This window comes from Epibacterium ulvae (assembly GCF_018678075.1).
GTDB classification, from domain to species: Bacteria; Pseudomonadota; Alphaproteobacteria; order Rhodobacterales; family Rhodobacteraceae; genus Epibacterium; species Epibacterium ulvae_A.
Window position 1 is genome coordinate 1 of record NZ_JAHHIR010000101.1, and the last position, 57122, is coordinate 57122.

A 57122-nucleotide genomic window follows, 5' to 3' on the forward strand; every position below is an offset into this window, starting at 1 on the left:
AAACACCCCGCCGAATGTCAGGGACACATCAGTCCGCAAAGCAGAATGGGACTTGGTTCGCGGACCCCATCAGGGCCAGCGGTCATGTGCATCGCGTCAACAGGCCGGACACAAGACTGCTTCTGACCAAAGAGCAAATCACATCAGAAATGTCTTGCTATGCAGGAGCCATCCACACAGGACAGTCGGGACGTGGATGTGTTGTTTTATGGCTGCGTGAACGATCGTCGTAGGTTGGCTTTGATAGATCTGGAAACACGCGGGCTGAAGGTCAAACCATTGATCAACGTATTCGGCGAAGCGCGCGACGCATGGGTGGCACGATCGAAGCTCGTTGTGAACATTCACCAATTTGACACCCAAATTTTCGAAGTCGTACGCGTGTTTTACCTGATGACCAATGGCATTCCGGTCGCCACCGAAGTAAATTCGACCACCAAGATCGATGATTTTTACCGCGAGGGTCTGTTTTATCGCCCTTACGAGGATTTGGCCGACGGCATCGTTGAACTTTTTGAAGACAAGACAAAACTTGCTGAACTTGGTCCCCTTGGACAAGAGAAGATCAAGCTTCGTCCGCAAACAGAGCTGCTTCAAAGCATTCTGTAACTTCTACGCGCCCATAGTGCTTCGCCCTTGACCTTCTTGCCGTGCGCCGTTCTGGTGCGCGCTGTCAAGAGCGGAGCACGTGTGGAAAATTCACTGGTAAAAACCATCGCCTGGATGACGGGCACCATCGTCTCTTTTTCCGTGATGGCGGTGGCCGGGCGTGAGATTAGCGGCGTGCATGACACGTTTGAGATCATGGCGTTTCGCAGCATTGTGGGCTTTGCCATTGTTGTTCTGGCACTGACGTCCACGCGGCAGTGGGGAACAGTGTCCCGCCAACACCTAAGCGCCCATGTTTGGCGCAATGTATTTCACTTCACCGGGCAGAACCTTTGGTTTCTTGCAATAGCTATGGCCCCATTGGCGCAGGTCTTTGCGCTTGAGTTCACCTCGCCCCTTTGGGCGATTTTTCTGGCGCCCCTCCTGTTGGGAGACCGGGCGCGCCGGGTTCAGCTGATCTCGGCCCTGATCGGGTTTGTCGGTGTTTTGATGGTCACACGCCCCGGCGTGGGGGAAATGTCACTGGGCGTGCCGGCTGCGGCGGCTTCGGCGATCTTCTTTGCACTGACAGGTTTGCTGACCAAACGGCTGACCAAAGTGGAAAGTGTCGCGTCGATCATGTTTTGGTTGACGTTCATGCAGCTGGTGCTGGGCGCGGTAGGAGCCGGATATGACGGTCAGGTCACGTGGCCGACCCTTCAAACTTGGCCCTGGCTGGTGCTCATTGGCATGGGCGGCGTCTGCGCCCATTTCTGCCTGTCGAGCGCCCTTGCCCTGTCGCCGATTGCCCTTGTGATGCCAATTGACTTTACCCGCCTGCCCGTCATCGCGATTGTCGGAGCCGTTCTTTATGACGAAGCGTTGGATGTTTGGATTATTTGTGGCGCAGCGGTCATTTTCATAGGAAATTACATGAACATTATGTCTGCCCGCCTTCAAAAGACGTAGCGAAACATTCATAGAGCCTGCATCTTAACCCTGGGTTAGCGTTGATTGCGCGCGTTTTCGCGAAATAGATTCGCTCTACGACGCCCCCAACACGGGGCGACGTCTAGGGAGGACCATTCATGAAAACGAGTACGCTCGGCGTGGTTGCGCCGGTCTTTTTACTACATCTGTCATCCGCAACATTGGCGGCGGGGTTGGACCGCACCAACCAGCCGATTGGCATCCTGTTTGAAAACGGCAACTATGTTGAGTTCTCCTTTGGTCGCACCGATCCCAGTGGTCACGGCGTGGATTCCGGGTTCGACACGGACACGGGCGATGTCCTGGGCGGATTTAACCTGCCCGGTGCTGGGATCAAGCTGCAGCTGACTGACAAGCTGTCGGCGGCGCTGATTTACGACAAACCCTGGGGGGCCAATACGGCCTTTCCTGGAGAGGTCGGAAACACGACATCGATGTTGGGCGGCACCCGTGCCTTTGCCGAATCCGACGCGCTGACCGGTGTTTTGCGGTATAAATTCAATGAGAGCTGGAGCGTCCACGGCGGCCTGCGCTATCAGGAAATCGCCGGGAACATCACTCTGAGCGGCCTCGCCTATGGGCCGGCAAATGGATACAACGTCGCGCTGGAACGTGACGGCGGCGTGGGTTGGCTGGTGGGCGGCGCCTATGAACGCCCCGATATCGCGATGCGGCTGGCGGTCACTTATAATTCTGAGGTCGACCACGACTTTCCCTCGCGCGAAAATATCGCCCCTGGTGTCACCAGCATAACCGAGGCTACGACGGCCCAATCCGTGAACATCGACTTCCAGACCGGGATCACGCCAAAAACCCTGTTGCTGGCCAATGTCCGCTGGGCGGATCATACGGTAACCGATCTGGTGCCGACTGCGTTGGGGAGTGACCTGATCAACCTCGACAATGCGGTGACCTATGCACTGGGAGTTGCGCATCGGTTCAATGAACGCTGGGTCGGGTCGGTATCCTTTGCCTATGATGATGTGGACGGCGACAATGTGGTCTCGCCGTTGTCTCCGATTCACGGGTATCGCGCGATCACCCTGGGCCTGCGCTATGAGAACGACAATATGCGGATTTCGGGTGGCCTTCGCTACACCGAGCTGGGCGATGCGCTGGCGGCACCTGGTGGCGGCACGGTGCGGGCCCGTTTTGATGACAGCGATGCCATAAGCCTTGGCATTAAGGTTGGCTTTTCGTTCTAAGGCTTGCAAAATCCGGCTGCGATTTTCCCACATGCGCGGCCGGGCAAGCATTGACCCGAACAGCGCCGCTGGATAGCTAGTTCTGAAGTCAACAGGAACCAGATGTCGATGCTTTACCTCACTGCACAGGCCTGGCGCGCAGCGCCCAACAAGCGGATTTTGTTTTTTGGCATGTCAGGTCTGGGAAAGACCTATGTCTCCAACATTCTGCGCGGTGCCGGTCGTTGGTTCCATTACTCCATCGATTACCGCATTGGCACCCGCTATATGGGTGAATTCATTGCCGACAACGCCAAAGCCGAAGCAATGAAAGTGCCGTTCCTGAGGGATCTTTTGCTGACCGATTCGATCTATATCGGCTCCAACATCAGTTTTGAAAATCTGACACCTGTTGCGGCCTATCTGGGCAAGCCCGGCAATCCTGATCTGGGTGGTCTGGGGATGGAAGAATACTGCAAACGCCAGGAGCAATTCCGCCAGGCTGAGATCCGCGCCTTGATGGATACGGAATATTTCATCAACCGCTCGCAGACGCTTTATGACTATCCGAATTTCATCTGCGACACCGGCGGATCGATCTGTGAATGGGTCGATGCCGAAGATCCCGATGACCCGATCCTGACGGAACTGTCGAAACAGGCGCTGATGATCTGGATCAAGGGCGACGACGACCACACCGAAGAGTTGGTGCGCCGTTTTGATCGTGCGCCCAAACCGATGTCGTATCAGCCCGAATTCCTGACCCGCAGCTGGGAGGCCTATTTGACGGAAACCGGGCTGGCCGCGGACGCTGTGGACCCCGACACATTTATCCGCTGGACCTATGCCCAGGCCCTGGCCCATCGCCAGCCACGCTACGCCGCGATGGCCAAGAACTGGGGCATCACGGTTACTGCGGATGAAATAAGTCAGGTAAAATCCGAAGCGGATTTCGAGAACTTGATCGCCAAAGCCCTTGAGGATCAAGGCTAAGCTGCCTATTTTCCGATCTCTGAACCTATTCAAAGGACCCTGACCCAATGCCCATCAAGATCCCATCTGATCTCCCTGCCTTCGACGTTCTGACGAACGAGGGCGTGATGGTCATGTCCTCGGATCAGGCCGCGCGTCAGGACATTCGCCCAATAAAGATCGCGCTTCTGAACTTGATGCCCAAGAAGATCCAGACGGAGAACCAGTTTGCTCGTCTGATCGGCGCAACCCCGTTGCAGATCGAGCTGACGCTGATCCGGATGAGCGAGCACCGCACCAAGACCACAGCCGCCGCCCATATGGCCGAATTCTACCGCCCCTTTCAGGAGGTAAAGGATGAGAAGTTCGACGGGCTGATCATAACTGGTGCCCCGATCGAGCATCTGCCGTTTGAAGATGTGACCTATTGGGACGAGCTGCGCGAAATCTTTGACTGGACGCAGACCAATGTTCATTCGACCTTTGGCGTATGCTGGGGTGGCATGGCGATGATCAATTATTTCCACGGTGTCGATAAACAGATGCTGGATGCCAAGTATTTTGGCTGCTACCGACATCAAAATATGGCGCCGGCCTCGCCCTATCTGCGCGGGTTTTCCGATGAATGCACCATTCCTGTCAGCCGTTGGACCGATGTCCACCAGGATGAGATTGATCAGAACCCCGATCTGCAGACCCTTTTGGCGAGCCCCGAAGTCGGCCCGTGTCTGGTGCAAGACCGCAAACATCGCGCGCTCTATATCTTCAACCATTTCGAATATGACAGCGACACGCTTAAACAGGAATATGACCGCGACGCGGCAGGTGGCACTCCGGTTGATGTGCCGGTGAACTATTTCCCGGACGATGATCCAACCCGCGCGCCGCTGAACCGGTGGCGCAGCCATGCGCATCTGCTCTACGGCAATTGGATCAGCGAGATTTATCAAACCACCACATTTGATTTGTCCAAGATCGGACAGGAAAGCACAGACCTGCGCGCCTGATCTGTTCGCCTGCACGCCGACGTGCTGTGCGGGCTTTCCCTTGGGCAACGCCATAGGCTAAGCTTGGGCCTTGAAAACAGGAGGTTTTACGATGTCCCGGCCGTTTGATGGTGCCATCAGTGAGTATTTCAAAGCCAAAGCCCCAAAAGAGGTGCACGCAGCGATCCAATCCTCTGAGAAGGGGCAGATTCTAAGCCCCTCCTACCCGTACCCTGAACGGATGCGCCGCAAGGACTATGAAAAAGCGATTGCGGCGTTGCAGGTGGAATTGGTGAAAATGCAGGCCTCGATCAAGACACACGGGCAGCGGGTTGCCATCGTGTTTGAAGGCCGTGACGCGGCCGGAAAAGGCGGCACAATCAAACGCTTCCGCGAGAACCTGAACCCACGTGGTGCCCGCGTTGTCGCCCTTTCAAAACCCTCCGAGGCCGAGCGCACCCAATGGTATTTCCAGCGCTATACCGCCCATCTGCCGGCGGCGGGTGAGATCACATTTTTCGACCGCAGCTGGTACAATCGTGGCGTGATCGAAAAGGTCTTTGGCTTTTGCAGCGATGACCAGCGGGAACGGTTTTTCCATCAGGTCGGCGGATTTGAGGAAGCGCTCGTCGATGATGGGATCAAACTGTTCAAATTTTGGCTGAATGTTGGCCGCGCCGAACAGCTGCGCCGGTTTATGGACCGCGAAGGGGATCCGTTGAAACAGTGGAAGCTGAGCCCGATTGACGTCAATGGCCTGGCGAAATGGGATGATTATTCCGCCGCGATCAAAGAAACGCTGACCCGCAGCCATTCCGATGTCGCGCCCTGGACCATTGTGCGCTCGGATGACAAGCGCCGTGCGCGTCTGGCCGCGATCTGCACCGTGTTGACGCAATTGGACTATGACAACAAAGATCCGGATGCGCTTGGCTATTGTGATGCGCAGATCTGCGGCGGGCCCGATCTCTGGGATGGCTAAACGCGGGTATCACCACGGCAACCTGCGCCAAGCTCTGGTTGAGGCCGCGTTGCAACTGATTGAATCAAAAGGACCAACTGGATTTACCCTGTCAGAGGCCGCCAAACTGGCCGGCGTGACCCCAGCCGCCGTTTACCGCCATTTTGAGGGGCGCGAAGACCTGATTGCCGAGGCCGCGCGTCAGGGGTTTGGCATGTTTGCGGATCTGATGCAGCACGCCTATGAGAAGTACCAACCCTCCGCCCTTGCCGCGTTTGAGGCCACGGGACGTGCCTATCTCGCCTTTGCGCGCAAGCACCCAGGCCATTACATCGCGATGTTTGAGAGCGGGATTTCGGTTAATCGCACGCCGGAACTGGCCGAAGCGGCAGCCCGCGCGCGTGGTATTCTGGAACAAGCCGCCAGCGATCTGAGCCAACATATCCCAGCCAACAAACGCCCGCCTGCGTCGATGTTTTCAGCCCATATCATGGCCATGAGCCACGGTGTGGTTGAACTGTTTGCCCGAAACGCGCCAGGCGCCACCGCGCCATTTGCGCCGGAAGATCTGTTGGAAAGTGGGATTGGGATTTACCTGCGTGGTCTTGGCCTTTTGGATTCGGACGACTAGCATCCGCACATGAGGTTTACTGCCGAAACCGCTGATGTGGTTGGTTTTTATCCAGCGGCTTGACGACTTGAACCAAATCCAGCTCTCCCAATCCCTTAAGAGTTTCGCGCCCCAGGGCGACGGTTTGGAAATCATCGGCCAGGGCTTCCTCCATCTCTTGCGTGGCGACAATTGTCATCGGATCGGCCTGAACCTGCAGCCGGGCCGCCAAATTCACTGCGGGGCCAAAAACGTCATAGACGTATTTCTGTACGCCCACGACTGAGCCCACCACAGGACCACCGCCCAGCCCAACCCGCGCCTGCCATTTGTGGGGATGGCTTTGGTTGCGCCGCTCCAGATAGCGCAGGAACCGGGTGGCACAATGGGCAACTGCGTTGGCGTGATCGGGGTTCGCCTCTGGCATGCCAGAGACCGCAAGATAGGCATCGCCGATCGTCTTGATCCGCTCACAGCCGTATTGTTCAACGATGCGATCAAAGGCCGTGAAAATATCGTTCAGCTCGCTCAAGGTCACGGTAGGGTCGGTGCGCGCGGCGAAATCGGTGAAGTTCACAAAGTCCAGCATCACCACCGAGACCTGTGGGTAGAGCTGCGGTGTTACCACGCCAAAGGTTTTAAATTCCTCATAGACGCTGCGCGGCATCACGTTCAACAACAGCCGCTCCACCCGCTCCTTTTCCCGCTCCAGCTCGCGCGTGTTGCGTTCCACCATGGTGGAATAGCTGTCGATCATGCTCTCCAGCTCGCGGATTCGGGTGATATTTTGACATTCCACCACCAACAATGGCTCGGACGCATCCTGTGTCAGCGAGATATTCACCGCAAACACCAAAGTGCGCCGCTTGCGTTTGATCTGCACCTCAGAGGAAAACCGCAAACCGTCGTCTTGTAGATTGCCGAGATCCGCCTCTTGCAGCGCTTCCACCACCTCGGGCAGCGTTGCATTTTCGCCAGGAGTGCCGAACCATTCGGCAAAGGGTTGGTTGAAAAACACAAAGGAAAGATCCCGAGCCCGAACCAGCGCCACTCCGACCCCAATGGCCCGCAGCAGCTGTTCGTTGATGGCTGAGATGCTCATGTAGGTCGGCGTGAAACGATGATGGACCGTTTCTTTTCAATCTCTTGCAAGGTGAATTGGACGTCTGCATCCCTCATACCGTGCTGCACCAACGCGTCACGCAAGATCTCAATAATAGCATCAAATTCCGGATCGGTGATATTAAGGCCGCGATGCAGTGTATGGAGCCGCTCGTCATTGAACGACACCGGCCCCCCGAGCAGCGCCGACATGAACTTGGTCTGATGGTCAATCAATCGGTTCATATCCACCCCATCAAAATGATGGCCGACATCATCGGAATCGAGCACGGTTTCATAGAACGTGATCACAATGCGGCTTATCGTTTTGAAACCACCGTATTCTTCATACAGGCTGTTGGGCATAAAACATCACCAGAACTTACAAGATCAATATCTCCCAATATAGCGGAGATTATGCACATTTGGAATTAACCCTATGATACAAGCCCAACCTTTGGCAAAAAGAGCCAATTCCAAACCCGTGCCGCAGAAGAGACTTACTCCGTAACCCCTTCTAATCATGCGAATTTATCAGCTGAATTATGAAACGATCTTATTCTGAAATTTTCTTGGCATGGACTTGAAAGTTCAACACTTGCACGAGTTGCACTTTGCGAAAGCAAGATATTGGTGAAGCTATCAATTGCAATCTTGGGGCAGCGCAGCGGGTCACGTCCATAGGGCAAATCCCCGGCCCAAGCGTAGTCGTCAAAAGCGATAACCCCGCCCACTTTGCAAAGCTTGAATGCCAACAACGTAGATGAAGTCAAAAGAACTCGCATGCCCTTCATTCAGCAATTTGGACAATGCCAGATCGGACGTGCCTTTTAACTTGGTCACCGAGGCGCCTTTTGCGGCTTGGGAACAGGCCAATGATACGAACCGCTCCTCAACAGAGCGCATGTTAACGCCGTTGCTCTGGTGCTCGGCTCCACCTTCCCAGGTATCAACACAGAACATTTCCAGCTCATCATGCCATTTGTTCGCATCAATCAGGTAACAGGCTGATGCGCCCTCATAGGATCCAATTTCGAGAGCTTTTGGGGCTTAAGTTGTGGGATTAGGTTATTCCAACTTTCAAGCGCCGTTATGTTGAACCATTTGTTGGTAAACTCAAAATCTGAAAAAGAACCATCCATAGATCACCCGCTTTCTGGGCTAAAATTCGACTGGGGCAGCAGCTGCCTTCTGGCTGTCGTAAGTATCGATTTAATGGAAAAGTCTTTCGGTTTTCTTGAATGCTTGACACAAAAAAAGAGGCGCTCGAAAGCGCCTCAATCTCTTGAATTCTGGTCCAGCGATTAACGCTTGGAGAACTGGAACGAACGACGCGCTTTGCGGCGACCGAACTTTTTACGTTCAACAACACGGCTGTCCCGTGTCAGGAAGCCTGCGGCTTTCAACGCGCCACGCAGGGAGGGTTCGTACAGCTGCAGAGCTTTGGAGATGCCGTGCTTAACCGCACCCGCTTGACCGGACAGGCCGCCGCCTTTGACGGTTGCGTAGACGTCGAATTCACCTTCAACACCTGCAACGCCAAATGGCTGGCGCACGATCAATTGCAGAACAGGACGGGCAAAATACTTGCTCATCTCTTTGCCGTTCACTTCGATCTTGCCGGAACCCGGTTTGATCCAAACACGGGCAACTGCGTCTTTACGCTTACCGGTGGCATAGGAGCGACCCAGCTCGTCACGAACCGGCTCACGGGGGGCCAGCTCTTCAACTGTGGTTTCAACGCCTGCAACAGCGCTCAGCTCTTCGAGAGTAGTGATCTGATCAGCCATTGTGATTAGCTCCGCGTGTTTTTCTTGTTCATGGACTTAACGTCCAGAACTTCGGGGCTCTGTGCTTCGTGACCGTGCTCGGTGCCGGCATAGATGCGCAGGTTGGTCATTTGCTTGCGGGACAGGCGGTTGCCTGGCAGCATGCGCTTAACCGCTTGGAACACAACGCGCTCCGGGTGATCACCTTCCAGGATTTCCTGTTTGGTGCGCGACTTGATGCCGCCCGGGTGGCCGGTGTGCCAGTAGAATTTTTCGTCGCGTTTCTTGCCGGTCATCTGGATCTTTTCAGCGTTGATCACGATGACGTTGTCGCCCATATCCATGTTCGGAGTGAAGGACGGCTTGTGCTTGCCACGCAGACGCATGGCGACAATCGATGCAAGACGGCCCAGCACCACGCCTTCGGCGTCGATGATGATCCACTTCTTCTCGATGTCTGCCGGTGTAGCAGAGAAGGTTTTCATATCAGGTCAATCCTGTTGTTCGTGAAGGCCAGACGACACAAACGCCGCGACCTGAATTCGATGGAGGGGGTTTAAGGGCATATCCAACGACGGTCAACACGCGAAAACATGTTTTTATCGTTTATTTTCATATAGTTAAAAAATAGGTATTAAAATACCCCACGTCACAAGCCTTCAAGTCACCCGATATCGCGGAATTGAGCCCCCCAAAGGTAAATCCCGCTTGCCCGGATAGATAGGCGAATGTATCAAACTCCCACTATTACGGAGTCCCCCAGTGTCCTATCCAACCTTTGCTGCGGTAATCGCCCTTTGCGTCCTGTCCGCCTGCAATTCGGTTGCACCTACAGATACTCCACCGGTTTCGCCGGCGATCAAAAACCCGGACATCAATAACAAACGCATCACCGGCTACCAAGAAATCACGATCCGCAGCTTTGTCCCGGGCGAAGGCGTTGAACAGTTTGACCGCGCGCTTGGCCCATCCCCCGACGAACGGGTCGAGATTGAGAATGCCAAATGCGTGATCGAAACGGCTGAATTCATCCTCACCTTTACCACGCCGCGCACCTTGGCCTTGCCCAAGTTCACATCCCGCCCAACGCGGGGCACGCTGAAGTGCGTGCGTGGTGACCTCCAAGGTGGCGTGTCTATTTCGCCCGTGCCCAATACGCCGGTTTTCGGCCTCGCGACCCCAACCGGGCTTTTGGTGGCCGCCCTGACCGCAAACATCGCGGCAAACCGCGACGTCTGGGTCTATTCGATCCCGCAGATCACGCTTTACCCGGCAGAGGCTGATGTGACGGGGCCATTTGAACCAGCCACCGACAGCTGACCGTGTATCACCCGCTGATCTGCTCCGGCGGATTGTCCAACAAGATGCACAGGCGGCGCATCGCGTCTTCAAACTTCCCGATCGAGACATGCGCATTGACGGCAATCCGCACCGCATGCGGCGCGCGCCCATCGCGCAGGGCAAATTCATCGGCGGACCGGATCTGGATCCCTTCGGATTCGGCGGCCCGCGTAAACGGCCCCGCACGCCACCCTACGGGCAGTTTCAACCAGATAAAGGGCACGTCCGGGCTCCAATTGATGTCAAATCCACCCAGAACATTAACCGCCACCCGCACATAGCGGCCCATTTCCTCACGCACGTCCTGCATCAAGCGCGGCATGCGTGGATCCCCAAGCAACAAGCGGGTCAGTTCTGCGGTGTGCTGTCCCAGGCCAAAAAAACTGTATTCGGCGGCGCGGCGCAGCTCATTCACGCCCCCTTGTGGTGCCACAACGAACCCCACGCGAATTGCGGGGGTCAGCAATTTTGACAAGGACGTCACATGCCAGGCCAATTCCGGCGCAAGTGATCGATAGCTGGGGGCCTGTGCCTCGCCCAGACGGTAACAATCATCTTCGATAATCTGCACATTGTGTCGCCTTGCCACCGCGACGATCTCTAGTCGACGCTCGGTTGGAGTGAACAATCCGGTGGGATTGTGCACTTCGGGGCTGGTACAAAGCACCGAAGCGCCGGTTTTGCGGATCATCAGCTCCAAAATATCCGGCCGGATGCCTTGTTCATCCATCGCAACGCCTACAACATTGGCACGCAACATATCCGCAGCCCGGCGAAACCCGGCATAAGCGAGCTCTTCCACCATGATGACGGGATTCGGTCCGCGCAGACAGGCCTGCATTGTGACCATCAACCCGTTCTGTCCACCATGTGTCAAAACAATGTCGCGCTCCCGCACGGGACCGATAGGGGCCTTTGCAATCCATTCCGCAACCGCCTCACGCACGGGTTTATAGGCGTCGCGGGTTGGGTAGTTCAACAGCATATGCGGGTCGCAATCCGCGATCTTGCGCAGGGCTTCGCGAATGGCCGCCACCTGCCCCATATCTGCAATACGGGGGCTAAACAGGCTCACATGTTTCGGGTCTTGCGATTCAAAATGATGCAGCTGGCGAGACCATACATCATCTTGAACTTTCGTCATTTTTTCCGCCACAAAGGTGCCACGTCCGACTTCTGCAACCAGGATGCCTTCGTCGGTCAGCACGCTATAGGCGCGCGCTACGGTGCCCGGTGTGATCGACAATTGATAGGCCAATTCGCGCACAGGCGGCAGCTTGGTGCCGACCTTAAGCGTGCCCGCGTCAATGGCTCCGCGAATGGTCTCGGCAACTCTCCGGTACTTGGGTCCGGATTTGGTTCCGAGATCGGCGCTCCACATTGTACCCATCACAATCCTTCCTTGGACTTTCAGTGTTTTTATATTGTACCTGAACACGTGTAACAACAGTGGAAAATTGTAACAGTACAATTGGAGTATCAGACCATGACTTATATCGCAAGACATCATCCGCAGATCGCCTACCTTCTGGAGCGTTCCGCGCTGCCAATGCCGGCTCAGATCGCGATTGCCTTTGCGGTCATGGTCACGAAATGGAGCATTCGCAGCCGCACGCGCCGACAGCTATCGCACCTGGATGCCCACATTTTAAAGGACATTGATGTGACTAAAGGCATGGCACGTCATGAAAGCACTCTTCCGTTCTGGCACCCCTGATCCCCAGGCGCCAGAGCCACCTACAGGCCGGAGTTTCTCCGGCCTCTTTTTCACTGCCTTCCGACGCCATGCGAACAATTCGATACAACCCATACGCCATAACGATACAAAGCATTTTTGCATCACGTCGCACGCCAAATGCTCCGTCACGCTCTTGCCTCTCGCCATCGAACCAATCGCGCACTAACCAGTGTGGCAAATGACAAAGACACCTCCCACTTCCCTCACGCCCGCATCCGAAGGGCTGCATCTGATCGTGGATGTTCGCAATGGACGCGGACTGAATGACCCGGTGCGACTGGAACAGGCATTTCACACGATTGTGGAGGTCTGCGGAGCAACTCTCCTGCATTGCCATATCCACCCTTTCACTCCAGAAGGTCTGTCGGGCGTCGCGCTTTTGGCCGAAAGCCACATTTCTGCCCACACTTGGCCAGACCAGGGCTATGGCGCATTTGACGTCTTTATGTGTGGCGCAGCGGACCCTTGGGCGGCAATCGACGTGCTGAAGTCTTCATTTGAGACCGAGGATGTCACGGCAAAGGCCATCCGCCGCTCGGCCGTAAGTGACTGAATTCACGATTGATTGCAGTGCTTTCCCTTGCGGAAAGATCTGTCGATGCGATTTTTCGGAAAATTTTAGTCTTTGTTTACCATTTGGAAGATATTGTTTCCGAGGCCACCCTTTCAATTGGGGCAGGAACATGGCAAAGATCGGGCAAGGTTAATAGCCTGACACGATTTGGGCCGCGCATGTGGAAGGTCCCTCCAGCCGGGTCTCTCACCCCGGATAGACATTCCCACAGCGCGGCCCCAAATATCCCCCAATTGCGGTATTTCCCCAACAAGCCCCGGCAGCGTTAGAACGCTTTGCATTGCTGCAAATTGAACTCCGTTTCGGAATATCTGCCTTTGGTTCCGCGCGCAAAATCCTGCACGCCCCGTTGCGCTCTTGCGGTGCCTGTCCTATGTGGCTGCGCATGACACAAGAATTACACATCGTTGGCGGCGGCATGGCCGGGTCAGAAGCAGCCTGGCAGGCTGCGCATATGGGCGTAAGCGTGGTGCTGCATGAGATGCGGCCCAAGGTGGAGACCTTTGCCCATCAGACTGGAAACCTTGGAGAGATGGTCTGCTCCAATTCTTTCCGTTCCGACGATGATGAGCAGAACGCCGTGGGTCTTTTGCATTGGGAGATGCGCCAGGCCAACGGGTTGATCATGACCACCGCCGATGAACACCGCCTGCCTGCCGGCGGTGCGCTGGCTGTGGATCGGGACCCTTTTGCCGAAGGCGTGACCGCGAAATTGAAGGCTTTGCCCAATGTTAGGGTCTCATACGAGGAGGTCACGGAGCTTCCCGATACCGGGCATTGGATCTTTGCCACCGGGCCGTTGACATCACCCGCCCTTGGGGCAGCCATCCAGAAAGAGACCGGCGCCGAGGCGCTGGCCTTCTTTGATGCAATCGCGCCGATTGTCTACGCCGACAGCATCGACATGTCCCAGGCGTGGATGCAGTCGCGCTATGACAAAGGTGAGACCGAGGAAGAGCGCACTGCCTATTTGAACTGCCCGATGGACAAGGATCAGCACGAAGCCTTCATCGACGCGCTTTTGGCCGCGGACAAGGCCGAGTTCCACGAGGGGGAAACGGCGGGATACTTTGACGGCTGCCTCCCGATTGAGGTTATGGCAGAGCGCGGTCGCGAGACCCTGCGTCATGGGCCGATGAAACCGGTTGGATTGACCAATCCACATAACCCGGACGAGAAGGCCTATGCCGTTGTGCAGCTGCGCCGCGACAATGCGCTGGGGACCTTGTTCAACATCGTCGGATTCCAGACCAAGATGAAGTACGGCGCGCAAGCTGATGTTTTTCGTATGATTCCAGGGCTGGAGAACGCACGTTTTGCCCGCCTTGGCGGCATTCATCGCAACACGTTCCTGAACTCTCCGACTCTGTTGGATTCGCAGATGCGGATGAAATCCAAACCCAACATCCGCTTTGCCGGTCAAATCACCGGCGTCGAAGGTTACGTCGAAAGCGCCGCAATGGGCCTGTTGGCGGGTCGTTTGGCTGCGGCTGAGATCCTTGGGAAATCTTTGGATGTGGTGCCACAAGACAGTGCCATGGGGGCGTTGATCCACCACATCACCGGCGGTGCTGAGGCCAAGACATTCCAGCCGATGAACGTGAATTTTGGCCTATTCCGTCCGGTTGAAGGCCTCAAAGGCGGGCGTCGTGGACGCAAAGACCGCTACAAAGCCTATACAGATCGTGCAAAACTCGCCTGGACGGACTGGTTGCAGCAATTTGCCTAAGTAAAGGGGAGGCGCAATGACATTTCGAACCCGATTTGCGCCCTCTCCCACTGGCCCCTTGCACCTGGGCCACGCCTATTCCGCCATTGTGGCCCATGACATGGCGCGCGCTGCGGGTGGCGCGTTTCTGGTGCGGATGGAAGACACTGATCTGCAGCGCTCCAAGCCTGAGTGGGACGCGGCGATCCTGGATGATCTGACCTGGCTTGGGCTGACTTGGGATGGGCCTATTCTGCGGCAATCCGAGCAGTTAGACGACTATAACAAACACCTGGATGCATTTGAAAACATGGGATTGTTATACCCGTGCTCCTGCAGCCGCGCCGATATTCGTGCAGCCCTTGCAGCACCGCAAGAAGGGGTCGCCCACGACGTTTATCCCGGCACCTGCAAATCACGCGACATGCGCGATCGTAAACCAGGTGACGCGCTGAGGCTGCATCTTGACCGGGCTTTGGCGCGTCTCGGCGACCAACCTGTGGTGTTTGAAGAGATCGGTGACCATTTCAAAGGGGTGCATCGCATTGATCCAGACCGCGCACTGCGCGAGATTGGCGATGTGGTTTTGTCGCGAAAAGGCGAAGAGATTATCGCCTACTTCCTGGCCTCCGCACTGGATGATGTGAGCCAGGGCATCACCCATGTTGTGCGCGGCGAGGATCTGTTTGAATTCACGCAGATCCAGGTGCTTTTGCTGACGCTGCTCGACCACACGCCACCGATCTACCATCACCACAGGCTGATCCGTGACGATGCGGGCAAACGCCTTGCGAAACGCGATGATGCGCGGGCGGTTTCCAAATACCGTGCGGACGGTGCAACGCCGCAGGACATTCGCCGGATGGTGGGATTGTCGTAACCACCCGGCAACACCGCGTCAGGTCATCGGCTTCATCAGCTCAACCTCTTCCCCGTCGCGCACTGCGGTGTAAAAACAGGTCCGCCGATAGGTGTGGCAGGCCGCTCCCTCCTGACGCACCAGCGCCAGCAAACAGTCGCGATCACAATCGAGCCGCAGATCGATCAATTGCTGCGTATGGCCGGAGCTTTCCCCTTTGATCCAAAAGCTTTGCCGTGAGCGCGACCAATAGGTCACCTTGCGCGTCTCCAGCGTTTTGGCCACGCTTTCCGCGTTCATCCAGGCCATCATCAGGATTTCGCCGCTCTTTTCATCTTGCGCAATGCAAGGGATCAGCCCTGCATCATCATAGCGCAATGTCTTTGGGTCAAAGGACATGTTAAAAACCTTTTGCATCTGCAGGTTGGGCCCCTATGTAAGAGAAACCCACTGGCAGGGAAAGGCCCAGAGTGGCCCGATAAAGGCGCAAGGCGACGATGACCCGAGAGACTGACCTGATCAAACTATACTCCCAGCGCATTTTGGAGCTGGCTGCGGATATTCCATATCTGGAGCGTCTGGACGATCCCGATGCAACGGCCAAGAAACGCTCGCCGCTGTGTGGATCGACCATTTCGGTGGATTTGAAGATCAGCGATGGGCGCATCAGTGAATTTGGTCAGGACGTGAAAGCCTGCGCCCTGGGCCAAGCGGCCGCTGCCGTAGTCGGAGAGGCGATCATTGGCCGGACGCAGGACGAGTTACAAACTGCGCGCAACCAATTGAAAAATATGTTGATTGCCGATGGCCCGGTGCCCGATCCACCATTTGACGGCTTCGAAGTTCTGATCCCTGCGCGAGAGTTTAAGAACCGCCATGCCTCGATCATGCTGGCCCTGGATGCATCGCTTGCGGCCATGAATGAGTATTGTGAAACGGTCTAATCCGGACCGCTTGTCGTTTCGGCATGATATTATGGACCTGCGAACAAAAAGCCGCCGCAACCCGAAACGGGTGCGGCGGTCAGTATTGCGTCCGGATGCGGGACCCGACAACACGCGGCAGATCAAGAGGCGATAGCCAAAGCGCCAAAGGCGCTCAAATGTTCGGGACAGGAACAGGTGTTGTCGGCAGGGGACGCAAGGTCAGGAAAACTCTAAAGCGGTGCTCACATAAGCGACGGCAGGTGCAGCGCGGCCACTAGCATGACAACCAATGCTGCCGCGCCCAAGGCGTCCTGCAGCAAGGTGCGGTGTGTATTTTCAACGGTCTGTTTCAGCTGTGCAATCATCGGTGCCTCCACTTGGTGTCAATCGCGCTCTACGTCGCTGTGTTGCCACTTTGTTCTCACGATTCCAGATTCGAGTAAAGAACTTTATGAGAACATTTACGTAGACGATGAGAACACGCGTGGAACGGATGGCCTAACCCACGGAAATCAAACGGATTGCCTGGTCCTGCTTCATCAACCACAAAAGAACACGCGCGGCCTTCCCACGTTCTGATTGCAGGCCGGGGTCTTGTGCCAACAGGGTTCTGGCGTCGCTTTGGGCGACTTCCATCAGATCGGATTGCTGTTCCAGATCGGCAATTTGGAATCGCGGCAGACCTGATTGTGCCGTTCCGATCATGTCGCCAGCCCCGCGCATTTGCAGGTCAGTCTCGGAAATTTTAAAACCGTCCTCGCTTTCGCGCAAAACCTCCAACCGTTTGCGGCCATTTTCGCTGAGCGGTGCTTGGTACATCAACAGGCAGGTGGATTCCGCGCTGCCCCGCCCGACACGCCCGCGCAACTGGTGCAGCTGCGCCAAGCCAAAGATCTCAGCCCGTTCGATCACCATGATAGTGGCGTTGGGCACGTTGACGCCCACCTCGATCACGGTTGTCGCGACCAGGACCTGGGTATCACCGCGTTGGAAGGCCGCCATAGCTGCGTCTTTTTCGGCCGCTGGCATCTGCCCATGCACCAGCCCCACAACGCCCTCACCCAATTCCGCGCGCAGCTGTTTGAACCGCTCCTCTGCGGCAACCAGATCAACCACTTCGGATTCTTCCACCAAGGGGCAGACCCAATAACACTGACGTCCTTCGGATATGGCGCGCCGCAGGTGACCCACAACTTCGCCCACCCGCTCGGTGTTCACAACTGCAGTCTTCACCGGTTTGCGCCCCGGCGGTTTCTCATCCAGAACCGAGACATCCATATCGCCATATTGCGCCAAGGCAAGCGAACGCGGGATCGGCGTGGCGGTCATCACCAGCACATCGGCTCCCTGGCCTTTTTCCGCCAGCTCCAACCGCTGACGCACACCAAACCGGTGTTGTTCATCCACGATAGCCAACCGCAAATCCTGAAAGCCCACGTCCGATTGAAACACCGCGTGGGTCCCGACCAGAATGTGAATGTCACCGCGCGCCAATGCGGCGAGCTTTTTGCCGCGTTCTTTTCCCTTGTCACGCCCAGTCAGGATTTCCACAACAACGCCTGCCGTCTCGGCCAGCGGTTGCAATCCCTCCAGATGTTGGCGCGCCAAAATCTCAGTCGGAGCCATCAATACACCTTGCCCGCCTGCTTCAACTGCGACCAGCAAAGCCATGAAAGCAACCAAGGTTTTCCCGGACCCCACATCCCCCTGCAACAGGCGGTTCATGCGGTGTGGATCGGCCATATCCTTTGCAATCTCATCAATGGATCGCGCCTGTGCATTTGTCGGCTGATAGGGCAAGGCCAGCAAAACACGCCGCTGAAGCGCACCGGTTCCCAGCGAACTTAGCCCGCGTTGTTTACGCTCCGTCTGGCGTGCGAGGGCCAAGGTCAATTGATGTGCAAGCAGCTCGTCATAGGCCAGACGAACCCGCGCCGGGTCATGTGCAGACACCGCCTCCAAGGATTGCGGCGTATGGCCGAGCCGCATTGCGGTGTCCCAAGCCGGCCACGCCTTGCTTTTTTGCAAAGACGGGTCAATCCATTCCGCAAGCTCCGGCAAACGTTGCAAAGCACCCTGGGCGGCTTTGAACATCGTTTTCTGAGTAACGCCTTGGGTCAGATGGTACACAGGTTCGAACCCTGGGATGCTGTCGGCTTCCTCCACCGGCAGCATATGGTCCGGGTGCACCATCTGCGCGGCGCCATCGAACAGCTCGATTTTGCCCGATACCACCCGCCGGGATCCTTCCGGAAGCTGTGCCTCCAAATAGCGGCTACGCCCGTGAAAGAACACCAATTGGAAATCGGTCTGCGCATCGGACACCGTGATCCGATACGCCCCGCCTCTGTTACGTGCGGGTTGGTGACGCCCAATTATGACCTCGACCGTCACCACACCGGGAAATTCCGCGCCTTGTATCGTATCTTTCTTTTGTCGGTCCACAACGGAATATGGCAACGAAAACAAGATATCACGCGGCGTTTCCACACCGATCTGACCAAAGGACTGCGCGGTTTTCGGACCGATTCCCGGCAGTGTTTCCAAATCCGCAAACAGCGGAAACAGGATCTCTGGGCGTCCGCTCATGCTTGACCAATCAACGCCAGCCAGCTGTCCTCATCCATGGTTTGGATGCCCAAATCAGCCGCCTTTTTCGCCTTTGATCCCGCCCCTGGACCGGCGATCAAAATGTCTGTCTTTTTCGAGACCGAGCCTGCGACCTTGGCCCCCAAGGTTTCGGCCCGTGCTTTGGCCTCGGCGCGGGTCATCTTTTCCAAGGTGCCGGTGAAGACAACGGTTTTTCCGGCAACCGGACTATCCGCAGTCTCGGCCTGTTCCGCATTTTCAATTGTCAGCTTGCCGACCAACCGGTCAATGGCGGCCCGTTCCTCAGCAATGCTGAGCGAATCTGAAAGCGACAGACCCAGAACGGGACCGATGCCATCCGCATCGATCAAATCAGACCAGGCAGTCGCTGCGTCAGCCGGAACCGCACAGGCCGTGACGGCTGCGTTCCGGGTATCCGTGATCTTGGCGCGACGCCCTTCGGTACTTGCTGCGTGACGCTCAACTTCAACCGCTTCGTCCCCCGCACGATGGGCCAAAGCAGCCGGTCGCGTCAGATCCAGCGCCGCTGTTAGCGCATCCCAGCTTCCGTAATGCAGGGCGAGATCGCGCGCGGCCACCTCTCCGGCATGTCGAATACCCAGGGAGAAAATAAAGCGACGCAAAGGGATGAGACGCTTTTCTTCAATCGCCTCAAAGAGGTTGTCGGCGGATTTATCGCCCCAGCCTTCCTTGTTCTTCAACTGCTGGAGGCCAGATCCAAAGTTTTCTTTTAGATCAAAGATATCTGATGGTTCTTTAATCCATCCATCTGCATGAAACTGCTCAACTTGTTTGGCCCCAAGCCCTTCGATGTCAAAGGCCGCGCGGGAGACGAAATGTTTTATTTTCTCAACAGCTTGGGCGGGGCAAATCATCCCGCCACTGCAGCGGCGAATTGAATCACCCTCTTCCCGTGTTGCCGGGCTTTGGCATTCAGGACAGACCATCGGAAACTCATAAGCCTGCGCATCGTCTGGACGTTTGCTCAGGTCGACATCGGCGACTTTTGGGATTACGTCACCGGCGCGGTAGATTTGGACCCAATCCCCAACACGGATGTCTTTGCCCTCGCGGATGACCTGCCCTTTGGAGTCGAAACCGGCAATATAGTCTTCGTTGTGAAGTGTTGCGTTCGACACGACGACCCCACCAACGGTGACCGGGGCCAATCGCGCGACTGGGCTGAGCGCACCGGTTCGGCCGACTTGAATATCGATGGCTTCCAGTCGTGTCCACGCAAGCTCGGCCGGGAATTTATGTGCAATTGCCCATCTCGGCGTTGTCGCACGAAAGCCGAGCCGTTCTTGCAAGCTGAGATCATCGACCTTGTAGACGACCCCATCAATATCGTAGCCCAACGTTGCCCGCTGCGCCTCGATATCTTTGTAATGTGCGATCAGCGCATCGACCGACGAACACAGTCGGGTCAACGGATTGGTTTGAAAGCCAAAGTCGGAAAATCTCTGAATCGCTTCAAATTGCGTTTGCGCCAGCGGTTCGGAGAGTTCACCCCAAGCATAGGCAAAGAAACGCAAAGGTCGGGATTTGGTGATCGTCGCATCCAACTGGCGCAGACTGCCGGCCGCTGCATTGCGTGGATTGGCAAAACTCTTGTCACCCGCAGCCGTCTGGCGCGCGTTCAAGGCGGAGAAGTCTTCGTGGCTCATATAGACTTCGCCGCGCACTTCCAGAACCTCAGCCGCGTTTTCAATGACTTGTGGGATATCAGCGATCGTGCGGGCGTTCGCGGTCACATTTTCCCCGACACTGCCATCGCCGCGGGTCGCGGCCTGCATCAGCTGCCCATTTTCATAACGCAACGACAGGGACAGACCGTCGATTTTGGGTTCTGCCGTGAACCTAAGGGGCACATCCCCAGTCAGACCAAGGTATTTCCGGATGCTTTTGGCGAAGTCCGCGACATCGCCATCCTCAAACGCGTTGCCAAGGGACAGCATCCGCACCGCGTGCTGGACCTTTTCAAAGCCACTGCTGACCGGTGCGCCGACAGTTGTGGACCGGTTGGACAGGGCTGCCAAATCCGGAAACGCATCTTGCAAGGTTTCGAACTCGCGGCGCAGCGCATCGTAGTCAGCGTCTGAAAGTATCGGCGCGTCATTCTGGTGATAGGCCAGATCCGCCGCATCCAATTGTGCTTGCAGCTCCAAAAACCGCGCTTTTGCAGTTTCTGGCGACAGATTTCCGATCGTCTGGCTCATCTGCGATCCCCTTTCGTTCTTATGAACAGGTGATAGGGCGCAAATTCGGTCAGGTCGAGTAAAAAACAAAAAGCCCGGGGTGATCCCCCGGGCCATTGCAATCAAGCGCTATTCGGGCGCCAAATCCTCTTCCCTTCAGGCGCCAACGGCCATCCGGTTGTCATCCAAGATTTGGTTTTCCTGCGGGTCCCGCAAAACGTAGCCACGCCCCCAGACCGTTTCGATGTAGTTTTCGCCACCTGTTGCGGTGCTCAATTTCTTGCGCAACTTACAGATGAATACGTCGATGATCTTCAGTTCCGGCTCGTCCATACCGCCATAAAGGTGGTTCAGGAACATTTCCTTGGTCAGTGTGGTGCCTTTGCGCAGGGACAGAAGCTCCAGCATCTGGTATTCCTTGCCGGTCAGGTGAACAGTCTTGTTGTCCACTTCAACCGTTTTGGCATCCAGGTTAACCGCGATTTTTCCGGTCTTGATGATCGACTGCGAATGCCCTTTGGAGCGGCGAATGATCGCATGGATCCGCGCCACCAGCTCTTCGCGATGGAAGGGCTTGGTCAGGTAGTCATCTGCGCCGAAGCCAAAACCTTTGATTTTGTTTTCAGTGTCATCCGCGCCTGACAGGATCAGGATCGGTGTTTCAATTCGGGCCATACGCAACTGGCGCAGTACCTCGTGGCCATTCATGTCTGGCAAGCCAAGATCCAACAGGATCAAATCGTAATCGTACAGCTTTGCGAGGTCGATCCCTTCCTCACCCAGATCCGTCGTATAGACGTTCAGGTTCGCATGTGTGAGCATCAATTCGATGCTTTTTGCCGTGGTTGGATCATCCTCGACCAGAAGAATACGCATATGAAGTTCTCCGCCTGTATCTGTTTCCCTCAGGTTGAATTAACCGTGATGCAAAAAGGTTAACGCGTCGTTACCATAATTGTGAATTCTTAAAATTCAGGTACGACAAATTTTTTTTCTACTGTTTTCTGAACTTTTTAAGCTGCGTGGTTTTCAACGCCTCTTCGCCGTGGTCCGCAACGGCTGCGATCCAGCTGCGAAACTCCTCTTCGCTCAGGTTGTAACGGCGCAGCGCTTCTGATTGCGGCAATAGCCCATACAACACCCCACGCACCACCGCCGCCTTGCGGGAGGCGACCCACCGGCGTGTGGTTTCTGGCGGAAGATCCGCCCGCGTCATAACAGTCCCGTCTGGAAGGGTAACAGCACGAGGTCCGTCCACTTTCTTTAAAAACATGGCCCTATCCCCTTACGGATATTCATAGTTCTGGTCCGAAGGGAAAGTTCACAGCTTAGGTTTAACGATACATGAACCACGCCCCTTGAGAGTCGTTAGGATTTTCCTATATTCTGCGACGCCTGCCCCCTTGACCTAAAGGAGTCGCCAAATGGCGCTGGATACCGATCACCCTGTGAACCTTTTGGGGTTCGCCAAACCGCCCTCGGAAACCCGAGTGGTGGTTGCCATGTCGGGCGGCGTCGACAGCTCCGTAGTGGCAGCTTACCTTGCAGATCAAGGGTTTGACGTGGTTGGCGTCACCCTGCAGCTTTATGACCACGGCGCCGCATTGGTGAAAAAAGGTGCCTGTTGTGCGGGCATCGATATCCACGATGCACGCCGAGTCGCCGAGGAACGGGGATTCCCGCATTACGTTCTGGATTATGAGAACATTTTTAAAGATGCGGTGATTGATGAGTTCGCGGACAGCTATTTGGGCGGCGCGACGCCGGTTCCCTGCATTCGTTGCAATGAACGGGTGAAATTTAAGGACCTGTTGGAAACCGCCAAAGATCTGGACGCCGACTGCATGGCTACTGGACATTACATCCAGCGCATGGATGGGCAAAACGGGCCGGAACTTCATTGTGCCGAGGATGCAAATCGCGATCAAAGCTATTTCCTGTTCTCCACCACACCGGATCAATTGGCATATTTGCGCTTTCCGCTTGGCCATTTGCCGTCCAAAGACGCAACCCGCGAATTGGCGGCGCAATATGGTCTGGCGGTTGCAGACAAGCCCGACAGCCAGGACATCTGTTTTGTGCCCGACGGCAACTATGCCAGCGTGATCGAGAAGCTGCGCCCTGGCGCTGCGGAACCTGGCGACATTGTACATGCAGACGGCCGCGTGTTGGCCGCGCATAACGGTGTCATCCACTATACCATCGGTCAGAGGCGCGGCCTGGGCATCGGTGGGCTCAGCGAGCCGCTCTATGTGGTGAAGCTGGATGTGGACAAGAAACAGGTCGTTGTCGGCCCCAAAGACCTGCTGGCCACCCGCAAAATTCCCGTGCGTGAGATCAACTGGCTGGGTGATGAGCCTTTCATGTCGCGCAAAGAATGGCATCTCAAGGTCAGGGTACGGTCCACACGTCCACCTCGCGAGGCGATCATCCGCCCGATTTCCGAGACCGAGGCCGAGGTTGAACTGATGGTGGCCGAGGAAGGCGTCTCCCCCGGTCAGGCTTGTGTGTTTTATTCAGGCGAAAGCAGCCGCATCTTTGGCGGCGGCTGGATTTGGCGCGGCTATTAAATGTGCATTATGCAGGCAGGCGGTGCAAAACCGCCTGTGCCGCGCGAAGCCCCGGTGCTTCACCACCCTGGCCCAGACGCTCCATTGTCAGCGCCATAGCGTCCAATTGTCCGTTGGGGTTTGATAACACGGCGCTGAGCTGCGCGGTGATCTGATCTGGCGCGCAGGCAGGACCAAGACATTCAGGCACTACACGGGTGTCGCTGACCAGATTGACCAAGGTCACAGTGTCGATCAGCGCCATACGCTTCATGAGCTGCCAGGTGAGCCATTTGAATGTATAGGCAATGACCATGGGCGTTTGTGCCTGCGCCAGCTCCAGTGACACGGTGCCCGACGCTGCAAGCGCCAGATCCGCACCGGCAAAGGCTGCGCGCTTATGCGCCTTGGCGGTCTCGGCATCCAAGAGGTTGGGATCCACAAGCACAGTATTTCGCGGCCAGTTTTGCAGATTTTCCCGCACCAGCTGCGCCACGGGCGCGGCGGCTGGCACAACCACACGCATGTCGGGGTGTTGCAGAACAAAATTCTGCACCGCCTCACCAAACACCGGAGCGAGCCGACCGACCTCTGACCGGCGTGATCCGGGCAAGGCCACCAGATACGGCGCATCGCCGAGGTCGAACGCCGTGCGAAAGGCGGTAATCTCGTCCGATGTGGCCAGTGGCTCATTCACCACGGGGTGACCCACAAAGTCACAATCCATCCCAGCGGCCTGCATATAGGGCGGCTCAAACGGTAAAAGCGCCAGAACATGGTCGATGCATTGGGCCATCTTGGTCGCGCGTTTCGGCCGCCAGGCCCAGACCGACGGGGCCACGTAGTGCACTGTGCGCACATCCGAGGCCTCTTTCACCAGTTTCGCGACCCGCAGGGAAAAATCCGGGCTGTCGATGGTGATCATCACATCGGGCTGGCTGGCAATGACTGCTTCGGCGGTTTCCCGAATACGGCGTTTCAGGTGGCGATACTTGGGCAGCACTTCGGCGATGCCCATGACCGACAACTCGTCCATAGCAAAGCGAGAGACCAGCCCCTGTTCTTGCATCAACGGACCGCCAATTCCGTCAAATGTCACGCCCGGCGCCAAGTGTTTCAACCCCGCCATCAAGGCGCCGCCCAATCTGTCTCCGGAGGGCTCACCCGCCAGGATAAAGACCCGAAGGCTCACGATGCCCGCACCCAGAAAAACAGGCTCAGACGGTCGCAATTGGCAATCACCTCGGCCCGGTCCAGGACAATCACGCCGCCGGCCTCGATCACAATGCCAGAGAGTTTGGCAGACGCGGCTGCGACAACGGTGTCGGGCCCAATGGTGGGTAGATCCGCGCGGCGATCCTGGCCGGGTTTGGGCGCTTTGAACAGCAAACCACCCTGCCCGTCTGGCCGTTCGACCAGGCTTTGTAGCATCCAATCGGTGCCAAAGGCATTTTCCACCGCAATCACCTGATGGCTGCGAACGGCGCAGGACTGGCCCACATCGACTGCGGCCATTGCTCCCACAACCGCAGCACCCCGTGCGGCGTCAGGTTTATCAAGCTCGCCCGGCTGGACCTTGGTGTAGACCCCATCGGTCATCAACAGATCAGGCGCAATCTCATGCGCGGCGCGCACGGTGAAACCCGCGTCTTCCATCACCAAGATGATCGCGCGCAGGGCTCCGTCGTCCCCTTGGGCCAAAGCGGCTTGTAGGATCGGGATCATGGGCAAGGTTGCAGCGTCGATTGCGGCGGGATCCACCGACGGGCGGCTGACAGCGCCCGCCATGCAGATCTCAGTCACACCGCGATTTTTCAGCTCAGCCAGAAAACTGCCAAGCTGTTCAAAGCGAAAGGTCAGATCAGGCTGAACCTCATCCGGTTCCGAGCCCAGCATCGCACAAACCAACGGCTGCACCGGCAGATTTGCAACGATTTCGCGCGGCAAAGCCCCGCGCCCAGCGATAAGCGCAATCATGGTCTAGCCTCCCGGCGTAAGGAAGGAACGATCAGACACGCCGGTGATAAAGGCGACGATCTCTTCGACATAGGCGCTGTCGGTTTCATCCCCCAAGCGGCGAGCGCGTTCCTGGAAGGTGCCCTCACCCTGCGCCAACATCTGAAAAGCAGCCCGCAACGCGGTGATATCGGCGCGTTTGACACCGCGACGTTTCAATCCAACAAGGTTCAGGCCGTCCAATTCACCGCGTGGCGCCTGCACTAGACCATAGGGGATCACGTCATTGGTCACCATGGTCACGGCGCCAATAATCGCGCCACGCCCGATGCGAACCCATTGGTGAATGCCAGACAGACCGCCGATGATCACGTCATCTTCCAGCACACAATGGCCGGCGACAGCCGCTGAGTTCACCACGATCACCCGATCGCCAACCTGCGCGTCATGCGCGATGTGACACCCGGCCATTAACAGACCGTCATCGCCGATGCGCGTTACGCCACCGCCACCTTCGGTGCCGGCATTGATGGTCACATGTTCGCGGATACGGTTGCGCGCACCGATCACGGTGCTGCAGGTCTCACCCTTGAACTTCAGATCTTGCGGGATCTCACCAATGACCGAGAAGGAGAAAACAACCGTGTCTTCGCCAATCTTGGTGTCACCGGTGATCACGACATGCGATTTCAAAACCACCCGTTCGGCCAGTTCGGCCTCGGCTCCTACGATGCAGAACGGGCCGATTTCACAGCCGTCACCGATTTTGGCACCTGGTTCGATAATGGCGCTGGGGTGGATGTTTGTCATCGCGATTACCCTTCCTGACGGTCGACCATTGCGGTGAAGTCCGCTTCGGCTGCGACCTCACCATCAACGGTTGCAACACCGTGGAATTTGAAAATCTTACCGCCCATTTTACCGCGTGTGGTGGTTACGTTCATTTCCAGAACGTCACCGGGCACAACTTTGCGGCGGAATTTACATTTGTCGATGTTCATGAAGTAGATCAACAGCTCAGTGTCGATCATATCCATGCCAACGCCCAGCATCACACCAGCCGTCTGCGCCATGGCTTCGACAATTGTCACGCCTGGCATGATCGGGGTGCCGGGGAAATGGCCCTGAAAATGCGGCTCGTTCATGGTGACATTCTTGATGCCGCGCGCAGAGCTGTAGCCATCGATGTCCACGACTTTATCAACCAGAAGAAAGGGATAACGATGCGGCAGGATCCGCTGGATCAGGTGGATATCGGCGCTTTTGAGATCGGCGGTCATGGGAATTGCGTCCTGTTTTTCTTGGTGACTTGGCATGTGGGTAACAAGGGATGGAGCTTTGAGCAAGCGGCAGCGGGCTTATTTGCCGCTATCCTCAGACGGGCGCCCATCGCCCAGAATGGCATCGACACGTTGGACCGCTAGTTGGGTAATATCAGCGGCCTCGGCGCTGAGCAGCACTGAGGATTTCTCCAAAATCGCCCCGGCACCTGCCTCACGCATGATTTCTTGCAGGATGGGCAACGAGACCGCGAGGAATTCGCGCCGCGCATCTTCGCCCATACGGTTTATTTCTTCCAGCTTGGTGTCCTGGACCCGCCGGATTTCCTGCACCTTTTGGTCAAACGCATCCGCAAGACGGCGAAAGTCATCAGGTGCCATGGATTTGCGACGTTCGGTCAGCTCTTGTTCTTCGGCGCGCAGTTCAGCTTCGATCCGACGGTTTTCAGCGGTCAGAACCGCGCCTTCGGCTTCGATTTCCTGGGCAACACGGCGGCCAAAGGCGCTTTCGTTGAACATCACGTCGGAGCGCAAGGTCAAAACACCGCTGAGGGGCACACCAAACTGGGGTCGCTGCCCCTGTGGCAGACCGGGCGCAAATGGCGCGGACTGGGCCCATGCAAGATCAGAGGCGGCCCCCAAAAGGACCGCCCCAGACATCACAAAAGCTGTGACATGTTTCAGCATCAACAAGTTAGAACCGCGCTTGCAACGTCAGGTCAAAGTTGCGTTCTTGGTCAAACTCTTCGCTCGAAATCGGCTTGGAGAAGTTGAACCGCAGCGGGCCAATGGCTGTTGTCCACAAGAGAGAGAAACCGATAACATGACGATAGGAGCCTTCACGGCCAACAATTGTTCCACCTGATGTATCAACATCATTCAGCCCCCAGACGTTGCCGATGTCGTAGAACAGGCCACCGCGCAGACCGAGTTCTTCGGGCAGACCCAGCGGGAATTCCGCGTCAAACCGGGCAACCGCAAAGTAGTTTCCGCCCAAAGAGTCCGTGTAGCTGGTTCCGTTCGAAGACGAAATATCCCTAGGGCCAATACCGTTGGGGTCAAAGCCACGTAGCTGGTTCGGGCCCAGCAAGAAACGATCCGTCGTCCGGCTGAAATCACCGCCCTGCCACTGGAAGGCACCTGCCTCTACCGTGGCCCGCAGGGTGACTTCTTCGTTAAAGATCCTCTTCTCGGCCACGATCCGAGCGGTGCTTCGGATGTATTCAGAATCCCCACCCAGACCAGCATAGTCAGCGCCAACTTCGAACAGGAAGCTGCGCGTCGGATCAATCTCTTCCAGACGGCTGTCAAAGGTATAAGTAAACCCAACCGAGCTGGCAGCACGTTCGCCAAAGCCGATTTCATTGCTGATCACAGGACCGGACACCGGATTACCCAGGCTATCCTCACCACGCGATTGCAGTTCCGTGTTGTCCCAAGTGTAGCGCAGGCTCAGATTGGAGTATCCATTGAGTGCAAAGCTGATCGCCGGGCTAAAGAACACACGTTCGGTGTCATAAGACGCAAAGCTGGAGTCTGAAGTGGCAAGACCAAAGTCCAGATCCAGCTGCAGATCCCGGCCCAACAGATGTGGCTCGGTGAAGCTGACAGAGTATTCTTGGTTTTCTTCGGCGGTCGACAAGTTCAGCGACAGACGCTGGCCACGACCCAGGAAGTTGTTCTCGCTCAAGCCCAGAACAACGCCGATACCATCTTCGGCGGAGAATGCACCACCGATGGACAGCGAGCCGGTTGGCTGCTCGACCACGTCGACATCGACAATAACCTGATCTTCGGTCGAACCTTCCCGCACATCCACATTGGAATCGGAGAAGAACCCAAGGGCACGGATACGTTCGGCCGTTTCACGAATTTCACGAGGGTTATAGGGGTCGCCCTCCGCGGTGCGAAACTTCTGGCGGATCACCCGGTCCAGCGTCGTGGTGTTGCCTTCGATATCGATCCGCTCAACAAAGATCCGTGGCCCGCGTACCAGGGCAAGCTCCAGATCCAGGGTCAGATCGCGGTCGTTGCGCACGATACGTGGTTCAACTCGCATAAAGTCGATGCCCTGACGCACGGCCAGGCGCTCCAACTTGACCATCTCGGAGTCAACCAACGCAGGGTTATAGACCACACCCGGCTTCACACGAATGGCGCGTTGATAATAATCCGCGTCGGCTTCGGGAATTTCGCTGACAACCGAGACATTGCCAAACTTGAACTGCTGACCTTCGGTCACATCAACCACCAGGAACACGCCATCGCGTTCCGGGGTCAGTTCGGCATTGGCGCTGTTGACGCGGAAATCCACGTAGCCACGGGACAGATAGAAGTCACGCAGCACCTGCTTGTCGAACTCAAGACGGTCCTGAACAAGCGTATCGCGGTTGATAAAGGTCCTCAGGAAGTTCGCCTGCTTGGTCTCAAGCACGCGGCGCAAACGGCGGTCCGAGAATTGGCGGTTGCCCACAAAGGAGACGCGCTCAACTTCGGTGGTGTCACCTTCGGCGATTTCAAACACCAGATCGACACGGTTGTCGCTGCGGCGGATGATGCGCGGCGTCACTTGCGAAGCGATCCGACCACGGGCGCTGTAGAGCTCTGCGATCAAGTCCGCGTCCCGTTCGGCGGTCTCTGGGTTGAACACACGGCGTGGCGCGGATTCGACGATTTCACGCAGCGCGTCGTCTTTCAGGCGTCGATTGCCCTCAAACGCGATCTGGCTGATGGTCGGGAATTCGGTGACTTTGATCACCAGCGTATTACCGCTTGGGACCAGTTCGACCGTCTCAAACACACCGCTGTCCAGGATGCGCTGGTAGGCGTCGTTCAGCTCGCCTGCGGAGACTGCACTCCCCTGCTCCAATCCGGTATAGGCAACGATGGTCGAGGTCTGGATCCGTTGGTTCCCCTCCACCCGAACGTTGTTAAACTGGAAGCTTTGCGCTGAAACAAAGTTGGGCGTTGCGGCCAAACCAAGCGCCACCGACAATGCCACCGCAGATACGTTGCGGAACAAAATGTTGGAGCGTTTAACCCCTCCCACACAGGATGTTCCCGCCGAAAAACCCCTTGCCATCTCTCAAACCCAATTATCACTGCTTTTAAAAAGTGCGTATCGGGTTTGAAAGCCGTTGTCAAAACTAACCAAACATTAACCCGCTTTCGCGGGTCATTTGTTTCGTATTTACGTCTATGTAGGGAACTTGCGCGCGGCCCCTGCCGGGCCGGTCAGTGGGATCCGGCGAAATATGCGGCCACTGTCAGGGAAATGGCAATTGTCAGAACCCAGACAAACCGATCCATATTGAGGCGTAGCAGTAGGTCAAAGCCACGGTATGAAAGTGCTGCAGTGCTCATGTGATCCCCGATTCCCATTCGTCCTTTGGGTATTAACAAAGGATAAACCGACAATAGGGCAAGAGTGGGGCAGCCACCGGGCCGCCACACTCGAAATTACATAATGGTTAACAGAAGATATCGTTACCCAGGGCAAAGACCATCATCGACAGAACCATCGCAATTCCAACCGTCATTAGAATCTGCAACGCACGATCATGCGGCGGCCGGCCAACCACGGCCTCATAGGCGTAAAATACCAGATGCCCGCCATCCAGTGCAGGCACCGGAAAGAGGTTCATCAGACCAACCGCAGTTGAGATAATTGCGATAAACCGCAGGAAGCTTTCGCCGCCTTGTTTGGCCATGGATGACGAGGTCTCGGCAATGCCAATCGGGCCAGACAGGTTGCAGGTGCTGATGGCACCGGAAATCATATGCTTCAAACCGGACAGCGACATCTCGATCACCGCATAGACCTGGCGCACACCGCCCCAAAGCGCATCGGTGAACCCCATAGATTCGGTTGCGGGATCAAACGCCATGCCGCCGACAATGCCAATCCGCCATTGGGTGGCAAAACCGCCGTCTGGTTGCGGCTCGTCGGTAGCGCGTGGTGCCAGTGCGAATTCCATCGTCTGACCGTCGCGCCAGATGTCCAGCAACAGCACTTTGCCCTCTCCGCCTTCGACCAGCTCTTTCAGTTGCGAAAACGCATAGATGGGCTGTCCATCGACACCAGTGATCACGTCGCCCGACTGAATGCCGATGTCAGAGGCCGCACTGCGCGGCGCGATCGACCGCACGTAAGGCGGCGACAGAACCGGGCCTGATACTTCTTGAACGGCGCCATCACGGCGGACGGTATAGGTCAGGTGATCACCAACGGGCAGCGCTTCCGTAAAGCTGCTCCAGGCGGCGCTGTCGCTAAAGGACGGCACCGCTTGGCCTGCAATTTCAAGGATTTCATCGCCTTCTTGCAGCTCGTTCTGAATGCCGGGCAAAGGCACGACCGAGCCAACACCCAAGGGTTCGCGGATGGTGCCTTCGGACAAAAGAATGGCGCAAAAGATGATGGCCGACAGGATAAAGTTAAAGACCGGACCAGCCGCCACCGTGGCACTGCGCGCCCAAAGCGGGGCGCCATGCATGGTGCGGCGCATTTCCACGACGTCGCCTTCGGCGGCGGCCATCGCCTCTTCGTCTTTGCCAGAGGCGGCATTGGCATCGCCCAGGAATTTCACATATCCGCCAAACGGCAGCGCGGCGATCTGCCAGCGGGTGCCCCGTTTGTCCATCCGGCTCCACAACACGGGACCAAACCCGAGCGAGAAAACCTCAGCATGGATGCCAGACCAGCGGCCAACGATGTAGTGGCCATATTCATGTACCGCCACAATCACCGACAGCACCGCAACAAAGGTGACAATTGTGAAAGCCAAGCCGCCAACCTGGGGCAAAAATCCAATGACGTCCAAAATCTTATCCTATCCGTTCCGGCGCAAGGTCATCCACCGCCCTACGCGCGAGATGGTCAATGCGCAGCACGTTATCAAGGGTCATTGGGGCATCAATGAGGCCACTTTCGCCATCCATACGCTCCATCACCGCAGCAACGACATGTGACATATCGAGAAAACCCAATTTCTTGGCAATGAAGTGATCCAATGCCCGTTCTTTGGCCGCGTTAAACACAGCGCCCATCAAGCCGCCACGCTCCATAACCTCATAGGCAAGGGCAAGGGCCGGGTAGCGTGCGGCCTCGGGCGCTTTGAAGGTGAGGCTTGCCACTTTTGCCAGATCCAACCGCTCAACCGGGAGATCCTGCCGCTGTGGCCAATGCAACGCATAACCAATGGCGTGGCGCATATCCGGCGCGCCAAGATGCGCCATCATCGCCCCGTCGCGAAAACCAACGATGGAATGGATCAGCGATTCCGGGTGAACGATGACTTCGATCTGCTCGGGGCGCACGCCAAAGAACTCACGGGTTTCAATGACTTCCAACGCCTTGTTGAACATTGACGCGCTGTCGATCGTGATCCGCTGCCCCATATTCCAATTTGGATGGGACGAGGCTTGCTCCACCGTGGCCGCGGCCAGTTGGTCCAAGGGCCAATCGCGAAAGGCACCGCCCGATGCCGTGATGATGATACGCTCCACCGCTTCCATGTCTTCGCCGACAAGACCCTGGAAAATCGCCGAATGCTCGCTGTCGACCGGAAGGACGGTTGCCGCGTTGCGCTGCGCCGTTTCCATCAATAGCTTGCCTGCGCAGACCAGCGATTCCTTGTTGGCCAGCGCAAGGGTTGCGCCCTGCTCCAGCGCGGCCAAACCCGGTTTCAAACCTGCCGCACCCACGATGGCGGACATCACCCAGTCTGCGGGACGGCTTGCGGCTTCCACCAGCGCTGCTTCGCCAGCGGCGGCCTCGATACCGGTGCCCGCCAATGCATCGCGCAAAGCGTCAAGTTGATCAGGAAAGGCGGTTACGGCGATCTTGGCGTTCAGCTCAATCGCGTTTTTGGACAGCTGCGCGATGTTTGTGCCGCCGCTTAGGGCTACCACATCATAGGCGTCAGGTGCGCGGCGGATCAGATCGATGGTGTTCTGACCAATCGAGCCTGTGGCTCCGAAAATGGATAGTTTGCGCATCGTCAAGCTCCGCCCTTATTCACGCGTGGCTATAGGTTCGCCAGTGCAAACAGCCCCAGGAACAGGGCCGAAGCACCAAGCATACCATCAAATCGATCAAACAGCCCGCCATGTCCCGGGATCAGCGCACTGGAGTCCTTGACCCCGCGCTGCCGTTTCAGCGCGCTCTCCGCCACATCCCCGGCCTGACTGGCCATGGAGATCAGAACCGACAGCACGATCAGGAAAATACCGTGATCCAGCGGTCCTGTGAACACGGCCCCAACCAAAGCCGCAGCCACCCAACCGGCGGACGTGCCGGACCAGGTTTTCTTGGGGCTGACACGTGGCCAGAATTTGCGCCCGCCAATGATTTTACCTGCGAAATATCCGGCTACGTCGGTCGCGACCACAACACAGACCAGCCACAACAGCCAATCGACGTTCAACGCATTGCGCAGCCAGACAAAGCCGACCCCCGCAAGCATGATCCAGATCCCGAACAGGCTCAGCGGTTTGGCAAATTTCATCCGATCTTCAATCGCCAGGATCACAATTGGCAACAATAGCACCGCCACGGCCAACAGAACTGGCAAAAAGGTCGACGCAAAGAACGCCAGTCCCGCAATGGTGCCCAGTTTGACCGCGCGCATGCCCTGCCCGGGCCAATACATCGCCGCCAGTTCCCAGAAAATACCGCCACAAATCAGCGCGATAACAGCGTTAAAGACTATCCCACCGCTCAAGATGGCAATCGCCGCAATCGCAAGCATCACCAAGGCAGAGATAAAACGCGGCCAAAGATCGGCCCAACGCGACGAACCGGTCATGTTTTCACCGCACCAAATCGCCGGTCACGCTTGCCATAGTTGGTGCACAGACGTCCCAGTTCTTCCTTGGAGAAATCCGGCCACAGCGTGTCGATGAATTCGTATTCTGCATAAGCAGACTGCCACAAAAGAAAGTTGGAAATCCGCGCCTCACCGCTGGTACGGACCACCAGATCAGGGTCCGGCAGGACATGCGTATCGAGATAGCGCGGCAGCGTTTCTTCATCGACCTTTTCGGGATCCAGCTTGCCCGCTGCAACATCCTGCGCCAGACGTTTGGTGGCACGGGCGACTTCATCGCGGCCACCGTAGTTCAAGGCGATTGTCAGATGGGTGCCATCATTGCCTGCGGTGTTGCATTCCAACTTGTCCATCAGATCGATCAGCTTGGCATCCAAGCGCACCCGATCACCAATAAAGCGCACCCGAACATTCTGGGCCGCAAGCGCATTCATTTCTTTGGAAATATAACGGCGAAACAGACTCATAAGGCCGGCAACTTCAACCTGGGTTCGTTTCCAGTTTTCCGTCGAAAAGGCAAATATAGTAAGGTATTTGACCCCCAAATCGGGGCAGCACTCAACAATTTCACGGACTCTCTTGGCACCGGCATGATGCCCAAACAGCCGGGGCCGACCGCGCGCTTGCGCCCATCGACCGTTGCCATCCATAATTATAGCAACATGACGCGGGCCCGGCCTGTCGCCGGATCCCGCATTCGGTTCACTCACACCCATGCTCTGGTCTCAGACCTGCATGATTTCGGTTTGCTTGTTCTCTAGCGCATCATCGACGGCTTTGATCATTTTGTCGGTCAGGTCCTGCACTTCGGCTTCCCAGAACTTTTGATCGTCCTCGGACATGCCGTCGGCTTTGGCCTTCTTGATCTGATCCATGCCGTCCCGGCGCACGTTGCGCACAGAAACCCGCCCGTGTTCGGCGTATTGGCCGGCCACTTTGCTCAGCTCGCGACGGCGTTCTTCGTTCAGCTCCGGGATCGGTAGCATGATGATGGTGCCGTTGAGCTGTGGGTTGATCCCCAATCCAGATTCGCGGATTGCTTTTTCAACTTTTCCAACAAGGCCCTTGTCCCAAACGTTAACCGTCACCATCCGTGGTTCCGGCACGTTTACGGTGCCCACCTGGTTGATCGGCGTCATCGAGCCGTAGGCATCAACCATCACCGGGTCCAGCATCGATGCGGACCCCCGACCGGTCCGCAAACTTGCGAATTCGGTCCTAAGGTTGGCCATCGCGCCATCCATACGGCGTTTCAGGTCATCTGTATCCAGTTCAAAATCGTCAGACATTCTGCTCTCCCCTGCTTTGAGGCGGTCTGTTCAAGCCTCTTACGCCAAAGGCACATGAATGTATAGCGATCATGCGACTTGGGGCGTTGTTCTCAATGTATAAAAACACGCCGAAGACCGGCGTGCTTTGTCAAATTTCGTCTCAGGACCAGCTGATTAATTGTGGACCGTGGTATAGGTGCCCTGCCCGGCCAGGATCCCTTTGAACCCGCCCGGCTCATCCAGCGGGAACACGATGATCGGCAGGTTGTTGTCCCGCGCCAGCGCAATGGCAGAGGCATCCATGACCTTCAAGCGTTTTGCCAGCACATCATCATAAGACACGTGATTAAAGCGCACCGCGTCGGAATGCTCCTTGGGGTCTTTGTCATAAACGCCATCGACGCCGTTCTTGCCCATGAAGATCGCTTCGCAAGCCATTTCATTTGCACGCAAAGTCGCCGCAGTATCGGTTGTGAAATAGGGGTTACCGGTGCCCGCTGCAAAGATACAGACCCGTTTCTTTTCCAGGTGACGCACCGCGCGGCGGCGGATGTAGGGCTCGGCCACCTCATCCATGCGGATGGCGGAGATTACCCGGGTAAAGACACCCTCGTCTTCCAGCGCGGACTGCATGCCCAACGCGTTCATGACCGTCGCCAGCATACCCATATAGTCGGCCGTGGTGCGTTCCATACCTTGCGCCGAGCCAGACAGCCCGCGGAAAATATTGCCGCCACCGATCACCATGCAGATCTCAACTCCCAAGTCGTGGACAATTTTGACTTCCTTCGCGATGCGTTGAACGGTCGGGGGGTGCAGGCCAAACCCCTGGTCGCCCATCAGCGCCTCACCTGAAATTTTCAACATGACGCGATTATATTTAACTGCCGAAGAGAAATCCGGCTGGTCCGAGGTAAGGGGCATGTTGCGCTCCACAAGATGTAGGGGTTAATTTGAGCGCAAAATGAAGCAATTCGCCGCGAGGATCAATGCGGTCAGTGGTTTCATTTCAGCAAAAACACGCAGATGCACAGGCATTGCCCAGGACAGCCCGACATGATGTTGCCCCAGACCGATCCAGACTTGCCAGTTCTTATCGCTGGCCCCACCGCGTCGGGGAAATCCGATCTGGCCTTACGATTTGCCGAGTCGCAAGGCGGCGTGGTGGTCAATGCCGATGCCAGCCAGATTTTCAACTGCTGGCGGGTGGTGACGGCGCGCCCGTCAATAGACGAGGAAAGCCGCGCGCCACATGCGCTGTATGGTCACGTGGAATTTGATCAGCCCTATTCTGCCGGGCATTGGCTGCGCGATGTGCAGGCTTTGCTCAAAACCGGGCAACGTCCGATCATTGTGGGGGGCACCGGGCTTTATTTTCAAACGCTGACCCGTGGCATGGCCGATATCCCAGCGACCCCGCCCGATATCCGACAAGAGGCCGACGCGCTGTCGCTGGACACTCTGCGCGATGGGTTGGACCCGGTCACCACCGCCGGGATCGACATGCAAAACCGCATGCGGGTGCAACGCGCCTGGGAGGTGCAGCGCGCCACGGGGCGCAGCCTCGCCGACTGGCAGGCCGATACCCCGCCGCCGACCTTGGACCTGGAGCATTGCACAGCGATTGTGATGCACTCAGACAAAGACTGGCTGGAACAGCGGATCCGGCAAAGGTTTGACAAAATGGTCGCCGCCGGAGCGCTGGAGGAGGTCGAGGCCATGCGCGACCGCTATGATCCCAAACTCCCTTCCTGCAAGGCGATTGGCGTGCCCGAGCTGATGGATTATGTGACCGGGGTGATCGATCTGGATACGGCCCGCGAACGCGCCTCTGTTGCGACCCGTCAATTTGCCAAGCGCCAGCGCACCTGGTTCAGATCCAAAATGTCCAACTGGGATGTGTTTCGCCCCGACAGCTGATGTGCGATCACGTTTCTGCGAGCATGCGGTCCGCCGCATGTCGACTAAATCCGAGTTCTTGCAAGAATCGATTTTTCATGTCGATGTGCATCCAATCAAGAAATACAAAAGAATGCCAACAGATTAGAATGCTTCCACCAACCTCTTCGCCTTCAGAGATCGAGGTCACAACCCTGTCCCAGCTGTCGCCCGTTGGCGCCTGGCAGGTGGAGCTGTGCCACGATCGCGCGCAGGATTTGGTGATTTGGCTCACACGCGGCCAAGGTCGGGTGCTGTTGGATGGCAAACGCCACGGCTTTGGCCCGCATAATCTATTCTACATTCCGGCCGGCGCGCTGTGGTCGCTTGATCTTGGGCGTCAGTGTATCGGCAGCTGTCTGTTTTTGCCGCGCAACAGCATGTCCGGCGCCGATCAGTCCGCGTTTTTTCTCCGGGTCAACGACAGTCAGGAACAGGCCTACATCAATTTCATGATCGAGCGCCTGCAACGGGAACAGCGCGAACAACGGGACAACTGGCCGGACGCAATGAAAGCGCTATCGCAGGTCCTGTTGATTGAGATTGAGCGTACTGCGGTCCAACAGAACAAGAAGACCCGCGCAACAGCCGCGCAACGTCTTAGCCGCGCCTATTGTGAGCGTGTGGCCCGGATGTTTGGCGATGGCGCAACAATGTCGGATCACGCGGACGCACTGGATGTGACCCCGACCCATTTGACCCGCGTGTGCAAAGCAGAGACCGGCAAAACCGCCGCAAATCTCCTGACGGAACGGCAGCTGCATTGCGCGCGATCCCTGCTGACCTATAGCGATGCGCCTATACAAGACATCGCCAATCGTCTCAGCTTTGGCAGCCCGGCCTACTTCACTCGGTTCATTTCGCAGCACACAGGCCTGACGCCAAGCCGCCTGCGCAAAGCGGCGCGTGCGACCACCTAATCAGCTGACCAAAAGCACCATGATCATCAACAGGTTGGACAGCGAGAACTGCGACACCTGCGGCAGTTTCTTGTGCAGGGGAATGGCCAGGATGGCCAGGCTTGCTGATGCGGCCGCCGCCAACAGACACAGGGCACCCACCACGTAGCCCAATGTATCTGCATGCGCCCCAAACGGCGCATCCGGCGCAATTGTCCCCTTTAGGCCAAAACCGATCAACATGCCCAGGACCATCCCGGCAACGATCCACTCAACCCGCAAAGACACAGAAGCCCGACGTGCCAAAACATCATCCACAATCTTCTGCGACGGAATCGCAGTTGGTTGCCAATGCATCTGGTTCAAACGTTGATCAAAGCTTCTTGCAGTCACGGTCTTTCTCCCACTTCTGCGCTAGATTTCATCAAATTTTAAGGCAACTTAATGGCAACCAAAGGCCGTTAACGCGACATTAACCCTGGTGAACAAATTGTTTACGGGATCCAAACAATGCACAGCCCACAGCACCGGCCCAAAGGCCGGAACCGCGCCAACTCCAAGGCAGGTTGATCAGCCGCCGAGGATCTTTTTCACATAATTTTTGGTTTCTTGATACGGCGGCACCCCACCATATTTCTCAACCGCTCCCGGACCTGCGTTATAGGCCGCAAGGGCCAGCCGCCAGGATCCGAACTTGCGATATTGTTGCGCCAGGTAACGGGCGCCGCCTTCCAAGTTCTGTTTGGGATCGGTTGGATCCACCCCAAGGGTTGCGGCCGTGGCTGGCATCAACTGCGCCAGACCAAGCGCTCCTTTGTGGGATCGCGCTGTGGGGTTCCAATTGCTTTCCTGTTGCACAAGCCGCAGGAACAGATCCTCTGGAATACCATTCTGGCGCGCAACGGTGCGGGCAATTTTCAGATACTGCCCACGATATTTCCCGGTATAGCGGAGATTTTTGGGTGCCAGATCAATTCTGTAGCTCTCGGGCTTCAAGCGATCCGAGCCTTTGTACTGGCTGGCCGCACGCCCGTCCAAGACCCGTGTATGGGCCGCCAGCAGATCACGTCTACTTTTGCTGGAAATGCTTTGCGCGACAGCCGTCTCTGCGACCAAAGCGCAAGCGACACTCGCCCCCACAAACATCATACGCATATTTGGCGCCCTGTTTCCCCACGAACCTATGCCAACTATAGACATTTTTGTGCAATTTTAAAGCCTGCAATAGTCAGTCGGCATATCATCGCCAAACACATATCCGAGACCCGATATCTCTCTTTTGCCTCTCAGTCGCTTTAATATGGGGACGCACAAAGATAGGATGGCTCAAACCGCGACGAAGGGGATTCGACGCGGGACAAGATTTACGCATCTCGTATGCACAGCTTAATGATAAAGGACACGACCAAGATGGCCGGATCTCTCAACAAAGTCATGATAATCGGCAATCTGGGCCGCGACCCCGAGGTGCGCAGCTTTCAGAATGGCGGTAAAGTTTGCAACCTGCGGATCGCCACATCCGAGACTTGGAAAGACCGCAACACCGGTGAGCGCCGCGAGAAAACTGAATGGCATTCGGTGGCGATTTTCACCGAAGGTCTGGTGCGCGTTGCAGAGCAATACCTGCGCAAAGGCTCCAAAGTTTACATCGAAGGCCAGCTGCAAACCCGCAAATGGCAAGACCAGAACGGCCAGGATCGCTATTCCACAGAGGTCGTTCTGCAGGGCTTTGGCTCGACCCTGACCATGTTGGATGGTCGCGGTGAAGGCGGCGGCATGGGTGGCGGCCAAGGTGGCGATAACTATGGCGGTGGCGGCCAAGGCGGCGGCTACGGCGGTGGCGGTGGCTACGACAGCGGCCCACAGGGCGGCGGCAGCGGATTTGGCGGCGGCTCCCAAGGTGGCGGCGCGTCCCATAACATCGACGACGACGAAATCCCGTTCTAAGCACCACGCTTTGAGATAATGAAACCCGCCGCAGCACCTCGCGGCGGGTTTTCTTATGCGCACCCCGATTTGACAAGCGCCGGATAACGCCTTGATTTCATGTCTTCTTGCGGGTTCACTCAATAAGACAGGCTCGGCGATTGATGCAGGAAATTCATACTGTCAATCTGACGCGCCATAAAGTCCGCCACATCCGCACGCCGTATTTTCAACGCCAATTTACCCCGCAACGCGCGCAGATCCCCCACATGGTATTCGCCGAGCGGATCACCGTCCTGAAAGGCACCGGGGCGCACAATGGTCCAATCCAGATCTGACTGTCGAACCAGCGTTTCCTGGCTGTGGTGATCGGCAAATGCCGCGCGCAGCAGCAGGCCAAACATCACCCGACGCCACCAGAAATTCAGCACCGGCTCACTGTCGCCAACGCCCATAGAAGATAGGCAAATCAACCGCTTAACGCCGGTATCTGACATGGCGTTCACAATAACTTCGGTCCCCTTGGTGCGAATTTCACCGCGCATACCAGCCCCAAGCGCACAGACAACCGCATCCTGACCATCGATCGCCTCGGCCACTTGCAGCGGGTTCAACACGTCCCCGCGCAGCATCGTGAGGCCTGCGGCCACGTCATCCTCAACCCATTGCCCGCTACGGGAAAACCCGGTCACCGCGTGCCCTTTGGCCAGCAGCGATTTGACCACATGCCGCCCGAGGCTGCCGGTTGCGCCAAATACGATCACTTTCATTTCACTCACTCCTTCGATCAAAATCATCCACAATTTGACAGAGTGCCCATTTACACGATGTCTATTTACACGATGTCTATTTACACTGTGTCCATTTACACTGTGTCAATTGACGCCGTGTAAACATTGAGATACATTGACATCATGTCAAGTGAAAAAAACGATACCCGCGAGAAGATCCTCACCGCCTGCTGGCAGCTGACCGAGGCCAACTTGGGCAAAGGCGTCCGCATGTCCGACATCGCCAAAACCGCTGGCGTGTCGCGACAGGCGCTTTACCTGCATTTCGAAAACCGCGCTGATCTGTTGGTCGCAACAACACGGTTTATCGATGAAAAACAGAATATTACCGGACGTCTTGAACCTTATCGCGCGGCTGAGACTGGCCGTGATAAGTTGCGAGAACTGGTGGTGTTTTGGGCCAACCAGATGGAGATTATCCAAGGCATGGCCCGCGCATTGTTGGCCTTGCGCGCCACCGATGCCGAGGCCAATGCAGCCTGGCAAGAACGGATGGAGGCCCTGCGCGCGGAGATTCGCCAGACCTTTGACCAGATCGAGCGCGAGGCAGATCTGGCACCGGGTTGGACCGTCGACAGTGCCACAAATTTGTTGTGGTCCGCCATGTCGTTTCAGGGATGGGAGCAGTTGAAACAGGCTCCGGATTTCAGCACCGAAGCCTATATTGCTGATATGTGGTGGTTGGCAAAACGCGGATTTCTAACCTGACGCCCGCTTAAAAAGGGCGTGGCGTCAGATGGTTAGACCGCGTCCTTCATCACCTGCACCACTGCATCGCGCGGCACATCTGCGGTCACAAAGGCCTTACCAATGCCGTGCGCCAGAATGAACCGCAGCTGGCCGTCGACAACCTTTTTGTCCTGCGCCATCAGATCTGCCAGCGCTTCGGCGTCCGGAAGCGTTCCATCGATATCACGCAGATCGGTTTTCATCCCCATCGCCTTGAGATGGGCACGCACGCGGCTGGGGTCTTCTTGGCTACAAAGCCCAAGGCGGGAGGAGAGTTCAAACGCCAAGGCACAGCCAATCGCCACCCCTTCGCCGTGCAGCAGACGGTTGGAATAACCAGTCGCCGCCTCTAGCGCGTGACAGAAGGTATGGCCGAGGTTCAACAGAGCGCGATCGCCCTGCTCTGTCTCATCCCGAGCGACGATATCGGCCTTCATGTGGACCGAGCGGGTGACGGCTTCGACCCGTTTTTGCATATCACCCGCGGCAAGCGCCGGGCCGTTGGCTTCCAGCCAGTCAAAGAATTCTGCGTCCCCGAGCAGGCCGTATTTCACGACCTCGCCGTATCCAGCGAGGAAATCGCGGGCCTCGAGCGTGCCCAAAACCGCGGTATCGGCCAGAACCAGCGCGGGCTGGTGGAACGCGCCGACCAGGTTTTTGCCGTGCGGTGTATTGATGCCAGTTTTGCCGCCAACCGAGCTGTCGACCTGGGCCAAAAGGCTGGTTGGAATTTGCACAAACCGCACGCCCCGGCGCAGCACCGCCGCCGCAAAGCCTGCAAGATCACCGATCACCCCGCCGCCAAAGGCGATAACAACATCATTGCGCTCCACTTTTTTGTCGAGAAGCCATTCCACGGTGCGGGTGAACTGCGGCCAGCCTTTGGTGCTTTCGCCTTCGGGCAGCGCCAAGGCTTCCATCTCAATCCCGGCTTCGGCGAGACCCGCGCGCAGGGCATCCAGATGCAGTTTGGCGACCGTCTCATCCGTCACCACGGCCACTTTTGGACGGCGCAGCAGCGGTAGAATACGCCCGCCGGCTTCCTTGATCAGACCGGGGCCGACAATGACATCATACGAGCGTTCGCCCAGTTCGACGTGAACCGTTTGTTCCATTACTTCCAATCCAAAACATCTGGGCGGGCGCGCAAGGCGTCCAGCACCCGATCTACCATCTCTTCGATTGTGCTTTTGCCGTCCGAACCGACCGAGATATCCGCCAACTCATAAAGCGGCACCCGTTTTTCATAAAGATCGCGCAGGGTTGCATGCGGGTCAGCCGTGCGCAGCAAGGGCCGCGTGTCGCGATGGCGCACCCGGTTCCACAGCACCTCAAGATCGGCTTGCAAACAGACAGCGACGCCAAAATCGGAGATATTGCGCCGGTTTTCCTCAGACAGAAACGCGCCGCCACCGGTGGAGAGCACGCCGCGCTCTTCTTCCAGCAGCCGCCGGATCACCATCCGCTCTTTTTCGCGAAAGAACGATTCGCCGTGACGCTCAAAAATTTCCGGAACGCTCATATTGGCAGCGCTTTCGATCTCATGATCGCTGTCGAGAAAGGGCACGCCAAGACGTTGAGCCAAAGCGCGGCCCACCGCAGTCTTACCTGCGCCCATCATGCCCACCATGACCACAGTCTTTTGCAGTTCACCGGGCTGCGCCGCTTCTGCAGGCGCCTCTTTGTGCTCTTTTTCGCTCATTCTTCCGTGAATGACGTGATATTCGTCAAAAGGCCATATATAACTTTTAGAAAAGATAATGAAGCAGGCAGAGCATATCCCATGGGGCGAATTTTCAAATACTTGTTTTATTTGGCGGTTTTGGCAAGCATTGCGCTGATTGCCTACGCCTATCTAGGTCCTTGGTTTGGGGCTGATTTCGGTGCACCCACCAGCGAGGTGCGAAAACCGGTGATCCTGGATGCGAACTAGCCTTGCACTGGCGACGCTTGTGGCAACGCTGGGTTCTTGGACCAGCAGCGCCACAGCGCAGCAACCCTTGGCTGCCATTGATTGGCTCAACACCCCGCTGACAACTTCCGTTCTTCCGGAAACCATCTTGTTGGAGCCACCGGTGGCTGGCAGCGCGTTGCGCCCAGAAATCACGGTGACGCCGTTGCGCACGCTGCCAGCACCCACGGGGCTGGTGTCCGCCGCCTCGACCGGTTTGCCGACGGACCTTTGGCGTGGCAGTGATCCGGCTGAACTGAAGCGTTTGATCGCGTCGGTTCGGGTCAAGGACACGCCGGCCATGCAGGCCCTGTTGTTCACGCTATTGTTGTCAGAGACCCGCGCGCCCGAAGATGACAAAGATGCCCTGCTTCTGGCGCGTCTTGACCGCTTGATGGCCTTGGGCGCGACCGATCCGGCACAGGCATTGGCGCAGCAGACAGATCCCACCAAAACCACGGCGCGTTTCAAACGCTGGTTCGATGCAAGCCTTCTGACCGGAGACGAAGACCGCGCCTGCGCGGTGCTCCGGACGGCGGCCCATTTGGCACCAAGTTACGCTGAGCGGATCTTTTGCGATGCGCGCCAGGGGGATTGGTCCACGGCCGCGTTGTTGTTGGAAACCGCCCATACGCTAGAGATCTTGCCCGAACAGGATCTGGCGCTGTTGGATCGGTTCTTGAACCCGGATGTGTTTGAATTTGCACCGCCGCCCAAATCCCCGGATGTGATCACGCCGCTGACGTTTCGCCTGTTTGAAAGCATTGGCGAGCCGCTGCCCACCTCCAACCTGCCGCGTGCCTATGCCGCCGCTGACCTGCGCGACCTGTCTGGATGGAAGGCACAGTTAGAGGCCGCAGAACGGCTGGCCCATATCGGCGCCCTGCCCCCCAATCGGCTGCTGGGCCTGTTCAGCGAACGCAAACCCGCCGCATCAGGTGGGATCTGGGATCGCGTCTCCGCCTTGCAACGGTTTGAAACTGCAATCAAAACCGGCAGCGACGATGCCGTGGCAAAAACGCTGCTACGCGCCTGGGAGGCGGTTCAGGCATCGGGTATTGAGACAGGCTTTGCCGAGCTGTTTGCCGAAGAGCTCGCCCGTTTTGACCTGACCGACGCGGCCGCAGAGCTTGCATGGCGCGTACGTCTGTTGGCCCCTGAGTATGAACTCGCCGCGATGTTGCCGCCAAGCGAGACACCGGAAAACCTGCTGCTCGCCGCGATCGCCATGGGCAAGGCACGTGACGACTCGGGTCTGTCGGCCAGAGACGCTGCAATTTCGCGCGCCTTTGCAGAGACTGCCAAGCAAGCGCAAGTTCCCGCTCATTTACGCGGCAAAATTGAAAATGGTCGTCTGGGAGAGGCGATTTTGAACGCTATGGTCTTGTTCGCGCAGGGAAGTGATGGCAATTGGGCGGCGCTAACCGGCGCATTGTCCACCTTTCGTTTGGTGGGGTTGGAAGAAACAGCACGCCGGTCCGCCTTACAACTCCTCATTTTGGAACGATAGCCATGCCCGTGCCTGCAACTTCCCTGGATTGGATTTCCCTCTTCCTTGATGCACAAGCTGCAGAAATCGGTGCCGCACAGAACACGCTTCTCGCCTACGGTCGCGATCTCAAGGATGTGGTGGCGTGGATGAACCACAACAACCTCAGCTTTGCCAATGCAGAGCGGGAACATGTGGAGCAATATCTGATCTCCTGCGACGCGCAGGGTCTGTCGCAATCCACCCGCGCCCGACGTCTGTCTGCGATCAAACAGATCTACCGCTTTGCCTTTGACGAGGGCTGGCGCAGTGACAACCCTGCAATCCAGATCAAAGGGCCCGGTCGGTCCAAACGCCTGCCAAAAACGCTGGATGTGGCCGAGGTCGACCGGATCCTTGATGCCGCCCGCGCAACCGGACGCAAGACGACGGATCGCTTGCGCAACACCTGTCTGCTGGAACTGCTTTACGCAACCGGCATGCGGGTGAGCGAGCTGGTGTCCCTTCCGGTGGCAAGCGCACGTGGCAATCCGCAAATGCTTATGGTTCTGGGCAAAGGCAGCAAGGAACGGCTGGTTCCCCTGTCCCCGCCTGCCCGCGAAGCGCTCGCCGCCTGGATCACCGTGCGCGATGATCTGGACGAACAGGCCCAGGCCAAGGGTAAACCCTCCTCGCGCTTCCTGTTCCCATCGCGCGGACAGGCCGGACATCTCACGCGCCATCGGTTCTACCTGCTGGTTAAAGAAATCGCGGTGGCCGGCGGCGTTTCCCCAGAAAGAGTGACACCGCATACGTTGCGCCACGCGTTTGCGACCCACCTTCTGGCAAATGGTGCTGATCTGCGCGCCATTCAGGCCATGCTGGGCCATGCGGATATCGCAACAACAGAGATTTACACCCATGTTCTGCAAACCCAGCTCGAAGACCTGGTGCATGAACATCATCCTCTGGCCCATTCCGAAGACCCTGTCGAAAAAGCTGGTTAGGCCAAGAACTTCGCAGCACACCCTTGATCGCTGCGCCTGAGGTGCCCATAACCAGAGCAGAGTTTGGCAGGGCACTTTTATGGATATCTCAGACATTTCGACCTTTGACAGCACCTTCTGGATCACCGCAGGTGGCATCCTGCTGCTTTTGGTGCTGTCCGGCTTCTTTTCTGGCTCCGAAACCGCGCTTACGGCGGCTTCACGCGGAAAGTTGCGCGTGCAGGCCGACAAGGGATCAAACGGTGCACAAACCGCGCTGGACGTCACCGAAGACAGCGAACGGCTGATCGGCTCGGTTCTGCTGGGCAACAACCTGGTCAATATCCTCGCAACCTCGCTTGCAACAGCGCTGTTCACCCGCGCCTTTGGCGAGGGCGGCGTGGCGTTGGCGACATTGGTGATGACCTTTCTGGTTTTGATCTTTGCCGAGGTTCTGCCCAAGACCTATGCGATCTCCAACGCTGAAAAAGCCGCATCCACGGTTGCGCCGATCATCGGGTTCCTGGTGAAAATCCTCGCCCCCGTCGTCGGTGCGGTGCGGTTTCTGGTGCGCGGCGTTTTGCGGATCTTTGGCGTGAAAATCGACCCCGACAGCCACATCATGGCGGTGCGTGAAGAGATCGAGGGCGCCTTGAACCTGGGCCACTCCGAAGGTTTGGTGGAAAAGGAAGACCGCGACCGGATCCTCGGTGCGCTGGACCTCTCCGAACGGTTGGTCGAAGAGATTATGCTGCACCGTTCAAAAATCGAAATGATCGACGCCGGTGACGCACCCGAGGCGATCCTGACCCAATGCTTGGATTCTCCGCACACCCGTCTGCCGGTCTACAAGGATGAGCCGGAGAACATCATTGGTGTGGTGCATGCCAAAGATCTGTCGCGGCAGCTTTATGCGATGGTCAGTGCGGCGGATGGTGACAACGGTGTGCTGAAGAATTTCAAGATCACCGATGTGGCCAACCCGCCGTATTTCGTGCCTGAAACCACGTCGCTCGACGATCAGATGCGGCAGTTCCTGCGTCAACGGTCGCATTTTGCGCTGGTCGTGGATGAATATGGCGCCCTGCGCGGCTTGATCACGTTGGAAGACATCCTGGAAGAGATCGTGGGTGAGATCACCGATGAATTCGACCCAGACGCCGAGAAAGTTGCGATCCAAGACGCCGAAGGCCATTACACCGTCGAAGGTGCGACCACCATTCGCGACCTGAACCGCGCCACCGATTGGTCCCTACCCGATGATGAGGCCAATACCATCGCCGGTCTGGTCATCCACGAAGCACAGATGATCCCGACCATCGGTCAGGTGTTCTCCTTCCACGGGTTCCGTTTTGAGGTGACCGAGCGGGAAGGAAACCGTGTCACCGGGCTGAAAATTCGCCCCCTTAAATAGGTTGCACTCCGCTGGGCCGCGCCCATCAGGACGTCGTCGCTGAAAAACAAAAAGGCAGGCCACGCTGGCCTGCCTCTTTCATGTTCTCTGTCGTCTGACAGGTTATTGCAGCAACAGGTTAATGCACCAGCAGACGCGCCTCGTGTTTCTTCAAAGAACGGCGCGCGGCGACATAGGCCTCGCGACCGGTTTCGGTTTCCAGTTCTGGGAAGAGTGCAAAGATTTCAGCCCGTTGAGCACGGTCCAATCCACGCAAAGTCTGGTCGCCGGGCTGGAAGCTTTCGGTCCAGGCACCGTCGGACAGCACAACCTCGTGCTGGTCGAACATAAAGTGGATATAGGTGATCTCACCAGTTTGCACCGCGTCGATCCCCTCCAGACCCACCAGATGTTTCGCAGCCACCAGAACTTCGCGATCCTCAAAATAGAGCGCGGTTTTGTCGTTGGCGACCAGCACACGGTGGTTCGGGGACACCAGCATGTCACGCTCTGGCAGACCGTTGCCCAAGGCGCCGTGGCGGATCAGAACCGGTTGCAGTTTGGCATTGGCTTTCAGCTCCGCGCGGGTCATCTCGCGCTGGCCGTACCAGCGGATTTCCTGGATACCGTTGTCGCGCGTGATAACACGGTCACCGACTTTCAGTTCCTCGACCCGACGCTCCCCCGCGGGCGTGGCAATTAGGGTGCCCGGTGTGAAGCATGGGATCACATTCTCAATCTCTGAGAAGGTCGCCGTTCCTGTCAGAACCCCATCCGCGTCAAAGTAAGACACCGTGCCGCTCTCAGGATCGCCCGGTGTGAAGTCCACACTCAGCGATCCGCCCGGTTCGGCCGTTCCAGTCAGGTCCAGCACGTCGGTGTCGGAATCATCCGGGTTTTCACCACCCACGATGATATCACCAACGCCCGCACCGGTGATGCTGTCTGAATCAAGGCCGCCGCTGACGGTATCCGCTTGGTCATCGCCGCCTAGATCAATGGTATCTTCACCCAGACCACCCGACAGATCATCCGCGCCCTGACCGCCCAGGATGCTGTCCGCACCTTCGCCGCCTGTGACCGTATCATCGTCGATGCCGGCATCAATGGTGTCATCGCCCGTGCCGCCGTCGATGCTGTCGTCATCGTCCTGGCCAAAGATCACATCATTGCCGGCACCACCGTCGATGGTGTCCATGCCATTGGTAGGATCCGGGTCGACCGGACGCCCGTCCGAGCCGTCATCGGTGATGTTCAGACCATCCGGGAAGACAGGATCCAGACCGCCATAGATGGTGTCGTCGCCTTCGCCGCCCAGAATGCTGTCAGAGCCTTCGCCACCGGTGATTTCATCGGCATCGTCGCCGCCATCGATGGTATCATCATCAATGCCGCCATCGATCACGTCCAGACCTGCACCACCTGTGATCAGGTCAGCGTCATCGCCCGTGGTGATCGTGTCATTGCCCGCGCCGCCATCAACCGTGTCACGGTCATCATCGGGATCACTATCGGCCGGAATGGCAGGGATATCCGGCGTGGTGCCAGTGTATCCGTCGAACCCACGGTCCGGCAGTGGCGCAATATCATCGCTTGAAGTGTCGATGACATCGTCACCATCGCCACCATCTACACTGTCAGAGCCGTCGCCACCGATGACCGAGTCATCGCCGTCGCCGGCCAGAATTGTATCGTCGCCTTCGCCACCATCCAGCGTGTCATCGCCCGCATCGGTGACGGGCGTTTCGATGATCGGATCGAAATAGACGTCGGTCACCAGAATGCCCGAATTGCCACCGTCTTGCGCATGATCAATCTCGATCCGGGACACCGGACCGGGGATGGAAACCAAGAGCGAATAATCCTGGTTGGTGGTACCCGCGTAGCTGCCATCCGCAATGGCAGTATCATCGCCCGCAACGCTGTCGGTGTCTTCAAGCGTCAGCCGTGGACCGCCGCCGAGGTTGACCTCAATCGGGTTGCCGTCCGCGTCAAAGGCGGTGATACGCACCTCGGCACCGCCATCGATATCGTTGATCCGGAAAGACACATCCTCAACCGGGCCTGAGAAATCGAGCTGATAAGAAGCCTCGTTCCCGTTGCCATTGGTCAACGACCCGAGCGAGCTGTTTACGTCCACGTCACCGCCGCCGGAATCGATCCCGGCCACGTTGTTGGATTGGGTGGAGAAATCAGTCTCAACACCGGCATCCTGGCCCAGAACCGTGAAATCAACAGTGACCGAGCCTGTGTCCTGGCTGAAGCCATTGATCAGGTTGTCATTGTTGTCGATCGCACCGCCATCATCGGGGTCAGGCGCCAGATCCCATTGGAACACTTCACGCCCGGCAGAGGTGCCTGCGCCCGGCGCATTGGTGTCGCCTTCCAGCACGTCATCGCCAACACCGCCTTCGATGCTGTCATTGCCTCCGCCGCCGTGCACAGTGTCGTCGCCTTCCCCGGCAATCACGGTATCGTCGCCGCCGCCTGCGTTGACCAGATCATCATCAGGACCATCGGCAGGGTTGATCGCATCGCCTGCGTCAATACGGTCGCCTTCGGGATCGCCCAGGTAGTCTTCGTCGATCAGATCGCCACCTTCGGTGCCCTCGACAATACCGTCCAGACCTTCGGCGACCACATCATCATCCAGAACCGCGACATAGTCGATCGAACCATTGAGGTTCTGGTCATAGGTCCCTTCGGTGGTCTCACGCGCGCCGATCACAAAGCTCTGCTCGCTCGGGCTGGTGATATCCATCGACAGGCTCACGCTGTCGTCTTCGTCGGTTGCGGTGGTGCCATCGGTGGTGTTTTCAAACACAACCTGCACCCCGTCCGGCGTCCAGGCATAGGTCACCTTGATCTGGTCGCCCGCCTCAAGGAAACTCGGATCCGTGGTCAACAGCGCCTCATCGCCACCTTCGGCGTGGAAGACCTGGACCTGACCATCGTCGGTCACGCGGATTTCGAACTGATTTTCATCGCTGCCATCGGCACCGGCCAGGCCGCGGCTGACAATCGTCTGCGTGCCATCCAACGCGTTGAGCGAGAAGGAGGTTTCGATCGACCCCGTGTCCAAATCGAACTCCTGGTCATCGCCATCGTCAACGTCGAACCGCGCGCCGAAGCCGTCGCCGAAATACTGATCGCCTGCGGTTATGCCGCCACCTGCAAGCGCGCCGTCTTGTGCAATGCCATCGCCTAGCCCGGTATCGTCGGTCTCAAAGCCTGACCGAAAATCCCACAAACCAATGAGAGTCGCGGAGTACGGGTTGTCAAAGTTATCCGCCATCTAAGGTCTCCTTTCCGACGAGAACGCCGGGCTATTCGTCAAAAGCTGCCATCATCCGAGGAGTTTGGAATATCAGCAGCACATAAATATCTGTCTAAGGAGATGATTAAATCATGCCGAAAATTGGCACAAAAATGCGCCAACGTCATCTGACATGCGGCACGATATGACTGGATTGAACCACGTCATAACGGCCACCAATGTGACACATGCGGTGCAAGTCTCACAAAAGAAATTCACCCCCCAAGGGCACCTTTGTTTTAGTACTCTGCCGCGATGTCACAAAGTTTAAAAAACCTCCGCTGACCTGATTTCGCGGGGAAAATTGCAAATTCGGTCTCATATAAAGACCCCGAACAACGTCAACGCCGCGCAAAATGTAGCCAAAGCGGAAACAATGCCGCGTAAACACAGGGTTCCAGCCCTGCGTTTGGACCATTATTCGTGTTTAGGAAACGCTCAGCGGGAATTTCAAAATAATTTTCAATCTAAATCTGCTGCAAAATTTTATTCTGCTTAACTGATCAATCTTAGGCAACAACTGCCAGGAAATGCCAGAAATGTATCCAAACAGAAAACGACCGATGCGACATAGGTGTTTAAAACCGGCGATTCGGTATCGTTACGAAACGTCAGGTTATGTCTTGTTCGCCATTTTTGAGCGTTTTCTTGCCGGGTTCGCACGCGACCGCTCAGACGGCAATGGCGATTGGGCCAATTTACCGCCCACATTCACGCTGCTATTCGTTTCGCCAAATGTCGGCCCAATCATGGCACTAGGCCTCTGACACTTTTGAATAGGGTGGCTGCCTTTGGTGCAATGATCAAATGAGAAAAATTGTGTTGTCTTTTCTATCCGAGTTCAAGCGTCGTTGGCGCAAAATACAATGGCGCCTTGGCGTTGGGCGCGGTGCCGCGATACATGCGGGCGGTGGAAAAGACCGGTGCAAATCCGGAGCGTTCCAACACATGTGCCAGAGCTGATCCGGTCGCGGTATCCACAAAACACGGGGTACTGTCGAACCGCACAGGCACCGATTGGAGCAATAGGCGCGCGTCTGTTTCTGTGTTCGCCTGAAGCGCTCCGATTTTGATCCCATCGTGACATTGGCGAAAGGTGGCAAAACCTTCTATGCGCCCCTCACGGTCAATCACGCGGGTCTCGCGCGTATCCGTGCTTTCAAACCAGGCGCTTGCATAGGCCGTGCGTGCATAGCCAGCCGCACGGGTGTCCAGGGTCAAAAGTTGTGCCATATCATCTGGTGCGGCGCGGCGTGTGCCCTGTGTGCCCTGCCCCAAAGCCCCTTGAAAGCGCACGGTCTGGCCGGAGCCTTCAAAATCCGAGCGGCGGTAGTTATCCTGCTGGTCGGGCACACCGTCCAAACCTACCGTGCGTGATCCCGCATGTTTCAGCGCATGTTGCCACAGAGCATAACCAATCCCGCGTCCCCGCCATTCAGGGCGACAGATGTAAAGCCCCAGGAACGACTGCGTCTCGCACTGGTTCACGACCGAGATACAGGCCGCCATCTCGCCATTCACTTCGGCGACAAAGAACCCGTCAGGATCGGCTGCGAAAAATGCAGGCGCGTCCTCAACCCCGGGGTTCCAACCTTCATCGCGCGCCCAGGTCAAACAGGTCTCGAGTTCCGCCACAGTCATATTGCGCAGGATCATCCGCCCAATGCCTCTTTCAACGTGCGTGCGGGCTTTGGCCGCTCTCGCAGATCAAGCGCGGAGTGGAGGTCGACCAGATGGCTATTCATCAACTCTTCTGCCGCCTGCCCCTGCTGATTGGCCAAAGCGTCCAGCAATGCGTGATGGGCGTGTTTCTCACACAGCGCGCTTTCGCGGCGCCAATACAGCGCGATGATCAGCGACGACCGCGCAATCAGCGCCTCGATAAATCCCGCGATCGTGGCGTGATTGGCAATCCGCGCGATTTCGATGTGAAACAGACCTGACAAATGCAGCGCCTTGCCGCGATCCCCTTCGGCGAGGGCTGCGTGTTCTTCTTCTATATGGCGCTGCAACAATTGGATGTCTTCTGCTGTGGCGCGTTCCGCTGCCCGACTGGCAAGTCCCGGCTCCAACAGGGCGCGGGCTTCAAACACCTCATGCGCCTCACGAATGGAGGGTTGCACCACAAAGGCCCCGCGATTGCGCTTGATCTCAACCAATTGCTGATGCGCCAAAGCCTGCAACGAGGCCCGAATGATGGTGCGCGACACGCCAAATATCTCGGCCAGATCGTCTTCGCCCAATTTCGTACCCGGAGCGATGCGATGTTGGTGGATGGCTGTCACAAGCTCGTCGACCACGGTGTCGGCTTGGCTGTGCTGGCTTTTGGACGGCGAGATTTGCTTGTCGATCATAATATCTATCCTTTGGCAGAACGGCGGATTTCAGACAAGGGATTCTCCCTTTGCACGCAGGTCGATCCATTATTGTATACAACTTTGCGCCCATTTTTGGCGCGACTTGCATTTTTTTCGCCCATTTTGCGTGCATTTTCAGTTTCCCACACACCCGGACCACGAAGCCATTTCCGGATTATCCAAACCGACAGTCAAAGATGGAGCCACCAACATACGGAGCATCTATGTCTGAGCGGCACACAGAATTGGAACTGGTCCAAGTCACCAAGAAATACGGCGAGACCATTGCAGTCGACGCGATCGACCACCGGTTCAAACCTGCCTCCTATGCGTGTCTGTTGGGCCCCTCTGGCTGCGGCAAAAGCTCAACCCTGCGGATGATCGCGGGCCATGAGACCGTCAGCAGTGGCGCGGTTCTGATTAGCAAAAAGGATGTCTCCAAACTGCCACCCGCCAAACGTGGCACCGCGATGATGTTTCAGAACTACGCGTTGTTTCCCCATCTCAGCGTGGCCGAAAACGTCGCCTTTAGCCTCAAGATGAAAGGCACGGAAAAAACCAGCCGCCTGAAATCCGCCGGTGAAATGCTGGAGCTGGTGGATCTGTCGAAGCTCGCCGACCGGATGCCCGACCAACTGTCAGGCGGCCAACAACAACGTGTGGCCCTGGCGCGCGCTTTGATCACCCGCCCGCAAGTCTTGTTGCTGGATGAGCCGCTGTCGGCGCTTGATCCCTTCCTGCGGATCCGCATGCGCAGTGAGCTGAAGAAACTGCAACGCGAGCTTGGCATTACCTTTGTCCATGTGACCCACGGCCAGGACGAGGCGCTCGCCCTCGCGGATGAGATCGTGGTGATGAACAATGCGGTGATCGAACAGGCGGGCTCCGCACGTGATGTGTTTGATGCGCCCAAGACGGCCTTTGTGGCGCGGTTTCTGGGTGGTCATAACGTCATTGACCTGCCCGAAGGACAATTCGCTCTGCGCGCGGATCAGCTGACGCTAACGGCCGCAGATGCCGGCCGTATGGAGGCGCAGGTCTTGGACGTTGAATACCAAGGCACCCATGTCAGCGTCACCACCCGCATTGCCGGCAATCAGGACGTCGCAGTCCTGATGTCCGACCGCGACTTCTTTACCCAATCACAAAACCCGGGCGACACCGTCGGTCTGACCTGGGAGCAAGAAAAACTGCATCGACTGCAATCCTGACTGTCTGACGAGGAGTTCACGACATGGCCGAAATTTCACGCCGCAAACTGCTAAAAACCGGTGCCGCCGCAGTTGGCGCCAGCACCTTGGGTGCGCCAATGCTTTGGGCGCAAAACATCAAAGACATCACCCTGCGCCAATTCGGCACCGGGGTGTCCAACCTCAATGAGGTCGCGACCAAGGTAAAAGAAGACCTGGGCTTCACCCTGGAAATGACCGCGCTTGATTCCGACAGCGTGACCCAGCGCGCCGCGACCCAGCCCAAAAGCTTTGACATTGCAGACATCGAATATTGGATCTGCAAAAAAGTCTGGCCTACCGGCAATCTGCAAGCGATGGATGTGTCCAAGATCAAAAACTACGACAAGATCGTGGGCACCTTCAAAAGTGGCAAGCTGACGCCCGAGAGCGTGATCGCCCAAGGCACCGCGCCCCACACCGTTGGCTTTGTGGACGGCGTCGATGGCAAGGAATTTGCCAGCGAAGAGACCGGATGGATGACCCTGATCCCAACCATCTATAACGCCGACACGCTGGGCATTCGCCCCGATCTGATTGGCCGCCCGATTTCCAGCTGGACCGAATTGTTGAACCCGGAATTTGCAGGCAAGGCGTCGATCCTCGACATCTCCTCAATCGGGATCATGGATGCGGCGATGGTCTGCGAAGCCATGGGTGAGATCCAATATGGCGACAAGGGCAACATGACCCGCGAAGAGATCGACAAGACCATGGCGATCTTTACCGAAGCCAAAAAGGCCGGCCAGTTCCGCGCCTTCTGGAAGTCCTTTGACGAGAGCGTCAACCTGATGTCCTCGGGCGAGGTGGTCATTCAATCGATGTGGTCACCGGCCATCACGGCTGTACGCTCCAAAGGCATCCCATGCGTCTATCAACCCCTGAAAGAGGGCTATCGCTCCTGGGGTGGTGGTCTGGGTCTGTCCGCCAACCTCTCTGGCCTCGAACTGGAAGCGGCTTATGAGTACATAAACTGGTATCTCGACGGCTGGGTCGGCGGCTTCCTGATGCGTCAGGGTTACTATTCTGCGGTGCCCGAGACTTCCAAGAACCACATGTCCGAAGACGAATGGGGCTATTGGTTCGAGGGCAAGGAAGCCAAGGGCGATATCGCCAGCCCATTTGGCGACGTGCTGGAAACAGCCGGTGCGGTGCGCGACGGTGGCTCTTTTTATGACCGTATGGGTGCTGTGGCCTGCTGGAACGCGGTGATGGACGAGAACCAGTATATGGTTCGCAAATGGAACGAGTTCATCGCGGCCTGATCCGGCGGCTGACACCAATTGGCGGGGCGTGCGCGCCCTGCCCTTTTTACGCCCCCCCGAACACACGAGCCCGTCCTTGATATGAGCCGCACCCTGAAAAGCTGGATGATGGTATCCCCCCTTGCGGCGGTGCTCCTTGTCTTTTTGATCCTGCCGATTGTGATGATCGTGACCGTCAGTTTCTGGCAGGCCACCGAATGGTCGATCATCCCGGCGTTCATTTTTGAGAACTACGAATTCCTCTTTGGCTCACCGGTGACCTACAAGGTCTTTGCCAATACGTTCAAATATGCCGCCATCACCTGGGCTTTTACATTGGGGATCGGCTTTACCGTGGCCTACTTTCTGGCCTTCCACGTGCGCAGCCTGACCTGGCAAATCGCTCTGTTTCTGCTGTGCACGATCCCGTTCTGGACCTCCAACATCATCCGCATGATCTCCTGGATCCCGTTTCTGGGGCGCAATGGCATTGCCAATTCGGCGCTGATGTCCTGGGGAGTGGTGGATGAGCCGCTCGACTGGCTGTTGTTCAGCGATTTCGCGGTGATCCTGGCCTTTGTACATCTTTATACGCTGTTCATGGTGGTGCCGATCTTCAACACGATGATGCGGATCGACCGTTCCCTGATCGAGGCCGCACGCGATGCCGGAGCATCCGGCGCGCAGATCCTGTGGTATGTGATTGTCCCGCTGACCAAGCCGGGGATCATGATTGGCACCATCTTTGTTCTGACGCTGGTGATGGGAGATTTCATCACCGTCCGTTTCATGAGTGGTTCGCAATCGGCCAATGTGGGACGTCTGATTTCCAACGATATCGCTTTGCTGCAATACCCGTCCGCCGCCGCCACCGCCGTGATCCTGCTGATCACCGTGCTGCTGGTGATCGCGATCCTGTTGCGCTTTGTCGACATCCGAAAGGAGCTTTGACATGGAACCCCGCCCCCGCTCTTTCTATGTGCTGGCTGCCTTCTTTGGCCTGTTCCTCTTGTTCCTTTATGGCCCCACAATCACCATCGCGATCCTGTCGTTCCAAGGGCCCGCCGGCGGCCTGACCTTCCCGATGAACGGCATGTCGCTGTATTGGTTTTTTGACCTATTTCAGGAACAGGCGGTCGGGGACATCTGGGGCAGCTTCCGGCGCAGCTTTGCGCTTGGATTCATGGTGATGGTCTCCACGGTTGTCGTATCGGTCATGGGAGGGCTGGCGTTTCGCCATCGTTTTGCGGGGTCGACAATCCTGTTCTACGTCATCATCACCGCATTGGTGATCCCGTCCATTCTGGTCTCCCTTGGGGTTGGGTTGTTGTTCAGCCAATCCGGGCTTGAAGTGCACTGGGCCACCTCCGGCTTTGGCGCGCAACTGACCTGGACCCTGCCCTTTGGGTTGTTGATCATGTTCGCGGTGTTCAACCGATTTGACGGCAGTTTCGAAGAAGCCGCACGCGATCTGGGCGCAACGCCCTGGCAAGTGCTGCGCCATGTGGTGATCCCGATCATCGGCCCCTCGCTGATTGGGGTGGCGCTGTTTGGCTTTACCCTCAGCTATGATGAATTCGCCCGCACGCTGTTGACGGCCGGCAGTTACAACACGCTCCCGCTTGAGATTTTTGGCATGACCACCAATGTCACAACACCAGTTCTATACGCGCTGGGCACCCTCACAACGCTGTTTTCTTTCCTGATGATCGCGGCCTTTCTGCTGCTGGCCTGGATCAGCACCCGGCGCAAAGCACGCAAAGGATCGGACGCGGGAAAGGGGATGGTATGATTGTCATCATCAACCCCAATTCCACCGAGGCCATGACCCAAGCGATGCTTGAGACCGCAAAACCGCTGGCAGATCCAATCCCGGTCGAGGCCTGGACCTCGCACG

The 57122-nt window shown here is 57.0% G+C and carries 59 protein-coding genes (1 of these 59 running past the window's edge); 26 read left to right on the plus strand and 33 right to left on the minus strand.

The genetic code is table 11. The annotated features are described in order from the left end of the window. Nucleotides 1-192 precede the first annotated feature (192 nt). The 7 genes from KMP13_RS19485 to KMP13_RS19515 all read left to right on the plus strand — a co-directional run bounded on the left by KMP13_RS19485 (nt 193) and on the right by KMP13_RS19515 (nt 6312). Entirely contained in the window at nt 193-609 is a 417-nt protein-coding gene (locus KMP13_RS19485) for a hypothetical protein (protein WP_215267700.1), read from the plus strand. A gap of 81 nt (nt 610-690) precedes the next feature. Beyond that, nucleotides 691-1557 carry a DMT family transporter gene (locus tag KMP13_RS19490; RefSeq protein ID WP_353055735.1) on the plus strand — a complete coding sequence of 289 codons (867 nt, stop codon included), beginning with the start codon at nt 691-693 and terminating at the stop codon, nt 1555-1557. A 119-nt stretch (nt 1558-1676) separates the two neighbouring features. Further along, nucleotides 1677-2783, plus strand: coding sequence for an OmpP1/FadL family transporter (locus KMP13_RS19495; protein WP_215267701.1), 1107 nt, complete (start codon nt 1677-1679; stop codon nt 2781-2783). 108 nt (nt 2784-2891) lie between these two features. Beyond that, nucleotides 2892-3755, plus strand: a complete 864-nt coding sequence (locus KMP13_RS19500) for an ATPase (protein ID WP_215267702.1) — start codon at nt 2892-2894, stop codon at nt 3753-3755. Between the two features lie 47 nt (nt 3756-3802). After that, complete coding sequence (gene metA, locus KMP13_RS19505; protein WP_215267703.1) at nt 3803-4741, plus strand: homoserine O-acetyltransferase MetA; 939 nt, start codon at nt 3803-3805, stop codon at nt 4739-4741. A gap of 91 nt (nt 4742-4832) precedes the next feature. Further along, nucleotides 4833-5702 (plus strand): polyphosphate kinase 2, encoded by an 870-nt coding sequence (gene ppk2 / locus KMP13_RS19510; protein WP_215267704.1) that lies wholly within the window; start codon nt 4833-4835, stop codon nt 5700-5702. Continuing rightward, a complete protein-coding gene (locus KMP13_RS19515; protein WP_215267705.1) occupies nt 5695-6312 on the plus strand; it encodes a TetR/AcrR family transcriptional regulator in 618 nt (205 codons plus the stop codon). The genes ppk2 and KMP13_RS19515 overlap by 8 nt, the downstream gene beginning before the upstream one ends. 16 nt (nt 6313-6328) lie before the next feature. On the opposite strand, the gene KMP13_RS19520 is transcribed toward KMP13_RS19515, so the two are convergent. The 5 genes from KMP13_RS19520 to rplM all read right to left on the minus strand — a co-directional run bounded on the left by KMP13_RS19520 (nt 6329) and on the right by rplM (nt 9646). Beyond that, nucleotides 6329-7393: an adenylate/guanylate cyclase domain-containing protein gene (locus tag KMP13_RS19520; RefSeq protein ID WP_215267706.1), complete on the minus strand. Its 1065-nt coding sequence runs from the start codon at nt 7391-7393 to the stop codon at nt 6329-6331. Further along, entirely contained in the window at nt 7390-7758 is a 369-nt protein-coding gene (locus KMP13_RS19525) for a group I truncated hemoglobin (RefSeq protein ID WP_215267707.1), read from the minus strand. The genes KMP13_RS19520 and KMP13_RS19525 overlap by 4 nt, the downstream gene beginning before the upstream one ends. A gap of 345 nt (nt 7759-8103) precedes the next feature. Continuing rightward, nucleotides 8104-8424, minus strand: a complete 321-nt coding sequence (locus KMP13_RS19530; protein WP_215267754.1) for a class I SAM-dependent methyltransferase — start codon at nt 8422-8424, stop codon at nt 8104-8106. Between the two features lie 272 nt (nt 8425-8696). Next, a complete protein-coding gene (gene rpsI / locus KMP13_RS19535; protein ID WP_153214126.1) occupies nt 8697-9182 on the minus strand; it encodes a 30S ribosomal protein S9 in 486 nt (161 codons plus the stop codon). A 5-nt stretch (nt 9183-9187) separates the two neighbouring features. After that, on the minus strand, nt 9188-9646 hold the full coding sequence (gene rplM, locus KMP13_RS19540; RefSeq protein ID WP_215267708.1) for a 50S ribosomal protein L13: 459 nt from the start codon (nt 9644-9646) through the stop codon (nt 9188-9190). 277 nt (nt 9647-9923) lie between these two features. Between rplM and KMP13_RS19545 the strand changes: the two genes are divergently transcribed. Next, on the plus strand, nt 9924-10481 hold the full coding sequence (locus tag KMP13_RS19545; protein WP_215267709.1) for a hypothetical protein: 558 nt from the start codon (nt 9924-9926) through the stop codon (nt 10479-10481). Nucleotides 10482-10488: 7 nt separating this feature from the next. Here KMP13_RS19545 and KMP13_RS19550 read toward each other — a convergent pair whose 3' ends face one another. Further along, the gene (locus tag KMP13_RS19550) at nt 10489-11892 is read right to left on the minus strand and encodes a PLP-dependent aminotransferase family protein (protein ID WP_215267710.1); all 1404 of its coding nucleotides are present in this window, start codon (nt 11890-11892) and stop codon (nt 10489-10491) included. 96 nt (nt 11893-11988) lie between these two features. Between KMP13_RS19550 and KMP13_RS19555 the strand changes: the two genes are divergently transcribed. From KMP13_RS19555 to gluQRS, 4 genes are all read left to right on the plus strand, one after another. Next, nucleotides 11989-12219 (plus strand): DUF1127 domain-containing protein, encoded by a 231-nt coding sequence (locus KMP13_RS19555; protein WP_215267711.1) that lies wholly within the window; start codon nt 11989-11991, stop codon nt 12217-12219. A 199-nt stretch (nt 12220-12418) separates the two neighbouring features. Then, complete coding sequence (speD, locus tag KMP13_RS19560) at nt 12419-12793, plus strand: adenosylmethionine decarboxylase (RefSeq protein ID WP_215267712.1); 375 nt, start codon at nt 12419-12421, stop codon at nt 12791-12793. A 406-nt stretch (nt 12794-13199) separates the two neighbouring features. Further along, nucleotides 13200-14543, plus strand: coding sequence for a methylenetetrahydrofolate--tRNA-(uracil(54)-C(5))-methyltransferase (FADH(2)-oxidizing) TrmFO (gene trmFO / locus KMP13_RS19565; RefSeq protein WP_215267713.1), 1344 nt, complete (start codon nt 13200-13202; stop codon nt 14541-14543). A gap of 16 nt (nt 14544-14559) precedes the next feature. Then, nucleotides 14560-15402, plus strand: a complete 843-nt coding sequence (gluQRS, locus tag KMP13_RS19570) for a tRNA glutamyl-Q(34) synthetase GluQRS (protein ID WP_215267714.1) — start codon at nt 14560-14562, stop codon at nt 15400-15402. A gap of 18 nt (nt 15403-15420) precedes the next feature. On the opposite strand, the gene hisI is transcribed toward gluQRS, so the two are convergent. After that, complete coding sequence (hisI, locus tag KMP13_RS19575) at nt 15421-15798, minus strand: phosphoribosyl-AMP cyclohydrolase (protein WP_215267715.1); 378 nt, start codon at nt 15796-15798, stop codon at nt 15421-15423. An 80-nt stretch (nt 15799-15878) separates the two neighbouring features. On the opposite strand from hisI, the gene KMP13_RS19580 reads away from it, so the two are divergent. Continuing rightward, on the plus strand, nt 15879-16325 hold the full coding sequence (locus tag KMP13_RS19580) for an iron-sulfur cluster assembly scaffold protein (protein WP_215267716.1): 447 nt from the start codon (nt 15879-15881) through the stop codon (nt 16323-16325). Between the two features lie 224 nt (nt 16326-16549). Here the strand turns inward: KMP13_RS19580 and KMP13_RS20875 are convergent, their stop codons facing one another. From KMP13_RS20875 to KMP13_RS19600, 5 genes are all read right to left on the minus strand, one after another. Further along, entirely contained in the window at nt 16550-16672 is a 123-nt protein-coding gene (locus KMP13_RS20875) for a hypothetical protein (protein WP_285895575.1), read from the minus strand. 133 nt (nt 16673-16805) lie between these two features. Further along, nucleotides 16806-18896, minus strand: a complete 2091-nt coding sequence (gene recG / locus KMP13_RS19585) for an ATP-dependent DNA helicase RecG (RefSeq protein ID WP_215267717.1) — start codon at nt 18894-18896, stop codon at nt 16806-16808. Then, nucleotides 18893-21136 (minus strand): NAD-dependent DNA ligase LigA, encoded by a 2244-nt coding sequence (gene ligA, locus KMP13_RS19590; protein WP_215267718.1) that lies wholly within the window; start codon nt 21134-21136, stop codon nt 18893-18895. The genes recG and ligA overlap by 4 nt, the downstream gene beginning before the upstream one ends. A gap of 135 nt (nt 21137-21271) precedes the next feature. After that, nucleotides 21272-21991: a response regulator transcription factor CtrA gene (gene ctrA / locus KMP13_RS19595; RefSeq protein ID WP_215267719.1), complete on the minus strand. Its 720-nt coding sequence runs from the start codon at nt 21989-21991 to the stop codon at nt 21272-21274. A gap of 118 nt (nt 21992-22109) precedes the next feature. After that, nucleotides 22110-22388: a DUF1153 domain-containing protein gene (locus tag KMP13_RS19600; RefSeq protein ID WP_215267720.1), complete on the minus strand. Its 279-nt coding sequence runs from the start codon at nt 22386-22388 to the stop codon at nt 22110-22112. Between the two features lie 151 nt (nt 22389-22539). Here KMP13_RS19600 and mnmA point away from each other — a divergent pair, with 151 nt between their 5' ends. Next, nucleotides 22540-23685: a tRNA 2-thiouridine(34) synthase MnmA gene (gene mnmA / locus KMP13_RS19605; RefSeq protein ID WP_215267721.1), complete on the plus strand. Its 1146-nt coding sequence runs from the start codon at nt 22540-22542 to the stop codon at nt 23683-23685. Between the two features lie 7 nt (nt 23686-23692). Here the strand turns inward: mnmA and lpxB are convergent, their stop codons facing one another. The 13 genes from lpxB to pyrH form a co-directional block, all read right to left on the minus strand. Next, complete coding sequence (gene lpxB / locus KMP13_RS19610) at nt 23693-24856, minus strand: lipid-A-disaccharide synthase (RefSeq protein ID WP_215267722.1); 1164 nt, start codon at nt 24854-24856, stop codon at nt 23693-23695. Continuing rightward, a complete protein-coding gene (locus KMP13_RS19615; protein WP_215267723.1) occupies nt 24853-25641 on the minus strand; it encodes an LpxI family protein in 789 nt (262 codons plus the stop codon). The genes lpxB and KMP13_RS19615 overlap by 4 nt, the downstream gene beginning before the upstream one ends. 3 nt (nt 25642-25644) lie before the next feature. Then, a complete protein-coding gene (gene lpxA / locus KMP13_RS19620; protein WP_215267724.1) occupies nt 25645-26430 on the minus strand; it encodes an acyl-ACP--UDP-N-acetylglucosamine O-acyltransferase in 786 nt (261 codons plus the stop codon). Between the two features lie 5 nt (nt 26431-26435). After that, nucleotides 26436-26900: a 3-hydroxyacyl-ACP dehydratase FabZ gene (gene fabZ / locus KMP13_RS19625; RefSeq protein WP_215267725.1), complete on the minus strand. Its 465-nt coding sequence runs from the start codon at nt 26898-26900 to the stop codon at nt 26436-26438. A 78-nt stretch (nt 26901-26978) separates the two neighbouring features. After that, a complete protein-coding gene (locus KMP13_RS19630; RefSeq protein ID WP_251363969.1) occupies nt 26979-27587 on the minus strand; it encodes an OmpH family outer membrane protein in 609 nt (202 codons plus the stop codon). Nucleotides 27588-27594: 7 nt separating this feature from the next. Next, a complete protein-coding gene (gene bamA, locus KMP13_RS19635) occupies nt 27595-29982 on the minus strand; it encodes an outer membrane protein assembly factor BamA (RefSeq protein WP_215267726.1) in 2388 nt (795 codons plus the stop codon). A 152-nt stretch (nt 29983-30134) separates the two neighbouring features. Then, nucleotides 30135-30263, minus strand: a complete 129-nt coding sequence (locus KMP13_RS20880; RefSeq protein ID WP_285895576.1) for a hypothetical protein — start codon at nt 30261-30263, stop codon at nt 30135-30137. Nucleotides 30264-30370: 107 nt separating this feature from the next. Beyond that, nucleotides 30371-31720, minus strand: coding sequence for an RIP metalloprotease RseP (rseP, locus tag KMP13_RS19640; RefSeq protein ID WP_215267727.1), 1350 nt, complete (start codon nt 31718-31720; stop codon nt 30371-30373). 4 nt (nt 31721-31724) lie between these two features. Beyond that, the gene (gene dxr / locus KMP13_RS19645; protein WP_215267728.1) at nt 31725-32897 is read right to left on the minus strand and encodes a 1-deoxy-D-xylulose-5-phosphate reductoisomerase; all 1173 of its coding nucleotides are present in this window, start codon (nt 32895-32897) and stop codon (nt 31725-31727) included. A gap of 29 nt (nt 32898-32926) precedes the next feature. Further along, nucleotides 32927-33706 (minus strand): phosphatidate cytidylyltransferase, encoded by a 780-nt coding sequence (locus tag KMP13_RS19650; protein ID WP_215267729.1) that lies wholly within the window; start codon nt 33704-33706, stop codon nt 32927-32929. Then, nucleotides 33703-34443, minus strand: a complete 741-nt coding sequence (locus tag KMP13_RS19655; RefSeq protein WP_215267730.1) for an isoprenyl transferase — start codon at nt 34441-34443, stop codon at nt 33703-33705. The genes KMP13_RS19650 and KMP13_RS19655 overlap by 4 nt, the downstream gene beginning before the upstream one ends. 9 nt (nt 34444-34452) lie before the next feature. After that, complete coding sequence (gene frr / locus KMP13_RS19660) at nt 34453-35016, minus strand: ribosome recycling factor (protein WP_215267731.1); 564 nt, start codon at nt 35014-35016, stop codon at nt 34453-34455. 156 nt (nt 35017-35172) lie between these two features. Beyond that, complete coding sequence (gene pyrH / locus KMP13_RS19665; RefSeq protein WP_215267732.1) at nt 35173-35922, minus strand: UMP kinase; 750 nt, start codon at nt 35920-35922, stop codon at nt 35173-35175. Between the two features lie 132 nt (nt 35923-36054). On the opposite strand from pyrH, the gene miaA reads away from it, so the two are divergent. Both miaA and KMP13_RS19675 read left to right on the plus strand, forming a co-directional pair. Beyond that, on the plus strand, nt 36055-36918 hold the full coding sequence (gene miaA / locus KMP13_RS19670) for a tRNA (adenosine(37)-N6)-dimethylallyltransferase MiaA (protein ID WP_215267733.1): 864 nt from the start codon (nt 36055-36057) through the stop codon (nt 36916-36918). Between the two features lie 128 nt (nt 36919-37046). Continuing rightward, on the plus strand, nt 37047-37856 hold the full coding sequence (locus tag KMP13_RS19675; protein ID WP_215267734.1) for an AraC family transcriptional regulator: 810 nt from the start codon (nt 37047-37049) through the stop codon (nt 37854-37856). Here KMP13_RS19675 and KMP13_RS19680 read toward each other — a convergent pair whose 3' ends face one another. Together KMP13_RS19680 and KMP13_RS19685 are read right to left on the minus strand one after the other, a co-directional pair. After that, nucleotides 37857-38228, minus strand: a complete 372-nt coding sequence (locus KMP13_RS19680) for a hypothetical protein (protein WP_215267735.1) — start codon at nt 38226-38228, stop codon at nt 37857-37859. It abuts the gene before it with no gap. Between the two features lie 177 nt (nt 38229-38405). Further along, nucleotides 38406-38990: a lytic transglycosylase domain-containing protein gene (locus KMP13_RS19685; RefSeq protein ID WP_215267736.1), complete on the minus strand. Its 585-nt coding sequence runs from the start codon at nt 38988-38990 to the stop codon at nt 38406-38408. Between the two features lie 255 nt (nt 38991-39245). Here KMP13_RS19685 and ssb point away from each other — a divergent pair, with 255 nt between their 5' ends. Further along, entirely contained in the window at nt 39246-39782 is a 537-nt protein-coding gene (gene ssb, locus KMP13_RS19690; RefSeq protein WP_215267737.1) for a single-stranded DNA-binding protein, read from the plus strand. A 119-nt stretch (nt 39783-39901) separates the two neighbouring features. Here ssb and KMP13_RS19695 read toward each other — a convergent pair whose 3' ends face one another. Continuing rightward, nucleotides 39902-40531, minus strand: coding sequence for an NAD(P)-dependent oxidoreductase (locus KMP13_RS19695; RefSeq protein WP_215267738.1), 630 nt, complete (start codon nt 40529-40531; stop codon nt 39902-39904). Nucleotides 40532-40675: 144 nt separating this feature from the next. On the opposite strand from KMP13_RS19695, the gene KMP13_RS19700 reads away from it, so the two are divergent. Continuing rightward, nucleotides 40676-41260 carry a TetR/AcrR family transcriptional regulator gene (locus KMP13_RS19700; protein WP_215267739.1) on the plus strand — a complete coding sequence of 195 codons (585 nt, stop codon included), beginning with the start codon at nt 40676-40678 and terminating at the stop codon, nt 41258-41260. A 32-nt stretch (nt 41261-41292) separates the two neighbouring features. On the opposite strand, the gene aroB is transcribed toward KMP13_RS19700, so the two are convergent. Then, a complete protein-coding gene (aroB, locus tag KMP13_RS19705) occupies nt 41293-42396 on the minus strand; it encodes a 3-dehydroquinate synthase (RefSeq protein ID WP_215267740.1) in 1104 nt (367 codons plus the stop codon). Then, nucleotides 42396-42983 carry a shikimate kinase gene (locus KMP13_RS19710; RefSeq protein WP_215267741.1) on the minus strand — a complete coding sequence of 196 codons (588 nt, stop codon included), beginning with the start codon at nt 42981-42983 and terminating at the stop codon, nt 42396-42398. The genes aroB and KMP13_RS19710 overlap by 1 nt, the downstream gene beginning before the upstream one ends. Before the next feature lie 220 nt (nt 42984-43203). Here KMP13_RS19710 and KMP13_RS19715 point away from each other — a divergent pair, with 220 nt between their 5' ends. The 3 genes from KMP13_RS19715 to KMP13_RS19725 all read left to right on the plus strand — a co-directional run bounded on the left by KMP13_RS19715 (nt 43204) and on the right by KMP13_RS19725 (nt 47100). Beyond that, nucleotides 43204-44742 (plus strand): hypothetical protein, encoded by a 1539-nt coding sequence (locus KMP13_RS19715; RefSeq protein ID WP_215267742.1) that lies wholly within the window; start codon nt 43204-43206, stop codon nt 44740-44742. A gap of 2 nt (nt 44743-44744) precedes the next feature. Next, entirely contained in the window at nt 44745-45707 is a 963-nt protein-coding gene (locus tag KMP13_RS19720; RefSeq protein WP_215267743.1) for a site-specific tyrosine recombinase XerD, read from the plus strand. 79 nt (nt 45708-45786) lie between these two features. Continuing rightward, nucleotides 45787-47100 carry an HlyC/CorC family transporter gene (locus KMP13_RS19725; RefSeq protein WP_215267744.1) on the plus strand — a complete coding sequence of 438 codons (1314 nt, stop codon included), beginning with the start codon at nt 45787-45789 and terminating at the stop codon, nt 47098-47100. A 118-nt stretch (nt 47101-47218) separates the two neighbouring features. On the opposite strand, the gene KMP13_RS19730 is transcribed toward KMP13_RS19725, so the two are convergent. The 3 genes from KMP13_RS19730 to KMP13_RS19740 all read right to left on the minus strand — a co-directional run bounded on the left by KMP13_RS19730 (nt 47219) and on the right by KMP13_RS19740 (nt 52749). Next, nucleotides 47219-50374, minus strand: a complete 3156-nt coding sequence (locus KMP13_RS19730) for a Hint domain-containing protein (protein ID WP_215267745.1) — start codon at nt 50372-50374, stop codon at nt 47219-47221. 852 nt (nt 50375-51226) lie between these two features. Beyond that, nucleotides 51227-52051 (minus strand): GNAT family N-acetyltransferase, encoded by an 825-nt coding sequence (locus KMP13_RS19735; protein WP_251363970.1) that lies wholly within the window; start codon nt 52049-52051, stop codon nt 51227-51229. Continuing rightward, nucleotides 52048-52749, minus strand: coding sequence for a GntR family transcriptional regulator (locus KMP13_RS19740; protein WP_215267746.1), 702 nt, complete (start codon nt 52747-52749; stop codon nt 52048-52050). Before KMP13_RS19740 ends, KMP13_RS19735 begins: the two co-directional genes overlap by 4 nt. 227 nt (nt 52750-52976) lie before the next feature. Here KMP13_RS19740 and KMP13_RS19745 point away from each other — a divergent pair, with 227 nt between their 5' ends. The 5 genes from KMP13_RS19745 to KMP13_RS19765 form a co-directional block, all read left to right on the plus strand. Then, nucleotides 52977-53963 carry an ABC transporter ATP-binding protein gene (locus KMP13_RS19745; protein WP_215267747.1) on the plus strand — a complete coding sequence of 329 codons (987 nt, stop codon included), beginning with the start codon at nt 52977-52979 and terminating at the stop codon, nt 53961-53963. Between the two features lie 23 nt (nt 53964-53986). Continuing rightward, nucleotides 53987-55246 (plus strand): ABC transporter substrate-binding protein, encoded by a 1260-nt coding sequence (locus KMP13_RS19750; protein ID WP_215267748.1) that lies wholly within the window; start codon nt 53987-53989, stop codon nt 55244-55246. An 81-nt stretch (nt 55247-55327) separates the two neighbouring features. After that, nucleotides 55328-56176, plus strand: coding sequence for an ABC transporter permease (locus KMP13_RS19755; protein ID WP_215267749.1), 849 nt, complete (start codon nt 55328-55330; stop codon nt 56174-56176). Between the two features lies 1 nt (nt 56177). Next, nucleotides 56178-57017 (plus strand): ABC transporter permease, encoded by an 840-nt coding sequence (locus tag KMP13_RS19760; RefSeq protein ID WP_215267750.1) that lies wholly within the window; start codon nt 56178-56180, stop codon nt 57015-57017. Continuing rightward, nucleotides 57014-57122, plus strand: the start of a protein-coding gene (locus tag KMP13_RS19765) for an aspartate/glutamate racemase family protein (protein ID WP_215267751.1). It continues 521 nt past the right edge of the window; only the first 109 of its 630 coding nucleotides appear in the window; its start codon is at nt 57014-57016; the stop codon falls past the right edge of the window. Before KMP13_RS19760 ends, KMP13_RS19765 begins: the two co-directional genes overlap by 4 nt.

Coding starts and splice junctions, on each gene's coding strand:
- KMP13_RS20880 (WP_285895576.1), bottom strand. CDS start 30,263: ATGAGCACTGCAGCACTTTCATACCGTGGCTTTGACCTACTGCTACGC.
- KMP13_RS19500 (WP_215267702.1), top strand. CDS start 2,892: ATGCTTTACCTCACTGCACAGGCCTGGCGCGCAGCGCCCAACAAGCGG.
- fabZ (WP_215267725.1), bottom strand. CDS start 26,900: ATGACCGCCGATCTCAAAAGCGCCGATATCCACCTGATCCAGCGGATC.
- KMP13_RS19710 (WP_215267741.1), bottom strand. CDS start 42,983: ATGAGCGAAAAAGAGCACAAAGAGGCGCCTGCAGAAGCGGCGCAGCCC.
- rpsI (WP_153214126.1), bottom strand. CDS start 9,182: ATGGCTGATCAGATCACTACTCTCGAAGAGCTGAGCGCTGTTGCAGGC.
- KMP13_RS19515 (WP_215267705.1), top strand. CDS start 5,695: ATGGCTAAACGCGGGTATCACCACGGCAACCTGCGCCAAGCTCTGGTT.
- KMP13_RS19650 (WP_215267729.1), bottom strand. CDS start 33,706: ATGACCGGTTCGTCGCGTTGGGCCGATCTTTGGCCGCGTTTTATCTCT.
- KMP13_RS19580 (WP_215267716.1), top strand. CDS start 15,879: ATGACCCGAGAGACTGACCTGATCAAACTATACTCCCAGCGCATTTTG.
- ligA (WP_215267718.1), bottom strand. CDS start 21,136: ATGAGCCAGACGATCGGAAATCTGTCGCCAGAAACTGCAAAAGCGCGG.
- KMP13_RS19615 (WP_215267723.1), bottom strand. CDS start 25,641: ATGATTGCGCTTATCGCTGGGCGCGGGGCTTTGCCGCGCGAAATCGTT.
- KMP13_RS19725 (WP_215267744.1), top strand. CDS start 45,787: ATGGATATCTCAGACATTTCGACCTTTGACAGCACCTTCTGGATCACC.
- KMP13_RS19655 (WP_215267730.1), bottom strand. CDS start 34,443: ATGGGTGTGAGTGAACCGAATGCGGGATCCGGCGACAGGCCGGGCCCG.
- rplM (WP_215267708.1), bottom strand. CDS start 9,646: ATGAAAACCTTCTCTGCTACACCGGCAGACATCGAGAAGAAGTGGATC.
- ctrA (WP_215267719.1), bottom strand. CDS start 21,991: ATGCGTATTCTTCTGGTCGAGGATGATCCAACCACGGCAAAAAGCATC.
- KMP13_RS19685 (WP_215267736.1), bottom strand. CDS start 38,990: ATGCGTATGATGTTTGTGGGGGCGAGTGTCGCTTGCGCTTTGGTCGCA.
- hisI (WP_215267715.1), bottom strand. CDS start 15,798: ATGCAAAAGGTTTTTAACATGTCCTTTGACCCAAAGACATTGCGCTAT.
- bamA (WP_215267726.1), bottom strand. CDS start 29,982: ATGGCAAGGGGTTTTTCGGCGGGAACATCCTGTGTGGGAGGGGTTAAA.
- KMP13_RS19520 (WP_215267706.1), bottom strand. CDS start 7,393: ATGAGCATCTCAGCCATCAACGAACAGCTGCTGCGGGCCATTGGGGTC.
- KMP13_RS19695 (WP_215267738.1), bottom strand. CDS start 40,531: ATGAAAGTGATCGTATTTGGCGCAACCGGCAGCCTCGGGCGGCATGTG.
- metA (WP_215267703.1), top strand. CDS start 3,803: ATGCCCATCAAGATCCCATCTGATCTCCCTGCCTTCGACGTTCTGACG.
- pyrH (WP_215267732.1), bottom strand. CDS start 35,922: ATGCCCCTTACCTCGGACCAGCCGGATTTCTCTTCGGCAGTTAAATAT.
- KMP13_RS19730 (WP_215267745.1), bottom strand. CDS start 50,374: ATGGCGGATAACTTTGACAACCCGTACTCCGCGACTCTCATTGGTTTG.
- miaA (WP_215267733.1), top strand. CDS start 36,055: ATGATGTTGCCCCAGACCGATCCAGACTTGCCAGTTCTTATCGCTGGC.
- KMP13_RS19755 (WP_215267749.1), top strand. CDS start 55,328: ATGAGCCGCACCCTGAAAAGCTGGATGATGGTATCCCCCCTTGCGGCG.
- lpxA (WP_215267724.1), bottom strand. CDS start 26,430: ATGACAAACATCCACCCCAGCGCCATTATCGAACCAGGTGCCAAAATC.
- KMP13_RS19715 (WP_215267742.1), top strand. CDS start 43,204: ATGCGAACTAGCCTTGCACTGGCGACGCTTGTGGCAACGCTGGGTTCT.
- KMP13_RS19555 (WP_215267711.1), top strand. CDS start 11,989: ATGACTTATATCGCAAGACATCATCCGCAGATCGCCTACCTTCTGGAG.
- ppk2 (WP_215267704.1), top strand. CDS start 4,833: ATGTCCCGGCCGTTTGATGGTGCCATCAGTGAGTATTTCAAAGCCAAA.
- KMP13_RS20875 (WP_285895575.1), bottom strand. CDS start 16,672: ATGATTGCACAGCTGAAACAGACCGTTGAAAATACACACCGCACCTTG.
- gluQRS (WP_215267714.1), top strand. CDS start 14,560: ATGACATTTCGAACCCGATTTGCGCCCTCTCCCACTGGCCCCTTGCAC.
- KMP13_RS19745 (WP_215267747.1), top strand. CDS start 52,977: ATGTCTGAGCGGCACACAGAATTGGAACTGGTCCAAGTCACCAAGAAA.
- KMP13_RS19630 (WP_251363969.1), bottom strand. CDS start 27,587: ATGCTGAAACATGTCACAGCTTTTGTGATGTCTGGGGCGGTCCTTTTG.
- KMP13_RS19675 (WP_215267734.1), top strand. CDS start 37,047: ATGCTTCCACCAACCTCTTCGCCTTCAGAGATCGAGGTCACAACCCTG.
- KMP13_RS19740 (WP_215267746.1), bottom strand. CDS start 52,749: ATGATCGACAAGCAAATCTCGCCGTCCAAAAGCCAGCACAGCCAAGCC.
- KMP13_RS19720 (WP_215267743.1), top strand. CDS start 44,745: ATGCCCGTGCCTGCAACTTCCCTGGATTGGATTTCCCTCTTCCTTGAT.
- trmFO (WP_215267713.1), top strand. CDS start 13,200: ATGACACAAGAATTACACATCGTTGGCGGCGGCATGGCCGGGTCAGAA.
- KMP13_RS19735 (WP_251363970.1), bottom strand. CDS start 52,051: ATGATCCTGCGCAATATGACTGTGGCGGAACTCGAGACCTGTTTGACC.
- frr (WP_215267731.1), bottom strand. CDS start 35,016: ATGTCTGACGATTTTGAACTGGATACAGATGACCTGAAACGCCGTATG.
- speD (WP_215267712.1), top strand. CDS start 12,419: ATGACAAAGACACCTCCCACTTCCCTCACGCCCGCATCCGAAGGGCTG.
- KMP13_RS19525 (WP_215267707.1), bottom strand. CDS start 7,758: ATGCCCAACAGCCTGTATGAAGAATACGGTGGTTTCAAAACGATAAGC.
- dxr (WP_215267728.1), bottom strand. CDS start 32,897: ATGCGCAAACTATCCATTTTCGGAGCCACAGGCTCGATTGGTCAGAAC.
- ssb (WP_215267737.1), top strand. CDS start 39,246: ATGGCCGGATCTCTCAACAAAGTCATGATAATCGGCAATCTGGGCCGC.
- KMP13_RS19550 (WP_215267710.1), bottom strand. CDS start 11,892: ATGGGTACAATGTGGAGCGCCGATCTCGGAACCAAATCCGGACCCAAG.
- KMP13_RS19495 (WP_215267701.1), top strand. CDS start 1,677: ATGAAAACGAGTACGCTCGGCGTGGTTGCGCCGGTCTTTTTACTACAT.
- recG (WP_215267717.1), bottom strand. CDS start 18,896: ATGAGCGGACGCCCAGAGATCCTGTTTCCGCTGTTTGCGGATTTGGAA.
- aroB (WP_215267740.1), bottom strand. CDS start 42,396: ATGGAACAAACGGTTCACGTCGAACTGGGCGAACGCTCGTATGATGTC.
- mnmA (WP_215267721.1), top strand. CDS start 22,540: ATGGCGCTGGATACCGATCACCCTGTGAACCTTTTGGGGTTCGCCAAA.
- KMP13_RS19600 (WP_215267720.1), bottom strand. CDS start 22,388: ATGTTTTTAAAGAAAGTGGACGGACCTCGTGCTGTTACCCTTCCAGAC.
- KMP13_RS19750 (WP_215267748.1), top strand. CDS start 53,987: ATGGCCGAAATTTCACGCCGCAAACTGCTAAAAACCGGTGCCGCCGCA.
- KMP13_RS19760 (WP_215267750.1), top strand. CDS start 56,178: ATGGAACCCCGCCCCCGCTCTTTCTATGTGCTGGCTGCCTTCTTTGGC.
- KMP13_RS19700 (WP_215267739.1), top strand. CDS start 40,676: ATGTCAAGTGAAAAAAACGATACCCGCGAGAAGATCCTCACCGCCTGC.